The organism is Dietzia sp. 111N12-1, from assembly GCF_001658045.1.
Classification (GTDB): domain Bacteria; phylum Actinomycetota; class Actinomycetes; order Mycobacteriales; family Mycobacteriaceae; genus Dietzia; species Dietzia kunjamensis.
Window position 1 is genome coordinate 114,543 of sequence record NZ_LSSV01000049.1, and the last position, 56,640, is coordinate 171,182.

Sequence of the window (56,640 nt, forward strand, 5' to 3'; positions counted from 1 at the left end):
GGCGGTGCGCAAGGTGATCAACGAGGTGGTCGAGGAGCAGAACGCGGAGCGGCCTCGGGAACTCCTGGTGATCAACAAGATCGACGCCGCGGATCCCGTGGTCCTCACCGAGTTGCACCACGCGCTGCCCGACGCCGTGTTCGTCTCGGCGGTCACCGGGCAGGGTGTCGACGAACTCCTCGAGCGAATCACGCAGATCGTCGCCTCGGGGGACACCGAGGTGACCCTGTCCGTCCCGTACTCCCGCGGGGACGTGGTGTCTCGGGTCCACGCCGAGGGCGCAGTGGTCGAGGAGGAACACACCCAGGACGGAACCCGGCTGGTGGTCCGACTGCCCGCGTCCGTGGCCGGCGAACTGGACGAGTTCGCCGCCCGCGGTCCACATGACGGCGCCGCCTGACCCCTGCGGGGACGGGCGGCGCGTCGTTCGAACCGGGACTCAGAGTTTCCGGAACACTGTCACGACCTTGCCGAGGATCGTCGCGTGCTCGCCCGGAATCGGGCTGAACGACGGATTGTGGGGCAGCAACCAGACTCCGCTCGAGTCGTTCCGGAAGGTCTTGACCGTCGCCTCCCCGTCGATCATGGCGGCGACGATCTCCCCGTTGTCCGCGACGTTCTGCCGCCTGACCACCACGTAGTCGCCGTCGCAGATGGCGGCGTCGATCATCGACTCGCCGACGACCTTGAGCATGAACAGATCGCCTGATCCGACGAGGTCCGACGGCAGGGGGAAGATCTCCTCGACGGCTTGCTCCGCGAGGATGGGCCCGCCCGCCGCGATCCGGCCGAGCACGGGGACGTAGACGGGTTCGACCGCGCCGCCCGGACGCTGGGGCTCCGGAGCAGGTGACCGACGGCCCCGTGACTTCTGCCCCGGGACACCGTGGACATCGACCGCCCGCGGCTTGTGCGGATCCCGCGTCAGGAAGCCCTTCTTCTCCAGCGTGCGGAGTTGATGCGCCACCGACGACGTGGACTGCAAGCCGACCGCGTCCCCGATCTCGCGGATGCTCGGCGGATAGCCACGCTCCTTGACGGTGTCGTGGATGTGGAGCAGAACGCTCTTCTGTCGGTCCGTCAGTGACTCGAAATCGGGCTTCGGCATCTCGTGTGGTCCCTTCGGCGAATGGATGTTCGACGCTGTGATCTGTCTACACCCTAGTGCCACGGGCTGCGGCGCGCCACACACGTGTTCGAAGAAATTCCTCCGTGGATCGTGACTGTGTCGGAGTCGCGTGATACAACTCTAGGGGAGTTCGGATTCGAACAGATGTACTGAGGAACACATACAGGTGTGCGAATCACGATCGCACACCGTATCGAGTAGGGAGCCACCATGACCGTTGTCGAGCTTCAGTCCCACCCACGTCCGGCCGCGCGGTGGACCGAGGTCTGCCCCGACGACCATCGTGGACGGGTCGCGCACCTCGACCGGCCCGGTGACGTGTCGGCGCGGTCCACCCGTGCGCCGCGACGCCCCCTGGCCCGACCGGAGGGCAGCCGGCCCGCCGTCACGTCCTCGCGTGCGGAGAATCTCGTCCGGCCGCGGGTGACCGCCCGCCCGGCCGCCGTCACGTCGGTCGCCCCGGGTCGCCGCGTGCTCGTGCGCCCGGTCTCCACGGACCGTGTGCGGGCGTGCCATGTCGAGGCCCCGGCGTCCACCGGGGTCGTCGACGACGTGCCGGCCTGGGCGCTACTGGCGTGCGGGATCGCATTCGGCGTGATCATGCTTCTCGCAGTGGCCTTCCTCGGTGGACCCGCCTACGCGTGACCGGGCAGCGGGCCTCCTAGAATGGACCGTGGGCGGTGGTCTACCGCCCCCGCGTTCCGTCAGGCACGATCCGGGACGCGTGAACTCCGGTCGACGAAGGGCCCCACGGGAATGTACTGCCCGACATGCCACCACGAGGACTCCCGGGTAATCGACTCACGATCCGTCGACGAGGGTCAGGCGATCCGGCGTCGCCGGGAGTGCCCCCGGTGTGGACACCGGTTCACGACGCTGGAGACGCCCCTGCTGACGGTTCTCAAGCGGAACGGGGTGACCGAGGCGTTCAGTCGGGACAAGGTCGTCCGCGGTGTCCGCCGCGCGTGCCAGGGACGATCGGTTGACGAGGACGCTCTGCGTCGCCTCGCCCAGCAGGTCGAGGACGCTGTGCGATCCGGCGGTGCGTCCGAGGTTCCCGCCCACGAGATCGGGCTCGCCATCCTGGGCCCTCTGCAGGATCTGGACGAGGTCGCCTACCTGCGGTTCGCGTCCGTGTACAAGCAGTTCAGCTCGGCCGACGACTTCGAAGGCGAGATCATCGCCCTCCGGGAGCGCCGCGCGAGCCGCTGACCACGCGGCATCATCGGGACGACCGCGGGGCGAGCGCAGACGCCACCGCCTTGTCGATCCGCTCTGCCGAGACCGGCCGGGCGGTACCCAGTGACTGCGCGAACAGCCCCACCCGGTACTCGGCGAGCATCCACCGCAGGTCGCGGCACGCCCGTGCGCCACCCGGCCGCCGCCGCAGCGCGGCGCACGCCTCCTCGACGATCGACTCGGAGCGGTTCAACTTCGCCGTGAGTTCGCCGTGCCGGGCGGGTGACTTCTCCGCGAGGTCCAACCGGAGGCCGACCGCCCGCACATGTCGCTCCAGATGTGGAAGCACATCCGAGGGATGGCGGGCGAGGAATCCCCGCCCGACGAGGAAGTCCAGCGAGGGACGGACATCGTCGGCGACGTCTGCCGGCACCTCCGCCAGACGGCCCGACACGGACTGGGCGGCCATCAGCGCGGGAACCGCCGCCGAGATCGCGGACGCCACCGCACCGGGGACCTCCGCCCTCGCAGTGGCCTGGATATCCTGGAACTCCGCGACCGTGAGAACCGGTGCGCCCTTACGCCGGGCGATGATCCGCCCACTCGCGGCGAGCGACGCATCCGAGACCAGGGATTCCATCCCGCCATGCGGGTACTGGGTGAGCGCGAGCCGCTGCTGGACCGGGCGACCGCGCAGAATCGATGCCGTCGAGACCAGGCCGCCCGAGACCAGCGTGAGCACCGCCGACGCCTGGGTGGATCGACGCTCGTCCTCCGTGGCGCACGCCACGACATGGATGCCGTCCCCACCGACGCGCAGGGCGGGGTAGACGGTCACCTCGACCCCGTCCACCGAGCCGGTGACCGACTGCGGGAGGTCGCCGATGGTGTCGGATGTCCACTCCCGGTAGGGCCCCTTGTCGGGTACCAGACGGGCGTTGAGGGTCGCCCGTACCCTGTCCACCAACCGGGTCCTCAACTGCGCGAGATCCGTTCCGGACGCCACGACCTCGTCGCCGTCGACCACCTCGAAGCGCATCCGGAGGTGGCCCGGCAGCTGGTTCTGATCGAAGTCCCGCGGATCCACCGTGGTACCGATCCGGGCAGACAACGCTCGCGCGAGAGCCACGGACAAGGGGGCGGAGCGGGGCGAGACGTCGCCCGCCAACAGGGCCGCGAATTCGGCGGGAGGTGAACACAGTCGGCGCAGATACTTGGGGAGCGTGCGGAGCATCTCCGTGTAGAGCTCCTCCCGCAGCCCCGGCACCAGCCATTCGAACCCCGCGGTGGTGACCGAGGACAGCTGCGGCAACGGGATGCGCACCGTGATCCCGTCGGTCGTGACGCCGGGATCGAACGCGTACAGCAGTTCGAAACTCCGCTCTCCCTGACGCCAGAGGGGCGGGAAATCGGCGGCGTCGGGCACCGCCTCGGAGGTGCGTATGTCCTCGGGAGTGAGACGGAGGCTGTCCGGGTCGCGATGACCACGCTTCTTCCACCAGGACTCCAGATGCCGGCCGGAGGTGATGTCCTCGGGCAGGCGATCGAGATAGAAGGCCACCAACGCCTCGTCGTCGATCACCAGGTCCCGACGACGGCTCCGCGTCTCCAGCTCACGGGCCTGCTCCACGGCCTCGGCGTTCTCGCGGATGACCGGGACCCGGGTATCCAGGCGTCCTTCCACGATCCCGTGGCGGACGAGCATCTCGCGGGCGAGCGGGGCGTCGACCCTGGAGAGCAGGATCCGCCGCGCCTCCACCACGGTCAATCCCAGCAGCAGCACCTTCTCATACGCCATCGCCGCACCCTGGGCGTCCGACCAGTGCGGTTCGGAGTACTGGGTGCGGGTGAGGTGACCCCCGAGTTGTTCGATCCACCCCGGATCGATCCGGGCGACATCACGCGCCCACAACCGGGACGTCTCGACGAGCTCGGAGGCCATCACCCAGCGGGGAGGCTTCCTGGCCAGGTCCGACCCGGGGAACACCTGGAACCGGATACCCCGCGTGCCCCGGAACTCGCGGGTCTCCTCGTCTCGCATACCGACGTTGGTGAGCAGACCGGTCAGGACCGCCTTGTGGAGGTCGTCCTCCGCTGCGTGTCCGGACGCGGGATGCCACCCGCGTTCACGGCACATGCTCCGCAGCTGGGAGTTGAGGTCCTGCCACTCGCGGATGCGGAGCCAGTGCAGATACTCCGCCTTGCACATCTTGCGGAAGGCGCTGCCGGACAGCTCACGGCGCTGCTCGGTGATGTACCTCCACAGATTGAGATATCCGAGGAAGTCGGACGTCTTGTCCGCGAAGCGGCGGTGCAGCAGATCCGCCTTGTCCCGCTCCTCCGCGGGACGTTCGCGGACGTCCTGCACCGTCAGTGCGGCGACCACCACCAGCACGTCCGACAGCGAACCGTTGCGGTGGCCCTCGACCACCATCCGGGCGAGTCGGGGATCGAGGGGGAGTGCCGCCATGTCACGGCCCACCTCGGTCAGGTGAGGGCGCTCGTCGTCGTCGACCCTCACCGCCCCGAGTTCGGAGAGCAGGGTGAGGCCGTCCCGGACGGCCTTGCGGTCCGGGGGTTCCACGAACGGGAAGTCGTCGACGGGGCCCAGGTCCAGATCCGCCATCGACAGAATCACCGAGGCGAGGTTCGTGCGCAGGATCTCCGGGTCGGTGAACTCGGGGCGCGAGTCGAAGTCCTCCTCGGAGTAGAGGCGGATACATATCCCGTCGGCGACGCGGCCGCAGCGTCCCGCGCGTTGGGCGGCGGAGGCCTGGGACACCGGCTCGATGGGCAGTCGCTGCACCTTGGTCCGGGTGGAGTAGCGGGAGATCCTCGCCAGGCCGGTGTCCACGACGTAGCGGATGCCGGGCACGGTCACCGAGGTCTCGGCGATATTGGTCGACAGGACCACCCGCCGGGTGGAATGGGCCCGGAACGCGCGCTGCTGTTCGGCTGCCGTGAGGCGGGCGAACAGCGGGAAGATCTCGGTGCCCGGGAACTTCCGGCCCCGCAGCACCTCCTCGGCGTCGCGGATCTCACGCTCACCGGAGAGGAACACGAGTACGTCACCGTCGTCCTCGCGTAAGAGTTCCGCCACGGCGTCGGCGAGCGCGTCGAGGGGATCAAGGTCGACCACGCGATCGGCGTGTACGACCTGTAGGGGCCGGTACCGGACCTCCACGGGATAAGTGCGCCCCGAGACCTCGATGACCGGGGCCGGGCGCCCCTCCGGGCCGGCGAAGTGACGGGCGAAACGGTCCGGGTCGATCGTGGCGGAGGTGATGACGAGTTTGAGGTCCGGGCGACGGGGCAGGATCTGCTTGAGATAACCCAGCAGGAAGTCGATGTTGAGACTGCGTTCGTGGGCCTCGTCGATGATGATCGTGTCGTAGGCCCGCAGCAGCCGGTCACGCCGGATCTCGGCGAGCAGCACACCGTCGGTCATGAGCTTGACCGCGGTCTCGGGGCTGGTGCGGTCGTCGAAGCGGACGGCGGAACCGACCGGGCCACCGATCTCCACCCCGAGCTCGTCCGCGATCCGCTCGGCGACGGAGCGGGCGGCCAACCTCCTCGGCTGGGTGTGGCCGATCATGCCCTTGACCCCGCGCCCCAGTTCCAGGCAGATCTTGGGGATCTGGGTGGTCTTGCCCGACCCCGTCTCGCCGGCGATCACCACCACCTGGTTGTCCCGGATCGCCTCGGCGATCTCGTCCTTGCGGGCGCTGACCGGGAGCTGTTCCGGGTAGCGGGGGGTGGGGATCGACGCGGTTCGGCGCCGCACGCGCTCGGCGGCCTCGTCGATCCGCCGTCCGAGGTCATCCAGCTGGTCGACGCGGGCACGACGGACCCTGGACCGGAGACGATGGGCGTCGAGGGTGCCGACACCGTCGAGACGGGCGAGGAGGTCGTTTCGGGCGCGGCGGAGATCGGGAGTGGGTGAGGAGGACGACGGCATGGTGCCGCAAGGATATCGACTCGCGTCGCCGGGCTCCGATCGGCGCGGTCCCTAGTCGACGACGCCGTCCCGCCGACTCTGGATCCTCGCGTAGCGCTCGTGCAGCCGCTCCCGCACCTCATCGGGCTCGTAGGACCGCCGACGCCGCTCGGAACGGGCCGCCAGGATCCCCGTGGCGGCCACCCCCGCCGCACCCGCCGCGCCGATCACCTTGAGCCACTGCCGTCCCCTGGGAGCCATAGGGCCGAGACTAGGCGGGGACGCACGGGCGGCCTGGCAGGATCGCGGTATGAGCGTCGACACCGTCCCCCTGGCCGCCGCGGCGCACCGCACCCGCACCGGGGACCTCTGGCTCTTCCGCGGCCGGAGTACGGCGGACCGGTTGATCCAGACCCTGACGAACGCACCCGTCAATCACGTGGGCCTCGCGGTGGTCCTGGACGACATGCCGCCGCTGCTGTGGCACGCCGAGATGGGACGGGCGCTGCCGGACGTGTGGACGGGTCGCCACCAGCGCGGCGTCCAGCTGCATGACCTCGAGTCCGCCGTCCGGCAGTGGGCCGGACCGTACGGCCAACGAGCGTGGTTCCGCCAGATCTCCCCGGAGGTGGGCGGGGAACACGAGGACGCGCTACTGGAGTCGATCGCCCGGTTGAACGGGGTGTCCTTCCCCTCCGCGGGACGTCTCACCGCGAGGTGGGCACGAGGACGGTGGGCGGCACGCGGGAAGCGGCCGGGCGTCACGGGGCGCAGTGACCGACCGGGGTCCGATGCCGGCGCGGCGATGCGTATGGAGGCGGCCTACTGCGCGGAGGTCGTGGGGGTCACCCTGGAGGCGATGGGTGTACTCCTGCCCGCGGGTGAGGCGAGTTGGTACGACCCGGGCCGTTTCTGGAGCGGTGACGACCTGCCCCTCGCACCGGGATGGGACTACGGACGGGAGATCGCGGTGACGGTCACCCGCCCAGGACGACCTCGCTGATACCGGCCTCGACCTCCTCCGGCGCCACCACGAGCAGTTCGTCGCCGGGCTCGAACGGAACGTCGGGTTCGGGGACGATCACCCGCCCGCCGCGCAGGATCGCGACGAGTGCGGCGTCCCGGGGAAACCGAACGCGGGACACCGACCGCCCCGCCAACGGGGTCTGGTCCGGCAGCGTCACGCTCACGAGGTTCGCCCCTCCGCGGCGCAGGGTCATCAGACGGACCACGTCCCCGACGGAGACCGCCTCCTCGACGACCGAGACGATCAGCCGGGGCGTCGACACCGCCACGTCGACGCCCCAGCGCTCGTCGTAGAGCCACTCGTTGCGGGGATCGTTGACGCGGGCGACGACCCGGGAGACGGCGAATTCTGTCTTGGCCAACAGGCTCACCACCAGGTTGGCCTTGTCATCACCCGTGGCGGCCACCACCACGTCCGCCGCCTGCAGGTCCAACCGTTCGAGGACGCTGAGCTCGCAGGCGTCGCCGACCTGTTGATCCGCCCCGTCGACGGGGTCGGCCGAGAACACGGTGGAGCGCTTGTCTATCAGCGTGACGTCATGGCCGCCGGTCACGAGTTCGCGTGCGATCGACCGTCCGACGACCCCGGCTCCGGCCACCACCACCCGCATGGTCGCGGAGTACACGGTCCTGGCCGGGGCTCCGGCGAGCAGTCCCGAGCCGTCGGCGTAGTCGGGGACGGAATTCTCAGACATCGGAGGGTCCTTCCTGCACCAGGTCGTCCAGTTCCGACACCGTCTGCGAGGGCACGATGATATGGAGGACATCGTCGGCCTGGACGAGCGTGTGAGCGTCCGGGAGGCGGCTCTCGCCGAAGCGGGTGACGGCCGCAGCACGTCCTCCGACCGCGGCCGCGAGCCGGTCGACCGGGACCCCGACCCACGCCGCCGGTGCGTCGAGGGCGACGAGGGACACGGAGTCCGTCTGGTCCCGCCACTCGACGGGACTCGACCCGGCGGTGATGTAACGGACCAGACGACCGGTGGCCCACGGAACCGTGGCGATGGTCGAGATCCCCAGTCGTTCGTAGACCTCTGCGCGCCCCGCGTCGTAGATGCGCGCTATCACCCGGTCGACGCCGAAGGTCTCCCGGGCGACACGCGCGGCGATGATGTTCGAGTTGTCCCCGGAGGACACTGCGGCGAATGCGTCGGCCCCCTCGAGCCCGGCCTCGGTGAGCACCGTCTTGTCGAAGCCCTGGCCGGTCACCGTGCGCCCCGAGAACTCGGCCGACAATCTGGCGAACGCAGCCGAGTCGCGGTCGATCACCACGACCTGGTGGCCGGCTGCGTCGAGTTCGACGGACAGCGCGGCCCCGACACGACCACAGCCCATGACGACGACCCTCATGACGAGTCCACTCCTCACGGCCCACGCACGTGAGCCAGTGACGGACACGCTACTCACACCCACGGATGCTGCCCGGCGGGGCTCGCGGGCCCTACGATATGTCGGTGTCCAGGATCTCGAAGGTCTCCGTGGGAACCAAGCGTCTCCTCGTGGGGCGTCCCTCGCGCAGCGACACCATCGGTGCCACCAGCCTCCGCAAACGGATCGCGTTGCCGGTGTTCGCGTCCGACGCGCTGTCCTCGGTGGCCTACGCCCCGCAGGAGATATTCCTCGTGCTCTCCATCGCCGGGGTCTCGGCACTCACGTTCACCCCGTGGGTGGGACTGGCGGTGGCGGCGGTCCTTGTGGTCGTCATCGCCTGTTACCGGCAGAACGTCCGTGCCTACCCGTCGGGAGGAGGCGACTACGAGGTCGCCACCGTCAATCTGGGCCCCCGTGCGGGCCTGGCGGTCGGCGCGGCCCTGCTGTTCGACTACGTCCTCACGGTGGCCGTGTCGATTTCGGCCGCCGCCGCGACCATCGGATCGGCGATCCCGTTCGTCCAGTCCAGGGAGGTCCCGTTCGCCGTCCTGGCGATCATCCTCCTGGCGGCGCTCAACCTGCGTGGACTCCGTGAGACCGGCGCGATGTTCGCCGTCCCCGTCTACGCGTTCCTCGCGTCCATGACGGCACTCATCGCCTGGGGGTTGTTCCAGGTCGAGATCCTGGGTCGCGACCTCCGGGCCGAGTCCGCGGGATTCGAACTGGTCCCCGTGGACGGTGCGGAGGTGGCCGGACTCGCACTCGCGTTCGTCGTTGCCAAGTCGTTCGCGTCCGGATGTGCCGCCCTGACCGGGATCGAAGCCATCCACAACGGTGTCCCGGCCTTCCGGAAGCCGCGGGCCCGCAACGCCGCCGTGACGCTGGCCGTCCTCGGGGTCCTCGCGGTCTCGTTCCTACTCGGGCTCATCGCCCTGGCCGGCCGACTCGGGGTCCGTATCGCCGAGCAGCCCGCAGCACAGTTGATCGGGGCTCCGGAGGGATACCGGCAGAAGACGATGATCGCCCAGTTGGCTCGGCCGGTCTTCGCGGGGTTGCCGATCGCGTTCTACGCCGTCATCATCATCACCGCGCTGATCCTGGCGCTCGCCGCCAACACCGCGTTCAACGGGTTCCCGGTACTGGCCTCGGTCCTCGCGCGCGACAAGTACCTGCCCCGTCAGCTCGCCACCCGCGGGGACAGGCTGGCGTTCTCCAACGGGATCGTCCTCCTCGCGATCGCGGCGGTCGTGTTGGTCGTGGCGTTCGACGCCCAGGTGTCGCTCCTCATCCAGCTCTACATCGTGGGCGTGTTCGTCGCCTTCACGCTCGGCCAGCTCGGCATGGTCCGACACTGGACCCGGCGCCTGGGCCACGAGCGGGTCCCCGCCGTGCGTCGGCGGATCCACAGGTCCCGATCGATCAACGCCGTCGGGTTCCTCCTCACGGCCGGAGTCCTGGTGATCGTGATGGCGACCAAATTCCTCTCCGGCGCCTACATCGCGGTCCTGGCCATGCTCGGTGCCTTCGGGATCATGCGGCTCATCCACCGGCACTACGTCTCGGTCGCCCGCGAGCTCGACGACTCCTCGTGGGAGGTCGTCCTACCCAGCCGGACACACTGCGTGGTGTTGGTGTCCAAGCTGCATCTGCCCACCCTGCGGGCACTGGCCTACGCACGAGCTGCCCGGCCGGACTCCATCGAGGCGTTGACGGTGAACATCGACACCGCAGAGACCCGGGCCCTCGTACGGGAATGGGATCGCCGCGGGATCTCGGTTCCGCTCAAGGTGGTCGAGTCCCCGTACCGTGAGATCAACCGTCCCGTGGTGGACTACGTGAAGCGCGTGCGCGATCAGGCACCACGGGATGTGGTGACCGTGTACATCCCCGAGTACGTGGTGGGCCACTGGTGGGAGCAGATACTGCACAACCAGAGCGCGCTGCGGCTCAAGACCCGCCTGCTCTACGAGAGAGGTGTCATGGTGACCAGCGTCCCGTGGCAGTTGTCGTCCTCGGACGGCCGCGCTGAGCAGGCCCGCGACGAGCCCATCGTCGGACGCTGGGGTGGACCGGAGGAAAGATGACCCAGGACCGAGCGACCGACTGGACGGGCCGTGTGGTGCGCCTGCGCATGGAGGGGCCGGCGCACGGCGGCGAGTTCGTGGCGCGCCACGAGGGTCGGGTGGTGTTCTGCCGCGGTGGGATCACCGGCGAGCTGGTCGACGTCCTCATTGACGACGACCCCGGCCGCGCGTTCTGTCGAGGGACGGTGCAGGCGGTGGTCGAGGCATCCTCGGACCGGGTGGTCCCGACGTGTCCGGCGGCCGCCGCCGGCGCCGGCTGTTGCGACTGGACCCATATCGCGTCCGATGCCGCCCGCGGCTTCGCCGGCAGGATCCTGGCCGAGCAGGTGTCCCGGATCGGCCGGGTCGAACTCCGGGAGGGTCCGGTCCGGGTCGAGGTCCCCGGCGCGGATCCCGCGACGTCCGGCTGGCGTACCGCCGCCCGTTGGGTCACCGGCCCGGACGGTGTGCCGGGGGTGCGGAGGGCGCGCTCCCGCGAACTGGTGACCGAGCCCTGCGTCCAGCCCGATCCGCGTCTCCGTGATGCGGTCGCCGCCGCCACGTTCGCCCCGGGCCGCGAGGTGCTCGGGGTGCTCGGTGACGACGGGACCGTGCACATCGCACACCGCCCGGCCGTCGGCGACGCCCCGCGCGGCCGGGGCGGCCGGTCCCGCCGGTCCTCTGCGACCCGCGCCCGGGCGCGTCATTCGCGGGCGGTCGGCTGGGAGATCGTCGCCGGGGGACCGACCGTCGTGAGACGGGTGGGCGGCCACGAGTGGCGGTTGCCTCCCGACGCGTTCTGGCAGGCGCACCGCTCCGCCGCGAGCCACTACAGCCACGAGGTACGCACCGCGGTGACGCGCACCCCCGACCTGACCGACATCCCCGAGATCTGGGACCTCTACGGAGGCGCCGGGTTGTTCGCCGCCGGGGTTCGGGACGCGATCCCGGGCGCCCGCGTGACGGTCGTCGAAGCCGCCACGGCGTCGCTGCATGCGGCCACGGACACCCTCGGCGGCGCGCCCGGCGACGGCTCCGGCGGGGGAGTGAGGACCCTGCGTTCCCGGGTCGAGACGTTCCTCGAGGACCGCGACGACCCGCCGGGGGTCCACCCAGATCCGCAGGTCATCATCCTCGATCCCCCTCGCGGCGGGGCGGGGATCCCGGTCATGCGCCGGCTCGCGGCGACAGGTGCGTCCCGGATCGTGCACGTGGGCTGCGATCCGGCGAGTCTGGCGCGGGACATCGGCGTCCTCGTGGCCGCCGGCTGGACGCTCACGGACCTCCACGGGGTGGCGGCCTTCCCGGGCACCCATCACGTCGAGGGGATCACCGTACTGGACTCGCCGGGACGCTCCTGATCCAGCACCGCAGGTAGGGGCCCACACGTCCGCCCGTGGGCGAGGTCGCGCGGCGCCAGCCCGTAGACTGACCATTCGACCCAGCAGGGTGTCGGTCACGAAAGGGGCAGTCGACAGCAATGAGCGTGCTCGAACAGGTTGACGGCCCCTCCGATCTGCGGCGGCTCGGCCCCGGGGAGTTGGCGCGGCTGTGCGGGGAGATCCGTGAATTCCTCATCCGTAAGGTCGCCGCGACGGGCGGGCACCTCGGCCCGAATCTCGGCGTCGTCGAACTGACCGTCGCGTTGCACCGGGTCTTCGACTCCCCCCGCGATCCCGTCATCTTCGACACCGGACACCAGTCCTACGTCCACAAGATCCTCACCGGTCGTCGCGATCAGTTCGACGGGCTCCGCACCCGCGGGGGGTTGTCCGGTTACCCGTGTCGCGCGGAGAGCGAGCACGACGTGGTGGAGTCCTCGCACGCCACGGCCTCCCTGTCGTACGCGGACGGGATGGCCAAGGCGTTCTCGTTGCGCGGGGAGTCCGATCGGACCGTCGTCACCGTGATCGGCGACGGCGCGATGACCGGTGGCATGGCATGGGAGGCCCTCAACAACATCGCCGCCGCCAAGGACCGCCCCATGGTCATCGTCGTCAACGACAACGGCCGCTCGTACTCGCCGACCATCGGAGGGCTCGCCGACCGCCTCGGCGCGCTGCGGCTCCAGCCGGCGTACGAGAAGGCGATGGATCGCACGAAGAACGCGCTCACGGGCCGCAAGGACGTCGTGGGGAAGGCCGTCTACTCGGTGCTCCACGGCATCAAGACGGGAGTCAAGGACGTCGTGTCGCCGCAGGAGTTGTTCGCGGACCTGGGGCTCAAGTACATGGGGCCGGTCGACGGGCACAATCTCGCCGCCACGGAGGCGGCCCTGCGCCTCGCGAAGGATTTCGGCGGCCCGGTGGTGGTCCACGTCGTCACCCGTAAGGGGATGGGCTACGTCCACGCCGAGAACAACGAGGCGGACCAGATGCACGCCACCGGGGTTATCGATCCCGAGACCGGAAAGCCGCTGGCGACCTCCTCCGCCGTGGACTGGACGTCGGTCTTCTCCGAGGAACTGTGTGCGATCGGTGCCGAACGCGATGACGTCGTGGCCATCACGGCCGCGATGGCCGGGCCGACCGGTCTGGCCGCGTTCGGGGAGCGGTTCCCGGAACGGATGTACGACGTGGGTATCGCCGAGCAGCACGCCGTGGCCTCGGCGGCGGGGCTCGCGCTCGGTGGGCTGCACCCCGTCGTCGCGGTCTATTCGACCTTCCTCAACCGGGCGTTCGACCAGTTGCTCATGGATGTCGCACTACTCCGACAGCCGGTCACCATGGTCCTGGACCGGTCCGGCGTCACCGGCCCGGACGGTGCGAGCCACAACGGGATGTGGGACCTGTCGCTCACCGGCATCATCCCCGGGGTGCGCGTGGCCGCTCCCCGGGACGCGACCACCCTCCGGCAGGAACTGCGCGAGGCGGTGGCCTTCGACGACGGTCCGACCGTCGTCCGGTTCCCGAAGGGGTCGGTCGGTGATGCTCTGCCCGCCCTCGCCACGTCCGAGGACGGGGTCGACCGCGTGCACGGATCCGGTGACGCCGAGGTCCTCATCGTCGCGGTGGGGTCGATGGTCGCGCCCGCCATCGCCGCCGCCCGTGCCCTCGGGACAGAGGGCATCTCGGTCGACGTAGTGGACCCCAGATGGGTCTACCCGGTTCCCGCGTCGATCCTGGACGCCGCCCGTGGACGCCGTCTCGTGGTCACGGTCGAGGACAATGGTCTGCACGGTGGCGTCGGGTCGGCGGTGTCGGCATGCCTGGACAACGCCGCGGTGCGGGTCGATCGAGTCGCGCTGGGCATCCCGCAGGAGTTCCTCGACCACGGCTCCCGGGGGGAGATCCTGGCCGACGCAGGACTGACCCCCGAGGGGATCTCGGACAGCATCCGGACCCGACTGGGCTGACCCGGGCCGGATCGCCGGACGCGTGCACACGCGGGCCCGTACCCACGCGTGACAGGGGCGGCGCCGGCCGGTGCCGGTGGCCCGGACTCAGGAATCCGCGCGGAAGCTCCGCACCGCCTCGAGCAGGGGGTCGGTGGCCAGTTCGATCTGCCAGGCACGGGCGCTCTCGGTGAGCAGGACGTCGTGGAGCAGTTCCGCGTCGTCCCCGGACCGGGTCGTCGCCGCGCGCCACACCCACAGTCTCAGCGTCGAGGGTTTGAGCAGGAGCCCGGGCTCCAGACCCAGGTCGTCGGCGAGTGCGCCGATCCGTTCGCGGGCGATCTCGAGCAACTCCGCGGCCTCGGGCTCGTTGCGCTTCCACGACGCGTGCGGCGGATGCTCGGCGGGCGGCCCCTGCCGGGAGGGCAGGTCGGCCCGCCCCAGCCCGTCGGCCCATTCGAGGGCGGCGAGCCATTCCCCGACGAGCCGTCGGCGGTGGGGGCCGTCGAACCCCTCGATCGCCAGCAGTGCGGTTCTGTTCGTCGGCCCCACCCTGGCGGCCTCCACGATCGCCGCGTCACCGAGGAGCCGCTTGGGGGCGATGTCCCGCTCGGCCGCGACCCGGTCCCGGGCCATCCACAACTCCCTGGCGCGCGCCAGTTGCCGGCCGTCGCGCAGGCTCGACAGCCGGGACAGTCGACGCCAGGGGTCCGGCGCGGCAGGCGCCGGGCCGGACTCCACCAGATACCGACACTCCGCCTCGAACCATTCGCGGCGGCCGAGCTCGTCGAGCCGCGGGAGGACCTCGTCCGCCAGTTCGTGGAGGAACAGCACGTCATAGGCGGCGTAGTCCAACCACGCCGGGGGCAACGGGCGACGGGACCAGTCGGCGGCGGAGTGCGCCTTGGCCAGGCCGATCCCGAGGTGCTCGGAGATCATCGCCCCGAGGTTGACCCGTTCGGTACCGAGGAAACGTCCGGCCAGTTCGGTGTCGACGAGCGAGGTCGGGGAGACCCCCAGCTCACGCAGCGACGGGAGGTCCTGACTCGCGGCGTGGAGCAGCAGGGGCCGGGTCGACAGGACGTGGGCGAGGGAGCCGATGGTCCGACCCGGGGTCTCCGGGTCCACGAGCAGGGCGGGGCCGGTCGGGGCGCGGAGCTGCAGGAGGAAGGCCCGGTCCGCGTACCGGATCCCCGAGGCGCGTTCGACGTCGACCGCGACGGGGCCGGTCGAGGATCCCAGGGCGTCGGCGACCGCCTCGATGGCGGGGATGTCGTCGACGAACTCGTACTCGGCCGGGGGTGGCTGCGCCCCGGGCGGGGTCTCGCCGCGGCGGCGCCCGCTCACGACCGCCGGTGCAGGGAGGTCACGCCGACGGGTGGGAGGCCGGCGGCCAGGGCCAGCGTCGTGCAGAAGGCGGACGCGTGGCCGGTCAGGTCGGGCTCGAGGGCGGTCCAGGACGCGCGCAGCTCGAGCTGGTGGGACTGGGGAGGACCGGCGATGTCGCCGTACCGGACGGAGGCGGTGCTGGTGACGGTGCCACCGAGCGAGGTGTACGGCCCGGCCTGCTCGCCGAGGGCCTCGGTGAGCCAGCTCCACGCCACCTGGGGCAGGAGCGGGTCACCTGCCAGCGAGGCCTCCATGTCGGCCTGGATGTAGGCCACGAGTCGGAGGGTGCCGTTCCACGCGTCGTCCCCGGAGGGGTCGTGCAGGAGGATGAGACGGCCGAAGGCGTCGCCGTCGGAGAATTCCGGGACGTCGTCGCCGGAGGGCGGGATGATCTCGACACCAAGTGCGTGACTGTAGGGCGCCAGTCGCTGCGGCGGGCGGATCGGGCCGACCGAGATCTCGGGGCGGACCTCGAGTCGCGACAGCGACTCGACCGCCTCCCGGAAAACCTCGGGCTCGCCGTCATTGACCGATGTACTCACGGGTCGTCACGCTAGCGACCGCCCCGGCGTGCCCCGAGGAGGCGCGCCGTCGCCTGCCCGGGTGGGCTGACCGGCCGCGGTGGCGGCTTCATGGGACGATGGGGGTGTGTTGAACTCTGATGCGTCCTCGACCTCCCGTCCCGCCGACCCCGCCACGGATGCCGTCGCCGGCCGCCGCGCCGGGACCGGCCCGTACCTCGACGAGGTGACCGGAGTCGGTGGCGCCCACACGCCGGTGTGGTTCATGCGCCAGGCGGGCCGCTCGCTTCCGGAGTACAAGGAGGTCCGCGCCGGGTCCACCATGTTGGAGGCCTGTTTCGACCCGGCGATGACGTGTGAGATCACCCTGCAGCCGGTCCGTCGCCACGGGGTGGACGCCGCGATCTTCTTCTCCGACATCGTCATCCCGTTGGCCGCGGCCGGGGTGGACATCGACATCGTGCCCGGGACCGGGCCCGTGGTGGCGGAGCCGATCCGGGACGAGGCCGGTGTCGCCGCCCTGCCCGAGCTCACCCCGGACCGCCTCGAGAAGATCGGGGAGGCCGTGCGGCTGGTCGTGGCCGAACTCGACCCGCAGGTCGCGCTCATCGGCTTCGCCGGGGCCCCCTTCACCCTGGCGTCCTACCTCATCGAGGGCGGCCCGAGCCGCAACCACGAGCACACCAAGTCACTGATGTACTCGCGGCCCGACGTGTGGAACGCGCTCATGGCCAAGCTGGCGGACCTGACCACGGTGTTCCTGCGCGCGCAGATCGATGCCGGGGTGGACGCCGTCCAGCTCTTCGACTCGTGGGCGGGCGCGCTCAGCCAGCGGGACTACCGGTCGCTGGTGCTCCCGCACTCGACCCGCATCTTCGCCGACGAGATCATCTCGACGGTTCCCCGCACACACTTCGGCGTGGGCACCGGCGAGCTGCTCGGGGCGATGGGCGAGGCCGGCCCGGAGGTCGTCGGCGTGGACTGGCGCATCCCCCTGGACGACGCCGCCGGGCGGGTGCCGGGCAAAGTCCTGCAGGGCAATCTCGACCCCGCGATGCTCTTCGCCGACCGGTCGGCGCTGGACGGCGAGGTCCGCCGCATCCTCGACGAGGGCCGGCGGGCGCGCGACCTCGGCGCACGCGGCCACGTGTTCAACCTCGGCCACGGTGTCCTACCCACCACCGACCCGGGTGCGGTGACCCACGTGGTGGAGCTCGTCCACGAGCTGACCGGGAAGTGACGGTGGGCCCTCGCGTCGCCGTGGTGGGCGGTGGGCTCAGCGGGCTGACGGCCGCCTATCAGCTCTCGCGCGAGCTGCCGGACGCCCACATCACCGTCCTCGAGGCCTCTGACCGGCCGGGCGGGGCACTCCACACCGTCGACTTCCCGTCCGGTCCGATGGAGCTCGGCGCCGAGGCCTTCATCGGCCGCCGACCCGAGGCGAGCGACCTCGTCGCCGAACTCGGCCTGACCGGGTCGCTGCGTCATCCCGGGCCGCTCGGACCGGCGATCCTCACCGGGGGTCGGATGGTCCCCATGCCCATCGGCACGTTGATGGGTCTGCCGTCCGACGTCGGGGCGTTGGCGGACGTGCTGAGCCCACGGGAGCGGGCCGCGGCCGCGCGCGAGGCCGACCTGCCGCTGGACTGGGAGCCGGGCGGTGACGTCTCGCTCGGATCGATGGTCTCCGAGCGGTTCGGACACGCGGTCGTCGCACGGCTCGTCGACCCCATGCTCGGGGGCGTGTACGCCGCGCCCAGTAGCGGGCTCGGGCTGCGGCAGGTGATCCCGCGGCTGGCGCAGGCACTGGACCGTGGTGCGCCCAGCCTGACGGCCGCCGCCGGGGAGCTCGTCACCCAGCGCGTGCCGGGCCCGGTGTTCGCCACCCTCGACGGGGGTTACCGGCTCCTCGTGGACGCCCTCGTCCGGGCCTCCGGTGCCGTGATCCGTACACACGCCACCTGCACCGCCCTCCACCGGGACGGTTCGGGCTACTCGTTGGCGGTCGCCGGCGACCGCGGGTCGTGGTCCGAGGAGGCGGACCTCGTCGTCGTCGCCGTCCCCGTTCCCCACGCCGCCCCGCTCCTTGAGGGCGCCGGGGGTCTCGACGCCGCCTCCCGGGACCTGTCCGGGATCCGGACGGCCTCCTCGGCCGTCGTCGCGTTGGAGGTCGACCGGTCCTTGGACCTCCCCGAGCGGTCGGGGGTCCTGGTGGCGACCGACGAACCGGTGCCGTTCAAGGCGATGACCTTCACCAGCCGCAAGTGGCCCCACCTCGACACCCGGCCCGGGCACCTGGTCCGGGTGTCGTTCGGGAGGATCGACGACGACGAGGTGCTCGCCGCCGACGACGCGACCCTGACCCGCATGGCCGAATCCGCGCTGGGGGGACTGTGCGGCACCGCTCCGACGGTCCTGCACTCGCGGGTGCGCCGATGGTCCGACGCTTTGGCCGAGATCGGTCCCGGACACGACGCTCGGATCTCGGGCGTGCGTGCCGAACTGGCCGAGCGGTTGCCCGGGGTGGAGCTCGTCGGCGGCGCGACCGAGGGCGTGGGGGTGCCCGCCTGCATCGGCTCGGCGCGGGTCGCGGCCCGGCGACTCGCCGCGGGGTGGCAGGATTGAGCCATGGCACGCCTTGACTACAAGAAGCTCAACTCGACCCTTCGCTACCTGATGTTCTCCGTCTTCACGGTGACGCCGGGGCAGCTCGGGGAGGACCGGGACGCGGTCGCCGCGGACCTGGAGGAGTTCCTCGCCCGCTACGACGGCACCGACGTGGTGGTCCGGGGTCTCTACGACATCTCGGGCCTGCGCGCCGAGGCCGACTTCATGATCTGGACCCACTCCGAGCACATCGAGGACCTGCAGCGGTTCTACAACGAGTTCCGGCGCACCACCATCCTGGGCAGGGCCAGCACCGCCTTCTGGTCCAACACCGCGCTGCACCGCCCCGCGGAGTTCAACAAGAGCCACATCCCGGCGTTCCTCGCCGAGGAGGAGCCGGGCGCGTACGTCTCGGTGTACCCGTTCGTGCGCTCCTACGAGTGGTACCTGCTCCCCGACGAGGAGCGGCGCCAGATCCTCGCCCAGCACGGCCGCGCCGCCCGCGAGTACCCGGACGTCCGCGCCAACACCGTGCCGTCCTTCACGCTGGGGGACTACGAGTGGATCCTCGCCTTCGAGGCCCCGCAGCTCGACCGGATCGTCGACCTGATGCGCGAGATGCGGGCGACCGAGGCCCGCCGCCACGTGCGCGAGGAGATCCCGTTCTTCACCGGACCGCGCGTCACCGCCGGGCAGCTGGCGGCATCGATGCCCTGAGGTCCACCGCGCGCCGACAGCTCGACTTGACGCGAGAGAGGGCCGACCGGGAGCAGTCCCGGTCGGCCCTCTCGTCTCTGTGGGCCGGATGCGGCCGGTCGAGTTCAGCTCTCGGCCGGCTCCAGCGTCATGCTCAGGGAGTTGATGCAGTACCGCAGGTCGGTGGGGGTGCCGTAGCCCTCCCCGGCGAACACGTGCCCCAGGTGACCGTGGCAGTTCGCGCAGATCACCTCGGTGCGCGTCATGCCGAGCGAGGAATCCGTGCGCTCGATGACGGCGCCGCCGGCCAGCGGCGTGAAGAACGAGGGCCACCCGCAGTTGGATTCGAACTTGGCGTCGCTGCGGAACAGTTCGGCACCGCATCCGCGGCAGCGGTACACGCCCTCGGTCTTGGTGTCGTGGTACTCACCGGTGAAGGGACGTTCGGTGCCGGCCTGCCGCAGGACCTGGTACTCCTCGGGGCTGAGTCGACGACGCCACTCGGTGTCGTCCAGCGTGAAGTCCGGCTGGGGGGTGTGGGTATCGGTGGGCTCGCTCATGCCCGCAGGCTACGCCGACGCGGCGGCCGGTGCGATCCGCTCGTGTCGGCGGGGGTCACTGCGGCGCCACAACAGCACCACGAGCACGGTGGCCAGCAACAGCAACCAACCCAGGGTCGGGTGCGCGAACTCGAGTAGTCGCCCGTAGTAGGGCCAGCGCGCCGACTCCCAGAAGTCGAGGGTGAAGAACCCGTAGGCCGCGAGCCACGCCGGCCAGTTGCGCACCAGGGACCTGTCCAGCACCACCGTGAGCATGATCGGGATGAGCATCATGGAGTAGTACATCTGGCCGAGGGTGGAGACGAGGAACACACCGGCGAGCACGACCCCGGAGGTGGTGGCCAACCACAGCACCTCGTGGTTGTGGCGGTAGTCCATCAGCAGCCACACGGCGACGAGGGTGGCCACCACGACCAGGATGCGGGCCACCAGGATGACCGGCTCGGGTACGCCGTAGTACAGGCCCATCCCCGCGATCGAGCTGTTGTAGTAGTCGCGCACCTCACCCATGTACGTGAGCGTGGTGTCGAGGTAACTGCGGGCGTCGACGGTGAGGGCCCACCCCGCGGCCATGGTGACGGCGGGGATCGCGGCCGCGGTGACGAACGGCTGCCACTGCTTGCGGATGAGAGGCAGCACGAGCAGCGGAGCGAGCATCGGTTTGACGGCCAGGGACAGGCCGATGGCCACGCCGGCCCACCAGAGGCGCCGCCGGTGCAGTAGGTAGAGGAACGCCACCTGGCACAGGAAGATCACGCCGTTGACGTTGGTGAAGACCAGCGTGTTGGTGACCGCCTCGGTGCAGAACGCCGCCAGCAGGATGGCGGGGGCGGCGAACGAGCGGACGTCGAGGTCGAACAGCCGCATGAGCAGCCACAGCGCCGCGATGATCGCGGCGGTGTTGATTCCGATGAACAGCCAGCGCGCCAGCGTGTAGTTGTCGATCAGGCCGAACGGGGCGAGGACGAACGTCCCGCTGGGGGCGTAGAGATAGTGCGGTTGCACCGTCAGCAGGTTCTCGACGTACACCGGCTCACCTGCAAGGAAACGCCTGGTGGCGGCGTAGACGGTGCCGAAGTCGTTCGTGATGGATCCGTTGACGGCCTTGATCAGGACGCGGTGGATGACGGTCATGATCGCCAGCGGCCACAACACGTGGGTGAGGACGCGGGGCACGGTCGACGTGCTTCGGGTGGGCAGCGGCACGACTCGCAGGGTACCGCCTGGCCTCCCGCGTCCCGGTGAGGCACCCCGGCCGGTCAGGACGGGCAGGCCGTGGACTGCTCAGCGGCATCCGGGTCGTCGAGGAAATCGACGACCGCGCCCCGGGCGCATCCGGAGTGCAGGATCACCTGTGCGCCCGGGGCGCCCCAGGTGACGATCCGCACGTCGGTGGCCCCGGCGGCGCTGAGGGCCCCGGCGGTGGGTTCGAGTGCGGCGGCACCGGCCCGGGGGTTGGCGATCCCTCCGACCAGGAGTACCGGCGTCTCGGCGGGAACGGAGACCGGAGACTGCCCGGGCACGGGCCAGGTGGAGCAGGCGGAGAGCTGCGCGGCGATGATCTCCCCGAACGGCGGGGTCTGCTCCCATTCGGCCCGCAGTTCCTCGACACGGTTGACCGGGACGCGGCGCGACAGGTCGGAGCATCCGGCCACGTACGGCAGCGACGTCCCGGCCAGTTCGGCGGCGCGGTCACGGACGCTGCCCGGGGTGTCCTCGGGGGCGGCGGCCGCGAGGTCGCCCAGGATGACGTCGCCTGGGGAGGCGTCGGCTGCGGAGGCGCCGGACAGGTCCGCCAACGCCGACCGGACCACGTCGGACAGCAACGCCGCCGGGACCGCCACGCCGGGTTCGCGGGCGCGGTCGAGCGCGCGGGTCACGGCCTCGACCTTCTCGTCGGCGTCGCCGGGTCCGCACTCGGTCCGGGTGCACGAGGCGGCCCACAGGCGCAGCGCCGCGTCGGAGCCGTCGAGGGCGGCGCGGGCCGCGGCCTCCTGGTCCCCGTCGGCGGGGGCGGGGGAGTCGAGCACGAGCAGGGAGAGGCGACCCGGGTGTGCGCCGGCGTAGGCGAGGGCGGTGCGGGCCCCGGTCCCGATCCCCATCACGGCGAGCCCGGGCACGTCCCACTGCTGGCGTAGGCGTTCGAGGTCCTCGGCGGCGCCGGCGGAGCCGAAGTCCAGTTCGCGGCCCTGGAGCTGGTCCGTGCAGGACTGTGAGGTGTCGGCGAGGTCGCCGCGCAGCGCGGGCGAATCGGGGTCGGTGCCCCGGTCCGCGAGCCCGTCGAGGGTGCGGCGGGCCGGGAAGGTCAGGCACGTGCCGGCCGGGCCGGTCCGTCCGCGGTGGTCCACGACGACCAGCGGTCGGGCGTCGATGAGTTCGGGGCCGGCCGAGGCGAGTCGGGAGACGAGGTCGTCGGCCGGTGTCTCGGGACCGGCGACGACGACGAGGGGCGCCGCGTCGTCGGGTGTGCCCGTCGCGGTGAGCCGCAGGACGGGGGTCTCCCCGAGGAGGGAACACTCCACGGCGGCGCCCTCCGGTATCCCGCCGGTCCGGCCGTCGGGACACGGGACCCAGGTGAGGTCGCTGCGCGGCGCGAGCCAGTCGGGTCGGTCGGCGGTCTCGGCCGCCTCGCCACCGCCGGAGGATCCCCCGGGGCCGTCGCCGGTCGCCAGGCGCGGCCCCGTCGCGGGCAGGGGCGCACACCCGGCGATCGTCACCGCCAGGGCCGCCAGCCCCACGCCGAGTGCCCGTACGTGCCGGTGCCGCGTGACCGCGCGTGTTCCCGCTCGACGGTTCCTCACCCGTCGGCCCCGGTGACGACCCAGCGGGTGTAGAGCCCGCCGCGGGGGCACGTGAAGGCCGCGGCGACGCGCAGCGGAACCCGGGTGGCGTCGGTTCCGACGGCCAGTCGCGAGTCGTCGCCGCCGACGATGATCTCGGGGGCGACCGACAGGACGAGTTCGTCGATCGCGCCCTCGCGCAACAACGTCCCGAGCAGCTGCGGACCGCCCTCGAACGTCACCTCGGAGGCCCCGAAGTGTGTGGCGAGGGAACGGACGGAGGTGCGCAGTGGACCCGGATCGAGCACGTGCACCGTGACACCCCGCTCCCGGGCGGCCTCGAGTCGGTCGCCGGGCACTCCGTGGGCGGCGACCACCTGCAGTCCGTCGCCGGCGTCGGCGCAGTGCTCGATGAGCGCGTCGCCCAGCGCGCGGGTGAACACCAGGACGACGGGCGGGGGACCGGGTCGTCTGTCCGCCCACACGGCGGCGGTCCGGGCGGGGCCGTACCCCTCGGCCAGAACGGTGCCCGAGCCCACCAGGATCAGGTCGGCCCGGGCCCGCATGGCGTCGTAGACCAGCCGGTCCGTCGGGGTCCCCAGCCCGCCGCTGCGGCCGTCCACGGCGGTCGTGCCGTCGACCGAGGAGATCATCACCGCGCGGATGCACGGCACGGGCAGACCCGGTTCGGGGTCCAGCGCCGCCCACAAGGCCTCGAGGGCGGTGGGGTCGTCGTCGATCACGGTGGGCCGTGTCATGTGCACCGGGGACTCCTTCCGTTCTGACGCCGGGTGTCCCCACGATAGGCTCTGCCCATGGTCTCTCGCCTCGTTGACGTCACCCCGGTGGTTCCTGCCGATCAGCTCGTGGCACAGATGGTTCCCCCGTCGATGTTCGACGATGTCAGTTTCGACTCCTACATCCCGGACCCGGCCGAGCCCTCGCAGGCCGCCGCGGTCAAGGCGTGTCGCGAGTTCGCCGAGTCCGTGGTGGCCCGTCGCACTCCCAAGAAGGGGCTGTTCGGCCGGCGACCGAAGGCGGTGCAGGGGACCGGTATCTATCTCGACGGCGGCTTCGGGGTGGGCAAGACCCACCTGCTGACGTCGATTTACCACAATTGCCCCGAGCCCAAGGCGTTCGGGACGTTCGTCGAGCTGACCCACGTCGTGGGTGCTCTCGGCTTCAACCGGGCCGTCGAGGAGCTCTCCGGGCACTCCGTCCTGTGCATCGACGAGTTCGAGCTCGACGATCCGGGCGACACCATGCTGGTGTCTAGACTGCTCGCGGAGCTCACCACCGCCGGTGTCAGCGTCGCGGCCACGTCCAACACGCTGCCGGAGCAGCTGGGGGAGGGACGGTTCGCGGCCAAGGACTTCATGCGGGAGATCCGCAAGATGTCGGGGATCTTCGAGTCGATCCGGGTCGACGGCCCGGACTACCGGCACCGTAACCTGCCCCCCGCCCCGGACCCGATGGACGACAGCGGACTCGAGGCCGAGGCCGAGGCGGTGGAGGCTGCCACGCTCGACGACTTCGACGCCCTGTGCGAGCACCTGTCGACCCTTCACCCGTCCAAGTACAACCGCCTCGTCGACGGCGTCACGCGGGTCTGCCTCAGCGGGGTCAAGCCGCTGCCGGATCAGTCGATCGCCCTTCGTCTCGTCGTCCTCGCCGACCGGCTCTATGACGCGGGGATTCCCGTGCGCAACTCCGGCGACAAACTGGACGCGATCTTCACCGACGAGATGATCGCCGGCGGCTACCGCAAGAAGTACCTTCGTGCCACTTCCCGACTCCTGGCGCTGTCCCGGTTCGAGACCGTCGGCGGCTGACCGGCAGGCCCCTCTCAAAGCGCCAGTTCGTACACGACGTCGGTGTTGGCGACCCCTCCGACGTCGAAGGTCCGGTTCCCGCGTGGTTCGAAACCACGCTTGACGTAGAACCTGCGGGCTCGGGCGTTGGCGACGTTGGTGGCCAGCCAGATGCTCCGCGTGCCCGCCGCTCTGCACCGTCGGCACACCTCGTCGAGCATGTCCGACGCGATCCCTCCGCCGTGGTGGTCGGGATCCACATAGAACTTGCTGACCCCGGTCGTGGGTCGGTGAATCACCTGTCCAGCGCAGCCCGGGTCCATCTCGGTCCCGGCGATCAGCAGGATGTACCCGACCATCTCACCGTCGTCGCCCCGGGCCACCAGGACCTCGTGGCCCGGCGTGACGAGGTGAGCTCTGAACGCCTCCGGGCCGAGGTGCTCGGCGATGAAGGCCCTGATCTCGACCGGCCCCAGTTCGGGAGGGCACGCCAGCGGGAACGTCCGGGCCGCCAAGGCCGAGACGGCGCCGATATCGGCCACCGAGGCGTCACTGAGTCGGGCGGTCACCCCACGAGCCTATAAGGCGCCGTTCAGGCGTGCAGGTGCAGGCTCTCGCCCGTCCGTGCCCCTCTGACGACGAGTTTCTCCGCGTCGTCGCCGCCACCGAGGATGAGCGTGACCTCGAATTCATCGTCGTCGAATGGTGGAGGTGGGGCATCGCGGACATACCATCATGATCAGTGACCGACGTCACGTCGGGAGTACGTTCCGGTACCGAACAAGCGGCAGTCCGTGAAACGACGAACGCCCCAGCCGGGGCCGGGGCGTCGTGTGGTGCGCGATACTGGGATTGAACCAGTGACCTCTTCCGTGTCAGGGAAGCGCTCTCCCGCTGAGCTAATCGCGCGGGTTTCCCGTCCGGACGGGTCCGGACGTGGAGGTGGAGACGGGAATCGAACCCGTGTTGACGGCTTTGCAGGCCGCTGCCTCACCACTCGGCCACTCCACCGCAAAGGTATCGAGCCTGGTGAGGACGTCCTGGCTCCTCGATCCCTCCGAGCGGATGACGGGATTCGAACCCGCGACCCTCACCTTGGCAAGGTGATGCGCTACCAGCTGCGCCACATCCGCATCGCTTCCCGGCTCGCTGTTGCTCACCGCGTTGCGAGAATGAACATTAGCCGACGACGTTCGCGCAATACAAATCCGGGGTCGGAAATGCCCGCTGAACTGGCCAGGAGCCCGATAGAGTTTCCGCACCACCAGCCCCGCCGGCCCCGCCCGCACCAGCAGTTGCGGCCGTGGGCAACCCGGCTGGCCGGGGCCTGCCTGACCGCCCGAGTTTCGCGACCGGGTCAGCGCCGGAATGGACCGACGACGACGCGCACCGAGGTGCCGCTAGTGCAGCGCGGAGCAGACCATGGTGGAGGAGCGCGAGTCGGAGCGCCCGGACGGGAAACGGGAGCCCACACCGTCCCGTCGGGACCCGAATTGGGCGTGGGCACCGGGCTTGCTAGAGTATTGCGGGTGCCCGGGAGAGAAGCCGGGCGACGAGGTCCTATAGCTCAGTGGAAGAGCGCTCCGTTCACACCGGAGAGGTCACTGGTTCGAACCCAGTTAGGACCACCACCCGACGAACCCCGTTCTCCGTCTACCGGAGCGCGGGGTTTCGTCATTTCCTCATCGTTGCCGGTTCGCGATAGCTGTAGAGCACCCTCGCCGCCTCCCGGGCTGGCCGCGTCCAGGTTCGAGCGTGCCCTAGACGAACGTAGAGGTTTGGTAATAAGAGCAGCCTCATTCGGAAATCTCGCCGAAACAGTACAGCCACAGCGTTCCTTCCGTGCTGCCGCACAAGGCCCTCGACGAGGGTCATCGTCGTAGGAAGGAACGCTAATGACGGGAATGTGCGTCTCCGCAGTGGTCGGGATCGTCGGCGGACCGGACGTACCGACTCGAACTCATCGAGTCGCCGTCCGACTACGTCTGGGGGATCGCCGGCCCGGACGTCGGGAAGATCTTCATGCGAACGGGCGAGCGGATCCGGATCGAGATGACCAACTCCACCTCGATGTGGCACCCGATGCACCTGCACGGGCACACCTTCGGCGTCCAGGAGTACGGGAGACTGCGGCGCGACACCGTGATCATCCACCCGGGCCAGAGTCTCGCGTTCGAGTTCGACGCCGACAATCCCGGCGCCTGGATGTTCCACTGCCACAACGCGTATCACCTGGACGCCGGGATGACCACCGACTTCTACTACGAGAGGTGACACTCGATGTTGCGCAACACCACCAAGCTCGCCGCCATGGCGACGTCCGCCCTCCTCCTCACCGCCGGGTGCTCGTCCGGTGACGTGCGGGCGGGGGCCGCGACCGGCACCACGGTCCAGGTCCGGGTGCTGGACATGAAGTTCGATCCCGCGGTCGTCACCATCTCCCCGGGAGACACCGTGGAGTGGGTCTGGGAGGCATCCCTGCCCCACGACGTCGCGTCGATGGGGGGAGCACCGGTCGCCTTCGCCTCCGAGCTGCAGACCTCCGGCACCTATGCGCAGACCTTCGAGACCGCGGGCGTCTACGACTACACCTGCACCCCGCATCCGCAGATGACCGGACAGGTCATCGTGGAGGGATGAGGCCCGTCACCCGTAGGGGGCGGGCGGGAACCTCCCCGAACCCGGTCCTCGCGTCGGTCGCCGCAGTCGCGCTACTCGTGACCGGGTGCGGGTCTCCCCCCGAGCCCGCCAGGGTCACGGTGCGCAACGTCGCCTTCGACCCCAGAGAGCTGCACGTGGTCGCCGGCGATGAGGTCGCCTGGTTCTTCGACGACGGCGGGACCTACCACGACGTGGTCGTCGAAGGACTCGACGGCAACGCCGGCTTCCGGGCAGAGGGGGAGCACCGCATGGTCTTCCCCGAACCGGGCATCTACCGGGTGACCTGCTCGATCCACCCCCAGATGGTGGGCTCCGTGGTCGTGAGGCCACCCGCCTGACCCTCGTCCCACCCCACCGATCCACCACCACACCACCAGTACGAGGAGGAACACCGTGACAATCACACCCACCACGGCCCCGCACCTCGCGGGAGCCACCGTCCCGCCCGACGGGGAGACCCGGTCCGTGGCGGATATATCCGACCTGGGCCTCGGCGATCGCCCCGAGATCCGGCCGCGGATGGGCCACGCGGTCGGTATCGCCAAGCGCGTCGGGGTCGCCGCCGCATCACTGGCCTTCGGCGTTGGCGCCGCGGTGGCGGTCGGTGCCGTCACCGGCCTGACCGCACCGGTCGCCCTCACCGTGGGCGTCGTCGGCGCCGCCGCTCTCACCGCCGTCGCGGCGAACTGGTCCACCTGCGGCATGTCCGTGGCAGGGGTCGTCGCCGCCCCCAAAGCAGGCGGACCGGCCCGGTGACGGCTCCGCCCTGAGCCGTCTCGGTGCCCACCTCGCGGGCTCGTTGCTCACCGCTCTGCCGGTCGGTGCGGGCCTGGGCCTCGTGGGAATGGCCGTCCAGTCCGTGGTCGGGCCGGTCCCGGTGGCCCCGCTGCTGGCGGGATGGTCCTCGCTGGCGTTCCTGTACGGCCTCCACGAGACCGGTCTGCTGCGGATGCCGACGCCGATGCGACGTCAGCAGCTGCCCCGCCATCTGCGCCGGGTCGGTCGTCCGATGCGGGTGTCGTTCTACTTCGGCACGCTCATCGGGCCCGGGTTCATGATCTTCATCCGCTCCAGCGCCTACTACCTGCTGTTCCTGGGCGCGATCGCCCTCGCCAACCCCGTTCTCGGCGCGGCACTGTTCGCGGCGGTCTCGATCGGCAGGTGCGGTCCGTCCGCCCTCGCGATCGCGCACCAGCGACAGGGCGGCACGATGGGTGACTTCCTGCTCACGTGCATGGCCGCGGACCGCATGGTCCAGCTCGCCGCGGGCTCGGGCCTCGTGGCCCTCGCCGGTCTCGGCGCGGGGGCGCTGGCGATGTGACATAGCGGCACCCCGCACGACCGGGCGCCCGATCCGCGGACAGCGGGTCGGGCGCCCGGTGGTGTGTACAAACTCGGTGGGGCTCAGACCTCCGCAGCCACCGCTTGCTCCAGTGCCCGGTCGAACACCTCGACCGGCTGGGCCCCGCTGACGGCGAGTCGGTCGTCGAACACGAAGAACGGCACCCCCCGGGCCCCGAGACCGCGGGCCGTCTCGACGTCGCGGTGCACCAGGTCGGCGTACGCGTCCCCTCGGAGCACCCGGTCGACCTCCGCTGCCGGTAACCCGGCCCCGACCCCGATCCGATGCAGCACCACCGGGTCCGAGATCGCCCGTCCCTCGGTGAAGTGGGCGCGTCGCAGGGCCTCGTCCACCGCGTCCGCCCGTCCGTGCTCGGCGGCCAGGGCGGCCAGGCGGTGGGCGTCGAAGGTCGAACAGATGCGCGCGGACCGCCAGTCGAAGTCCAGGCCGAGTTCGGTGAACCGGGCGGCCATCTGCTCCTGCCCGGCCTCCGCGTCGGCGAGCGACATCCCGTACTTGCGCGAGAGCATCTGTGCGCTCGTCTCGGTCGGCTCGTCGCCGACGACGCGGGGAGCGGAGGGGTCGAGTTCGTAGGCCCGCCACACCACCTCGACCCCGATCTCGGGGTGTCGCGCACGGAACGTCTCCAGTGCCGCCTCGAGGTGCCGCTTGCCGATCCAGCAGAACGGACAGACGACGTCGGACCAGATGTCGATGCGCATGCCGGGTGCAACGTCGCGCCGCGGTCCGGGATTCCGTCAGGGCCCCGGGTAGCATGGACCGGCCCGGTCCCTGTCGTGGACCGGTGTCAGCCCGGGTGGCCCACCGGCACCCGACGTCCACTGCCCGAGGAGATCTCCCCCCGTGTCCGAGAACCGCATTCCGGAAACCGATGCCGACGCGACGGGTGCGGCCCCTGTGACGACCGTCGTCCCGGCCGGTGAGCCCGCGGGCAAGATCCTCGCCGAGCGGGAGCTGCAGTCGCGCAGCGGCCCGCAGACGATCGTCGTGGTGCGGGATCCGGAGGGGACCCTGCGGGATCTGTCCTGGGCGCCCGCCGAGGACACGGAGGTGGAGCTCGTCCGGGCCGACTCCGAGGACGGGCGGTCGGTGATCCGGCATTCGTGCGCACACGTGCTCGCCCAGGCGGTGCAGGACAAGTTCCCCGAGGCCAAGCTCGGGATCGGCCCGCCGATCGAGAACGGCTTCTACTACGACTTCGACGTGGCCGAGCCCTTCACGCCCGAGGACCTCAAGGACCTCGAGAAGCGGATGAAGAAGATCATCAAGGCCGGCCAGCGCTTCTCGCGGCGGGAGTACGCCTCGCTCGACGAGGCGCGCACCGAGCTGGCGGGCGAGCCGTACAAGCTCGAACTGGTCGAGGACAAGGGCCGGGCGGACGCCGGCGACGCCGACGGCGCGGTGGCGCTCGAGGACTCCGAGATCATGGAGGTCGGCGCGGGTGCGCTGACCGCCTACGACAACCTCAACCCCCGCACCGGCGAGGTCATCTGGTCGGATCTGTGCCGCGGCCCGCACACGCCCACCACCAAGTTCATCCCCGCGTTCACACTCACGCGCTCGTCCGCTGCCTACTGGCGGGGCGATCAGAACAACGCCGGTCTCCAGCGGATCTACGGCACTGCCTGGGAGAGCACCGAGGCCATGGACGCCTACCTCGACCGTCTGGCCGAGGCGGAGAAGCGGGATCACCGTCGGCTCGGGACCGAGCTGGACCTGTTCAGCTTCCCCGACGAGATCGGGTCCGGGTTCCCGGTGTTCCACCCCCGCGGCGGGATCATCCGCAACGAGATGGAGCAGCACTCCCTCAGGCGCCACCTGTCCGCCGGGTACTCGCTCGTCAACACCCCGCACGTGACCAAGGGCGACCTGTTCCGCAAGTCCCAGCACCTGAGCTGGTACTCGGAGGGGATGTTCCCCCCCATGGTCCTGGACGCGGAGTACGACGCGGACGGCAAGGAGACCAAGCCGGGGCAGGACTACTACGTCAAGCCGATGAACTGCCCCATGCACAACCTCGTCTTCGACTCCCGCGGCCGCTCGTACCGCGAGCTCCCGCTGCGGATGTTCGAGTTCGGAACGGTGTACCGGTACGAGAAGTCCGGGGTGATCCACGGCCTCACCCGCGCCCGCGGCTTCACCCAGGACGACGCGCACATCTACTGCACCGAGGAGCAGATGGAGGGCGAGATCGCCTCCGTTCTCTCCTTCATCATCTCGCTCCTGCGCGACTACGGCCTCGAGGACTTCTACCTCGAGCTGTCGACCAAGGATCCGGAGAAGTACGTCGGCGGCGACGAGATCTGGGAGCGCGCGACGGACACGCTGCGTCGGGTGGCCACGAACTCCGGCCTCGAGCTGGTCCCGGACCCGGGCGGGGCCGCCTTCTACGGCCCCAAGATCTCCGTCCAGGCACGCGACGCCATCGGGCGTACGTGGCAGATGTCGACGGTCCAGCTGGACTTCAACCTGCCCGAGCTGTTCGACCTGACCTACAACGCCGCGGACGGCACCAAGAAGAGGCCGGTGATGATCCACCGCGCGCTCTTCGGCTCGATCGAGCGGTTCTTCGCGGTCCTGCTCGAGCACTACGCCGGTCTGTTCCCGGCGTGGCTGGCGCCCGTGCAGGTGGTGGGCATCCCCGTGGCGGAGGCGCACGAGAAGCATCTCGAGGACGTGATCGACGAGCTCCGGGGGCGCGGTATCCGCGCCGAGCTCGACGTCTCCGACGAGCGGATGCAGAAGAAGATCCGCAACCACACCACCGGCAAGGTCCCGTTCATGCTCCTGGCCGGTGACCGCGACGTCGAGGCGGGCGCGGTGAGCTTCCGGTTCCCGGACGGGACGCAGCTCAACGGGGTCTCGCGGAACGCCGCGATGGACAAGATCTCGTACTGGGTCAACTCCCGACGCAACGACGTGCCGACCGCGGAGCGCGTGTGACGGCCGGAGATCCGTCCTCGACGGGCGTCTACCGCCAGTTCGGGGTGGGGGAGGACCACCTCCAGTTGCTGTGGGCGCCCTACCGGATGTCATATATCGCCGAGTCGCGTCCCGAGCCGGCCGAGGGGATGACGGGGGAGCCGTTCCTCGACATCCCGAGGATGAGCGACGAGGACGGGCTGGTGGTCGCCCGGGGCGAGCACGTCTACGTCGTGCTCAACCTGTTCCCCTACAACCCGGGTCACTCGATGGTGGTGCCGTACCGCAAGGTGGCGGACCTGGAGGACCTCGACGACGACGAGTCCCGCGAACTCATGTCGTACACGCAGCACCTGATCCGGGTCATCAAGACGGTCTCGAACCCGGACTCGTTCAACGTGGGGCTCAATCTGGGTGGCGCGGCCGGCGGGTCCCTGTCCGAGCATCTGCACCAACACGTCGTGCCACGCTGGATCGGTGACGCGAACTTCATTACCGTGACCGGCGGGACCAAGGTGCTGCCGCAGCTCCTCCGACAGACGCGGCAGCTGCTCTCGGAGGCGTGGTCCACCACGGTGTCATCGGATGGCGTGTCCGGACCAGACCGCACCTCGAAGTAGGCAGGGAGTCGAATGCTCAGCGAGTACGGAAGGTCGGGGGTCGCCAGGGTGGCCCACCCCCTGGCGGCGTTCCTCGTCCGCAGCGGCGTCACCGCCAACGGGATCACCCTCGCCGGCCTCCTGCTGACCTGCGCCGCGGCGATCACCCTGTTCGGACCCGGTCACCTGGTGGCCGGCGCGATCGTCATCGCACTGTGCACCCTGTTCGATCTGGTGGACGGTGCGGTCGCCCGCGCGAGCGGGGGCGGGTCACCGTACGGGGCCCTGGTCGACGCTGTCTCCGATCGGGTCGCGGACGGCGTGATCCTGGCGTCGCTGGTGTGGTGGCTGGTCCACACCGAGCCCGACAACCGGTACGCGCTGGTCATGCTCCTGGCCTGCCTGATCCTGTCCCAGGTGGTGTCCTACTCCAAGGCCCGCGCCGACGCGGGCGGGCTGCACACACCGGGCGGGCTGATGGAGCGCGCCGATCGCCTGGTCCTCATCCTGCTCGGCGCCGGCCTCGAGGGGCTGGGGGTGCCGTGGGCGCTCGAGGTCGGGCTGACCGCCGTCGCGGTGGGTAGTTTCGTCACGGTGATCCAGCGGGTGTGGGGCGGCCGCACCGACTACCTCGAACGCGTGGCGCGTAGCGATGCCCCTGCGGTGGGAGACCGATGAGCGCACTCGGCGATCGCCTGACCGATCTCGGGTACGCCGCCGGATGGGCCGTGGTGCGCGGCCTGCCCGAGCCGGTCGCGCGCACCCTCTTCCGAACGGGCGCCGATCTTGCGGCCCGCCGACAGGGTCCGGACTCGCAGCTGCGCCGGAACCTGGCCCGCGTCCTCGGGGTCGCCCCGGCCGAGGTCCCCGACCAGCTGATCCGGGATTCCCTCCGCTCCTACGCCCGCTACTGGCGCGAGGCGTTCCGCCTGCCCTCCATGGATCGCGAGGCCGTAGCCCGCGAGATGGACCGGACGATCGCCGGGGTCGAGAACCTCGACGCGGCGCTCGAGCAGGGGCGCGGGGTGGTCGTCGCGCTGCCGCACTCGGCCAACTGGGACCTGGGCGGCACCTGGCTGGCGCGACGCTACGGCGGGTTCGCCACCGTCGCCGAGAGACTCGAGCCGGAATCGCTGTACCAGCGCTTCCTGGACTTCCGCGAGGGCCTGGGCTTCACCATCTACCCGCACACGGGCGGACCCACCCCGCCGCTGGACGCCCTGCGCGAGTACCTCGCAGGGGGCGGGATCGTCTGTCTGCCGGGGGAGCGGGACCTACGCCGGACCGGGGTGCCCGTGACGTTCTTCGGCGAGCAGACGCGCATGCCCGCGGGGGCGGCCCGCCTCGCGGTGGAGACCGGCGCGCCTCTGCTCGTCGCCCAGTTCTGGTACGCCGACGAGGAGACGATGCGGGTCCGCATCACCCCGCCCATCGACGTCTCGGACGGGATCGAGCCGACGGTGCAGGCGATGGCCGACCTCTTCGCCGAGGGGATCGCCCGGCACCCCGCGGACTGGCACATGCTCCAGCCATTGTGGCTGGACGACCTGCCGGCCGAGCGACGTGCGCGGATCGAGGGCTGACCCCGCCGTGCGCATCGGCATGATCTGCCCCTACTCGTTCGACGCCCCGGGCGGGGTGCAGGCCCACGTCGTGGACCTGACCGAGGAGTTGCGACGCCGCGGACACACTGTCCGGGTCCTGGCCCCGGGCAGTCCCGGCAGCGCGCCGGTCTCCGGGATGACCCTGACCGGGCCGGGCGTCCCGATCCCCTACAACGGGTCCGTCGCCCGGCTCAGCTTCGGGCCCGCCACCTGGCGGGCCACCCGACAGTGGCTCCGCGAGCAACCGCTGGACGTCCTGCACATCCACGAACCCAACGCCCCGGGCGTCGGCATGTTCGCCCTGGCGATGTCCTCTGGGCCCATCACGGCCACGTTCCACACCTCCACCACGGGGTCGATGATCCTCGGCGCCGCCGACGGGGTCCTGGCCCCGCTGCTCGAGAAGATCCGCGGGAGAATCGCGGTGTCGACCCTGGCGCGCCGCTGGCAGATGGAGGCCCTGGGCTCCGACGCCGTCGAGATCCCCAACGGCGTCGACGTGTCCGCGTTCACCGACGTCGACACCTCAGCCGAACCGACCGACGCACCGACCGTGGCGTTCCTCGGCCGCTACGACGAACCCCGCAAGGGGATGGGCGTGCTCGCCGCAGCGCTCCCCGCCGTCCTGCGGGACGTCCCGGACCTGCGGCTGCGGGTCATGGGCGACGGCGACGAGCGGGCACTGCGCGCCGCCCTCCCGGCCGGGTTGGACGTGGAGTTCCTCGGCCGGGTCGACGACACCCGCAAGGCCGCGGTGCTGGCCGCGGCGGACGTCTACTGCGCACCCAACACCGGCGGGGAGAGCTTCGGCATCGTCCTCGTGGAGGCCATGGCCGCCGGGACCGCCGTCGTGGCCGCCGACCTCGACGCATTCCGCCGTGTCCTCCGGGACGGCGAGTGCGGGGAACTCGCCACGGTCGGCGACGCCGGTGCCCTCGCCGCAGCCCTCACGAGGGTCCTCACCGACCCCGGACGGCGCGCCGACCTCCGCACCCGCGGTCTCCAGGCGGTCCGGGAGTACGACTGGCCCGTCGTCGCCGACCGGGTCGTGCGTGTGTACGAGACCATCCGCGGCCCGGGGGAGACGCTGCGTGTCCGCTGAGCTGATCGTCGTCGTCGTCGTCGTCCTCGTCGCCGCGCTCGCGGCGTTGCTCTCCGCGTACCTCACCGCCCACCGCCTGGACCGCCTCCACATCCGCACCGACCTGGCCCGCGCCGCCCTGACCGGGGCCCTGGAGCGACGCCACACGGTCGCCGCCGCCGTCGCCCGCGACCTCTCGGCGCGGGACCCGGCGGGCGCGGACCGCCTGGCGCGGGCTCTCGCGCACGCCCGCGCCCACCCTCCGGGCGCGATCACCGGGCCGGACCCCGCGCCGCACCCGGACCACCGACGTCGCCGCGACACGGGCGGCGCGCCGGACGACCCCGCCGAGCCCGACGCCGAGGTCGCGGAGAACACCCTCGGCGTGGTCCTGTCCGGGGTCGACACGGACGCGCTGCCCGACGATCTCGCCGCCGAGCTGGAGGACGCCTCGGATCGCGTCTCCATGGCCCGGCGCTTCTACAACGACGCCGTCCGTGACACCCGCAGTCTGCGGGAACAGGCCCCGGTCCGCCTCCTGCGACTGGCCGGCCGGGCCCCGATGCCGGGGTACGTCGAACTCGTCGACGCGCCGCCACCGCAGGCCTGACCAACCCCGGTGGGGCGGCGGTTGGGGCGCCGGGGTGAGGGAGACCTACACTGGACCCCTGTCACACGTCGTCTGAGCCAGGAAAGGCCTATTTCGTGAGCGACCCGCAGTCCAGCGAGAACACCACCGGAACCGCACGCGTCAAGCGAGGTATGGCCGAGATGCTCAAGGGCGGCGTCATCATGGACGTCGTCACCGCCGAGCAGGCGAAGATCGCCGAGGACGCCGGCGCCGTGGCCGTGATGGCCCTCGAGCGCGTCCCCGCCGACATCCGGGCACAGGGCGGCGTCGCCCGCATGAGCGACCCCGACCTCATCGACGGCATCATCGAGGCCGTCTCCATCCCCGTGATGGCCAAGGCCCGCATCGGGCACTTCGTCGAGGCGCAGATCCTCCAGGCCCTCGGCGTGGACTACGTCGACGAGTCCGAGGTCCTCACCCCGGCCGACTACGCCAACCACATCGACAAGTTCGGCTTCACCGTGCCGTTCGTCTGTGGCGCCACCAACCTCGGCGAGGCCCTGCGCCGCATCACCGAGGGCGCGGCGATGATCCGCTCCAAGGGCGAGGCCGGCACCGGTGACGTCTCCAACGCCACCACCCACATGCGCCAGATCCGGCAGCAGATCCGCACGCTGCAGAGCCTGCCGTCCGACGAGCTGTATGTGGCCGCCAAGGAGCTCCAGGCGCCGTACGAGCTGGTCAAGGAGGTCGCTGAGACCGGCAAGCTCCCCGTGGTCCTGTTCACCGCGGGCGGCATCGCCACCCCGGCCGACGCCGCGATGATGATGCAGCTCGGTGCCGAGGGCGTGTTCGTCGGTTCCGGCATCTTCAAGTCCGGCAACCCCTCCGAGCGGGCCAAGGCGATCGTCAAGGCGACGACCTTCCACGACGATCCGGAGATGCTCGCGACCATCTCCCGCGGCCTCGGCGAGGCCATGGTCGGCATCAACGTCGACGACATCCCCGAGCCCCACCGGCTCGCCGAGCGGGGCTGGTGACCCGCCGGTGGCGAAGATCGAGGACATCCTCGAGATCGAGCGGATAGACCGCGACCTCTTCCGGGGACCGGCCATCCGCACGCACCTGCAGCGGACCTTCGGCGGCCAGGTCGCCGGTCAGACCCTCGTCGCCGCGGTCCGGACCGTGGACTCCGACAAGCACGTCCACTCCCTGCACGGGTACTTCATCCGGCCGGGCATCCCCGACGTGCCGACCGTCTTCCAGGTCGACCGCCTCCGGGACGGTCGCAGCTTCGCCACCCGCCGTGTCACCGCCATCCAGGAGGGGGAGCCGATCTTCTCCATGTCGGCCTCCTTCCACCTGGTCGACCAGGAGGGCATCGAGCACCAGGACTCGATGCCCCGGGTCGTGGGGCCCGAGGAGATCGACGTCCCGACGATCGACGACCTCGACGAGGCCCACCGCATCTTCGCCGAGGAATGGGCCCAGTGGGACATCCGGATCGTCCCCCGGGACCGCCTGGAGACGAGTTCGGCGTTGGCCTCGCAGCAGCGGGTGTGGTTCCGGAGCGTCGACGCGCTGCCGGACGATCCGAACTTCCACGTGTGCACGCTCGCGTACATGTCGGACATGACGCTGTTGGGCTCGGCCAAGGTCCCGCACCCCGACGAGCCCACCCAGGACGCCTCGCTCGACCACGCCATGTGGTTCATGCGCCCCTTCCGGGCCGATGACTGGTTGCTGTACGACCAGACCTCGCCGTCGGCGTTCGGGGGGCGCGCCCTCACCCAGGGGCGGATCTTCGACCGCTCCGGCAGGCTCGTCGCTGCCGTCACCCAGGAGGGACTGTCCCGGCGCCTGCGCCCGGGTGCGCAGCCGTTCCCGGTGAGCACCACCGACGACCCGTCGAAGAAGTGAGCGCGGACGCCCCGACCGTCGGTGTCCTCGCCCTCCAGGGCGATGTCGCCGAACACGTCCGCCACCTCGAGTCCGTCGGCGCGCGGGCCGTGGCCGTCCGCCGGCGCTCCGAACTCGACGGCGTGGACGGACTCATCCTGCCCGGCGGGGAATCCACCGCGATGAGTCGGCTTCTGGACGTCTACGACATGTACGAACCGGTGGCCGAGAGGATCTCCGGCGGCATGCCGGTCTACGGCTCCTGCGCGGGCATGATCCTGCTGGCGTCGGTCGTCCTGGACACCCGGGCGGACGCCACCTGGTTCTCCGCGATCGACATGACCGTCCGTCGGAACGCCTTCGGACGGCAGGTCGACTCGTTCGAGGCCGACCTCGTCGTCGACGCCCTCGGCGCCGACCCGGTTCGGACCGTGTTCATCCGCGCACCCTGGGTCGAGACGGTGGGCCCCGACGTGGAGGTACTCGCCCGCGTCCGCGCCTCCGACGGCCACGATCACGTGGTCGCGGTGCGGCAGGGCAACGCCCTGGCGACCTCCTTCCACCCCGAGGTGACCGACGATGTGCGCGTTCACCGGTACTTCGTCGACATGGTGCGGCAGTCGACCTCGTAGACTGGCCAGTCAGCGACACATCGCACCGGGCGGCCAACCGAGGTCGGCCCGGACTGACACCCCCGGAGGGCGGAACATCCCATGTCAGGCCATTCCAAGTGGGCCACCACCAAGCACAAGAAGGCCGCGATCGACGCCAAGCGCGGCAAACTCTTCGCCAAGCTCGTCAAGAACATCGAGGTGGCGGCCCGTACGGGCGGCGGTGACCCAGCCGGCAACCCCACGCTCTACGACGCCATCCAGAAGGCCAAGAAGAACTCTGTCCCGGGCGACAACGTCGAGCGCGCGCGCAGACGTGGCGCCGGCGAGGAGGCGGGCGGCGCCGAGTGGGAGACCATCATGTACGAGGGGTACGGCCCGAACGGCGTGGCCCTGCTCATCGAGTGTCTGACCGACAACCGCAACCGCGCCGCAGGCGAGGTGCGCACGGCGATGACCCGCAACGGCGGCAACCTCGCCGACCCCGGTTCGGTGGCCTACCTGTTCACCCGCAAGGGCGAGATCGTGCTGGACAAGGGTGAGCTCGAGGAGGACGACGTCCTCATGGCCGTACTCGAGGCCGGGGCCGAGGAGGTCAACGACCTCGGCGAGCAGTTCGAGGTGGTCTGCGAACCCACCGACCTCGTCCGGGTGCGCACCGCGCTCCAGGAGGCCGGCATCGACTACGACTCGGCCGAGTCCGGGTTCCGCGCCTCGGTCGAGGTGACGGTCGACGCCGACGGCGCCACCAAGGTCTTCAAGCTCATCGACGCGCTCGAGGACTCCGACGACGTCCAGAACGTCTACTCGAACCTCGACGTGCCGGACGACGTGCTGGCGGCGCTCAACGCCTGACGGGCGGCCCACTGGTAGGGTCTCGAACGTAGGTTCTACCACTGGTCGGCGAAAGGTCGCTATGCGCGTGATGGGTGTGGACCCGGGACTGACCCGGTGCGGGCTCGCGCTGATCGAGACCGAGCCGGGTCGGGCCGTCACGGCGTTGGACGTGGACGTGGTGCGGACGACCGCCCAGGAACCACTCGAGAGGCGCCTGCGGGCGGTCCACGCCGTGGCGGACGAGTGGATGGAGATCCACCGCCCGGACGTGGTCGCCATCGAGCGGGTCTTCGCCCAGAACCAGGTCTCCACCGCCATGGGCACTGCCCAGGCCGCCGGCGTCGTGGCACTGGCCGCCGCCTACCGCGACATCCCGGTGGCCTTCCACACGCCTTCCGAGGTCAAGGCCGCCATCACCGGCAGCGGGCGCGCGGACAAGAAGCAGATGACCCTGATGATCACCCGGATCCTCGGCCTGCAGAAGCCACCCAGCCCGGCGGACGCGGCCGACGCCCTCGCCCTGGCCGTGTGCCACAGCTGGCGGGCACCCATGCAGGGGCGGGTCGCCGCGCTCGACGGCCACGTCGCGCGGTCCCGGGCCGGGTTCGAGTCGAAGGTGGCGGCGGCACGGGACGCCGCCACGTCGAACGCACACGGTGGTCGCAGCGCGGCCGCCGATCAGGAGCGCGCCCGGGCCGCGGCCCGGGGCATGGCGCGGACGAAGGGAGTGCGCTGGTGATCGCCTCGATCCGGGGGACCGTGGCCGAGATCGGCCTGGACCGCTGCGTGGTGGAGACCGGGGGAGTCGGGGTGCTCGTTCACGCGACCCCCGCGGCGCTCGCCGGTCTCCGGCGCGGCGCGGAGGGGATGCTCCACACGGAGCTGGTGGTGCGCGAGGACTCGCTCACCCTGTACGGATTCGACTCGGTGGACGCGCGTCAGTTGTTCCTCACCGTCCAGACCGTCTCCGGCGTCGGACCACGACTGGCACTGGCGATCGTCGCGACCCTCGAGCCGGAGACCCTCGTCCGAGCTCTCGGAACCGGGGACGTCAAGGCGTTGACCCGGGTCCCGGGCGTCGGCAAGCGAACCGCCGAACGCATGGTGCTGGAACTCAAGGACAAGGTCGGGCCCGTGGCGGACGGTGGTTCCGTGGGGATCCCGGGCGGCGCGACCGTCGGATCGTCTGCGACCGAGGTCGCAGAGGCACTAGAGGGCCTGGGTTTCTCCTCCGCGGAGGCCGAGAAGACCGCCACCGCGGTGCTCGCCGCCGAGCCGGACCTCGACCCGGCGCAGGCCCTGCGGCTGGCTCTCAAGTCACTCGGTAGGCGCTGATGGCGGGACCGATCGACGCGGCCGGCGACGGGTATTCCCCCAACATCGACGACGGAACGGACCGGGAGGGCGAGCTGTCCGCGTCCGCGACCCCGTTCGACACCGACGTCGAGGGCGCCCTCCGACCCCGCAGCCTGGGCGAGTTCATCGGCCAGGAGACGGTCCGGGAACAACTGGACCTCGTGCTCACCGCCGCCACCCGCCGTGGGGTCGTGCCCGACCATCTGCTCTTCTCCGGGCCGCCCGGGCTGGGCAAGACGAGTCTCGCGATGATCGTCGCGGCCGAACTCGGTGGATCGCTGCGGATCACCTCCGGTCCCGCCCTCGAACGACCCGGCGACCTCGCCGCGATGCTCTCCAATCTCATTGAGGGCGACGTGCTGTTCATCGACGAGATCCACCGCATCGCGCGCCCGGCCGAGGAGATGCTCTATCTCGCGATGGAGGACTTCCGGATCGACATCATGGTCGGCAAGGGGCCCGGTGCCACCTCGATCCCGCTGGAGATCGCCCCGTTCACCCTGGTCGGTGCCACCACGCGATCCGGAGCGTTGACCGGTCCGCTGCGCGACAGGTTCGGGTTCACCGCGCACATGGACTTCTACACGGACACCGACCTCGCCAGGATCGTCACCCGCGCCGCGGACATCCTCGCCATCCCCGTCGAGCCCGATGCCGCGCTGGAGATCGCCGGCCGGTCGCGGGGCACACCCCGTATCGCCAACCGGCTCCTGCGGCGGGTCCGTGACTTCGCCGAGGTCCGGGCCGACGGTCGCATCACCGTGCCCGTCGCCAGGGCCGCCCTCGAGGTGTACGAAGTGGACGAACTGGGGCTCGATCGTCTCGACCGCGCGGTCCTGAGGGCGCTCCTCGTCCAACACGAGGGCGGGCCCGTCGGACTGAGCACTCTGGCGGTGGCCGTGGGGGAGGAGTCCACCACCCTCGAGGAGGTCTGCGAGCCCTTCCTCGTCCGCGCCGGTCTGCTCGCACGCACCCCGCGCGGGCGAATCGCCACCGCCGCGGCGTGGGACCACCTGGGGCTCACCCGCTCCGACAACGCGGCCGGGCAGCCGATGCTGCCGGTCGAGGTCGACCGGGGCCCCGGCGCGCGCGGCTGAGCCCCGGGCTGGCATCCTCGGACGAGACCGTCCGTAGCCCGGACCCGCCAGCGACCCGGAACCGGCGGGTCCATGTCAGGAGGACCCGAATGGGACTGGAACTGCTGCTGCCGTTGATGATCGTCGTGCTGATCGTGCTGATGGTCCTGCAGAGCACGAGACAACGCAGGGCGATGAAGGACATGCGGGAGATGCAGGCCTCACTGACGGCGGGTGATCGCGTGCTCACCACCTCGGGCCTCCGCGCAACCATCGTCTCCGTGGGAGACGAGACCGTGGAACTGGAGATCGCGGAGGGTGTCCACACCCAGTGGGACCGTCGGGTCATCCGCGAGAAGCTCGACACCGGCACGCCCCCCGGAGCCGACACCGGCACCGGTGCCGCGGATTCCCTGTAGGCCACGACCGGCGAGTAGTGTAATGGGGCCCTCCGGCCGGAGGCCCCAGACGAAGACCGAGAGAGATCACCTGTGTCACCAGCTCGTCCTCGAGGCGCCGACGCCCGCCCCAGACCGTGGGCGCTGCTGTCCGCGTTCTTCCTGGTGCTGTTCATCTTCTTCCTCGGCGCCTTCGCCGTCGCCGAGCGCGGCCTGACGCCGAAGCTGGGCATCGATCTGCAGGGCGGTACCCGCGTCACGCTGATCCCCAAGGGAGACCCCGACGAGGCGGACCTAAAACTGGCCCAGGACATCATCCGGGACCGGGTCGACGGGCTCGGCGTCGCCGGGACCTCGGTCGTCATCGAGGGCAGTAACATCGTCCTCACGGTGCCCGGTGAGGACTCCAGCCAGGCCCGTGATCTCGGCACCACCTCACAGCTGACGATCCGTCCCGTGCTGCAGGTCCAGCCCGTCGCCGAGGGCGATGTCGAGCCCGTGCCCGCCGCCAAGGGGGACCGCGACGCCGTCGCCAGGGAGGTCGAGGAGGCCCGCGAGGTCCGTCAGGGCGACCCGCAGGAACTCGCCCAGACGCTCTCGACGTTCCGCTGCCCGGAGCGCGATGTCCTGGCCGGCTTCGACGACCCGTCCCAGGCCCTCATCGCCTGTGGTGACGGTGCGAAGTACGTCCTCGGTCCCGTCCCATTGCTCATCGGGGAACCGGAGGACGGGAAGCGACTCGACGGGCAACAGATCGTCAAGGACTCCGTCAGTTCCGGGTTCAACCAGCAGGCCGCCAAGAACGAGGTCTCGTTCCGGTTCAACGCCGGACCCGGTGAGCAGGGCAGCGCCACCTGGTCGCGCCTGACGCAGGAGAACCTCCAGCGGCAGATCGCCATCGTCCTCGACGGCGAGGTCATCAGCGCTCCCGTCGTACAGGGCGTCACGCCGGTCGGTTCGGCGACCTCCATCACCGGTGACTTCAGCACGGACGAGGCGGCGTCCCTCGCCGCGAACCTGCGCTACGGCGCCCTGCCCATCTCCTTCGAGGACCCCAACGTCGACAACGTCCCGGCGTCTCTCGGTCTGGCCTCGCTCGAGGCCGGCCTGCTCGCCGGCGCCATCGGCTTCCTGCTGGTACTGGCGTACTCCGCCTTCTTCTACCGACTGCTCGGCGTGTTGGCCTTCATTTCGCTGGCCCTGTCGTTCCTGCTCACCTACGTCCTGTTGGTGTTCCTCGGATACACCGTCGACTACAGCCTCGACCTCGCGGGAATCGCGGGACTCGTCATCGGTATCGGCATGACCGCCGATTCCTACGTCGTGTTCTTCGAGCGCATCAAGGACGAGCTGCGGGACGGCCACCGGTTCAGATCCGCGGTGCCACGGGCCTGGAAGAGCGCCAGCCGCACCATCATCACCGGCAACATGGTCAGTCTCATCGGAGCGGTCGTGCTCTACCTGCTGGCCAGCGGCGAGGTGCGCGGTTTCGCGTTCACCCTCGGCCTCACGACCATCATGGACGTGTTCGTCGCGTTCACCGTGACCTGGCCGCTCGTCTACCTGGCCTCCACCAAACCCACCTTCGCCAAGCCCTCCGCGAACGGGATGGGGCGGATGGAGAACCTCCAGGCAGCGGCAGCGGAACAGCGCCGCCTCGACCGGAAGGCCGAGAGCGACGCCGAGCCGGGGCCGCACCGGGGAGTCACCGCGGCCATCCGCGGCCCGGGCGGCGACACCATCACCGAGCCGCGCACCGAGCGTCCCGCCACCGATGAGGAGGAGGGCCGATGAGCACTCCCACCACCACCGCGGCCGAGAGTGGCGCCACCGCCCCCGCCGGCCGGACCGACAGCCTGTTCACGCGGCTCTACACGGGGACCGGGGCGTTCGGCATCGTCCCGAATCGCCGGAGGTTCTACGTCCTCACCACCGTGATCGTCGCGATCTGCTTGGCGAGCATCATCTTCCGTGGCTTCAGCTTCGGTATCGACTTCACCGGTGGCACGAAGCTCACCATGCCCGCAGCCGACCATGACAAGAGCCGCGTGGCCGCGGTGGTCGAGGAGTCGGTGGGCGAGGAACCCCAGACGGTCCAGATCGTCGGAGCGGGGGACGCGCGCATCGTCGAGGTGGAGACACGATTCCTCACCAGCGACGAGATCCGTGCGGCCAAGAACGCGCTCTACGAGGAGTTCCAGCCGGTCACGGCCGACGGAGACGCGTCGGTCGAGGCGATCGGCGACTCAGCGCGATCCGAGAGCTGGGGAGGACAGGTCACCGAGAACGCACTGATCGCACTCGGGGTGTTCCTCGTCATCGTCTTCGGCTACATCGCCTTCCGCTTCGAATGGCGGATGGCCACCGCCGCCATCGTCGCCCTGCTGTTCGACGTACTGACCACCGCCGGCGTCTACTCACTCGTCGGCTTCGAGGTCACCCCGGCCACCGTGATCGGCCTGTTGACCATCCTCGGCTTCTCGCTGTACGACACGGTGATCGTGTTCGACAAGGTCGAGGAGAACACCCGCGGCATCAGACACACCGCGAGCCGCACCTACGCCGAAGAGGCGAACCTGGGTGTCAACCAGACCCTCATGCGTTCGATACACACCACCATCATCGGCGTGCTGCCCCTGCTGGCGCTGGTCGTGATCGCGGTGTGGATCCTCGGGGTGGGGACCCTGATGGACCTGGCACTCGTCCAGATGGTGGGGATCATCACCGGCACCTTCTCCTCGGTCTTTCTCGCCACACCCCTGCTGGTGTCGCTCAAAAACCGCGATCCGGAGATCAGACGCCAGACCGCCAAGGTGCTGGCCCGACGCGAGAAGGCCGAGACCGCCGCATGACCGAACCAGCCCTCACCCCCGTCCCACCGGCCATCAGTTCGGCCGTGGAACGGCTGATGCGTCGCGTCGAGGACTTCCCATCCGCGGGCGTCCAGTTCTGCGACCTCACCCCGGTCCTGGCGGATGCCGACGGCTTCGATGCCGTCGTCGCCGGGCTGATCGCCGGGCACGAGATCGGCAGTGTGGACTACGTCGCCGGGCTCGACGCCCGCGGGTTCCTGCTCGCGGGCGCGGCAGCCGTACGTCTGCACACCGGTGTCCTGGCCATCCGCAAGGCCGGCAAGCTCCCGCCACCGGTGCATTCGCGGTCCTACGAGCTCGAATACGGCGCCGCCACGTTGGAACTCCCCGCGGACGGGCTCGACCTCAGGGGGAAGCGCGTCCTCGTCGTCGACGACGTCCTCGCCACCGGGGGGACTCTCACCGCCGCGGTCGGTCTGCTGGAGGACTGTGGGGCGATCGTCGCGGGGCTGTCCGTGGTGCTCGAGGTCCCCGGCCTCGGGGGGCGGGATAGACTGGCCGCCACACCGCTGACCTGCCTCACGGTCGCGTGACCGTCGGCCGTTACTGACGGCCCGGAACTGGAGGGAGGAGCCGGAGATGACACAACGGCAGGACCCGGCCGGGCAGCCGGACGGGGGCGCGGGCCCCGGACAGATGGCTCAGCCCCAGCCCCCGACTCCCCAGCCCCCGACACCCCAACCCTCGACCCAACCGCTCCCCGTGATCCCGGGCAACCGTCCGTCCGCCGGTCGACGGGTGCGTGCGCGGTGGGCTCGCCGCCTCACCTCGGGTCTGACCGTCACCTCCACGCCGGCGGTTCTCGAACCGTTGGTGCGCGTCCACCGGATACACCACGCCAAGGCCGACGTCGGTCTGCTGGCACGCGCGTACACCCTCGCGGAGAAGCAACACGAGGGCGTCTACCGCAAATCCGGCGATCCCTACATCACCCACCCACTCGCCGTGGCGACCATCTGCGCGGAGATGGGTATGGACACCACGACGCTCGTGGCAGCGCTGCTGCACGACACGGTCGAGGACACCGACTACTCGCTCGCGCGGCTGGAAGCCGACTTCGGCGGTGAGGTCGCCCATCTGGTGGACGGCGTCACCAAGCTGGACAAGGTCGAGTTCGGCGAGGCCGCCGAGGCGGAGACCATCCGCAAGATGATCATCGCGATGGCACACGACCCCCGCGTCCTGGTGATCAAGGTGGCCGACCGCCTGCACAACATGCGCACGATGCGGTTCCTGCCGCCCGAGAAGCAGGTCAAGAAGGCGAGGGAGACCCTCGAGGTGATCGCCCCGCTCGCGCACCGGCTGGGGATGGCGACCATCAAGTGGGAACTCGAGGACCTCGCCTTCGCGATCCTCGAGCCGAAGAAGTACCAGGAGATCGTCCGGCTCGTGGCCGACCGGGCCCCCAGCCGCGACGTCTACCTGCAAACGGTGACCAACCGGGTCAGGGCGGACCTCGAGAAGGCCCACATCCAGGCCCGGGTCGAGGGCCGACCCAAGCACTACTGGTCGATCTATCAGAAGATGATCGTGCGCGGTCGGGAGTTCGACGAGATCCACGACCTCGTGGGCATCCGTGTCCTGTGCGAGGACGTTCGCGACTGCTACGCCGCGATCGGGGTCGTCCACTCGACGTGGAAGCCGATGCCGGGGAGGTTCAAGGACTACATCGCCCAGCCCCGCTTCGGCGTGTACCGGTCGTTGCACACCACCGTGATCGGACCCGACGGCAAACCCCTCGAGATCCAGATCCGCACCCACGAGATGCACCGCAACGCGGAGTACGGCATCGCGGCGCACTGGCGCTACAAGGAGACCCGCGGCAAGCACAACGGCGACCCCGCCGAGGTCGACGAGATGGCGTGGATGCGGCAACTGCTCAGCTGGCAGCGCGAGGCCGCCGATCCCGGCGAGTTCCTGGATTCCCTGCGCTTCGAGATGACCAGCAAGGAGATCTTCGTCTTCACCCCCAAGGGAGACGTCATCAACCTTCCGGTCGGTGCCACACCCGTGGACTTCGCCTACGCGGTCCACACCGAGGTCGGGCACCGCTGCATCGGGGCGCGGGTCAACGGCAAACTCGTCGCCCTCGAGCGCCCGCTCGAGAACGGCGAGGTGGTGGAGGTCTTCACCTCCAAGGACCTCAATGCCGGCCCCAGCCTGGACTGGCAGAAGTTCGTGGTCTCCGGCCGTGCCAAGAGCTCAATCCGGCAGTGGTTCGCCAAGGAGCGCCGCGAGGAGGCCCTTGAGCGGGGCAAGGACCTCATCACCCGTGAGGTCCGACGCGGCGGGGTCCCCGTCCACCGCATCTTCTCCAACGAGTCGCTCGCCGGCGTGTCCCGCGAACTCGGATTCGCCGACGTCACCGCGCTCTACACGGCGATCGGGGAGAACCACGTCTCCGCCAAGACCGTGGTCGGTCGTCTCATCGCCGCCCACGGCGGCGTGGACGAGGTCACCGAGGAACTCGCCGACCGGTCCCGTGACAAGACCATGACCCCGCCCCGCCCCACGACCTCCGGGGCCGGCGTACTCGTGGGCGGAGTGGAGGACGTCCACGCCAAGCTCGCCCGCTGCTGCACCCCGGTGCCGGGGGACCAGGTCCTGGGCTTCATCACGCGCGGCGGCTCGGTCAGCGTGCACCGCACCGACTGCACCAACGCCTCCGACCTGCACCGGGAGCCGGAGCGACTGGTCAAGGTCGAGTGGGCGCCCCAGCCGGGCGCGGTGTTCCTCGTCGCCATCCAGGTGGAGGCCCTCGATCGCCACCGTCTGCTCTCCGACATCACCAAGGTCCTGGCCGACGAGAAGGTCAACATCCTCTCCGCCTCGGTGCAGACCGCGGGCGACGACAGGGTGGCGATCTCCCGGTTCACCTTCGAGATGGCCGACCCCAAACACCTGGGTCACGTCCTCGGTGCGGTCCGCAAGGTCGAAGGCGTCTTCGACGTCTACCGGATGACCTCGAACTGACCGACGCCTCCGCGGCTGACCGACCCCTCCGCGGCCGGCGGTCGCGGACCCGGTGGGACGACGCGGACCCGGTGGGACGACGCCGGCCCCGGCCGGGAGGCCGGGGCCGGTGCTCACGGCCGGGTGCTACGGGTTCACGCCTCGGGCAGGCCCTCCTGGGCGCCGACCGTGACCTTCTCGATGACCACTGGGCGGCGCGGTGCCTCGTAGTCCGGATCGCTCTGGTCGTCGCTCTTGGTCCCGGCATCGGCGATCTCGTCGAGGACCTCCAGACCGGACTCGCCGATCGTGCCCATCACGGAGTACTCGGGCGGCAGCATGGAGTCCTCGTACACGAGGAAGAACTGACTCCCGGCGCTGTTCGGCGCCTGCGACTTGGCCATGGCGACCGTGCCCCGCGGGTAGACCGACATCCCCGAACCGTCCTCGGCCACGGGGAGGTCGGTGGGCGGCTCGTCCACGATCGAGTACCCGGGGCCCGAGAGCCCGGTCCCCGTCGGGTCACCACACTGCAGGACCGAGAGCTGCGAACCCTCCCCGCCCTGCGTCAGTCGATGGCACTCGGTGTCGTCGAAGTACTCCTGCTCGGCGAGGTGCACGAAGCTCGCGACGTTGCAGGGGGCGCCCTCACGATCGAGCGTCAGGGGGATCTCGCCGCTACCGGTGGCCACCACGATCTCGGCCGTCCCTCTCCTGGGCTGGTCCCCGGTCGGGGGGTCCATCTCGCGCTTGGACTCCTCGATCTCGTCGACCTGCTCGTTGAAACGACGCGCCTCGGCGACGATCTCGGGCCCCTGGTCCTCGAACTCCGCCGGGTCGACCTTCTCCATGGGACTGGTGTCCTGCGGGTACTCGCAGGTCACCCAGTCGGCGGCGTACTGCTCGGCGCGGGACTGTTCCGCCTTGTTCCAGACCACGACGCCCACGATGCCGAGGAGGACCACCACCACGACCGAGGCACCGGCGATCTTCAGCTGCTTCTCGCGGCGCGCCTGCGCCTCCATCTGCTCACGCAGACGTTGGCGCGCCTCGGCTCGGCGTTCCTGGTTGGTGGACACTGACCCTCCTGGGGACCTGGACTAGGCTGGGACTCCACGGGCGGACCCGTACGGTGGGGCTCCGTGAAGAGCCCCACGCGGCGGTCCAGCCCAAGGTCCTTGTCTACCAGGTCGGGTAGTGACGGCCGAACGCCACTCCGGTGTCGGGCGCCGTTGCCCGGCACCGGGCGCCGAATGGCGCCGACAGTGTCGAGAAAGGGAGTACGGGACGTGCAGATCGTCGGTTTCCCCGCCGGGATGTTCCAGACCAACTGCTACATCGTGGCGGACGACGCAGGCGACTGTGTGGTCGTTGACCCGGGGCAGGACGCGGAGGAACAGGTCCGCCGTCAGATCTCCGAGGCCGGGCTCCGACCCCGCGCGGTCCTGCTAACGCACGGGCACCTCGACCACATCTGGAACGCGCGGCAGGTGGCGGATCACTACGGGGTCCCCGCCTACATCCACCCCGAGGACCGCGAGATGCTCTCCGATCCGGGCAAGGGCCTCTCGCTCGACCTGTCGGCGATGCTCAAGGGCGTCACCTTCACGGAGCCGGCCGAGGTCATCGAGGTGTTCGACGGCGACACCCTCACCATCGGGTCGATGACCTTCGACGTGGACCACGTCCCGGGTCACAGCCCCGGCTCGGTCTCGTTCCGGATCACCGTGCAGACCGAGGACGGACCCCGGCTGGTCGTGCTCGGTGGGGACGTACTGTTCCAGGACGGTGTGGGACGCACCGACCTGCCCGCGGGGGACACCGAGGTGCTCATGCAGTCCATCGCCAAGAAGTTCCTCGTCCTGGACGACGACGCCGTCGTGTTGCCCGGGCACGGGCCGTCCACGACCATCGGTCGTGAGCGTCGGTCGAATCCGTTCCTGCGTGACCTCTAGACCCACCAGCCCCACCCGCCCCTCGAGACCCAAGGACGCCTCACCAGTGACCGGCAACGCCAAGAAGACCGCACTCAAGGCACCGAAGGGTGTTCCCGACTACGTGCCTCCGGCGTCCGCCGGGTTCGTGACGGTCCGGGACGCCATCACCACCGCCGCCCGGCGCGCCGGGTACGGGCACGTCGAGTTGCCGATCTTCGAGGACACGGCGTTGTTCGCGCGCGGCGTGGGGGAGTCGACCGACGTGGTGTCCAAGGAGATGTACACGTTCTCCGACAGGGGCGGCCGGAGCGTCACCCTGCGCCCCGAGGGCACGGCCGGGGTCATGCGCGCGGTGATCGAACACGGGTTGGACCGGGGCCAGCTCCCGGTCAAGCTCTGCTACGCGGGCCCCTTCTTCCGGTACGAGCGCCCCCAGGCCGGCCGGTACCGTCAGCTCCAGCAGGTGGGCATCGAGGCGATCGGCGTCGACGACCCGGCCCTGGACGCCGAGGTGATCGCCGTGGCAGACGAGGCGTTCCGCTCCCTCGGGCTCACCGGGTTCCGCCTCGAGCTCACCTCACTCGGAGACGAGACGTGCCGCCCCGACTACCGGGAGCGGCTGCAGGACTTCCTCACCGGGCTGGACCTCGACGAGGCGACGCGAGAACGCGCTCGGGTCAATCCGCTGCGCGTCCTGGACGACAAGCGCCCCGAGGTGCGTGCCCAGCTCGAGGGCGCTCCACTGATGATCGATCACCTGTCGGACGCGAGCGCCGAGCACTTCGCGACCGTTCGGGCGCACCTGGACGCCCTGGGCGTCGCGTACGAGGTCAATCCCCGCATGGTGCGGGGCCTGGACTACTACACCAAGACGACCTTCGAGTTCGTGCACGACGGCCTCGGCGCCCAGTCCGGGATCGGTGGCGGCGGCCGCTACGACGGCCTGATGGAGCAGCTCGGCGGCCAGGCGCTGTCCGGCATCGGGTTCGGTATCGGTGTGGACCGGACGGTGTTGGCACTGCAGGCCGAGGGGATCGACCCGGCGGCCGAGGGGCGCGTCGATGTGTACGCGGTGGCTCTCGGCGCGCAGGCCAAGGCGACTCTGGTGCCCGTCCTCGCCGAGTTCCGCCGCAGCGGGCTCCGCGCGGACATGGCGTACGGGGACCGCGGCATGAAGGGCGCCTTCAAGGCCGCGGACCGCTCCGGCGCGGCGATCACCGTCGTCGTCGGGGAGAACGAACTGGCCACCTCCACGGCCGTCGTCAAGACGATGGCCACCGGTGAGCAGGAACCGGTGCCCCTGGAGGGTCTCGTCGACCACGTGACCAGGGCCGTCTCCCGCTGAACCCGACCGTCCGGCGCGATCGAGCGACCGGGCCCCGCCCACGCGTCAGGGTTACGCGCGCCAGAGCCGGGCGCCTCAGAGCCGGGCGCCTCAGAGCTGTGCGCGGAAGGTGTCGCAGGCCTGCATCGAGCCCTGCTCGTAGCCCGTCAGGAACCACTGTCGGCGCATCTCCGATGACCCGTGGGTCCACGAGCCCGGGTCGACACGGGCGCCGCCGGTGCGCTGGATGTGGTCGTCGCCGATCGCCTCGGCGGTCCGGACGATCGCGTCCACGTCGCTCCCGGTGAGGCTCTCCAGCAGCGGCGGGCCGCCGTCGGGCGCCGGGGTCGAGGTGGCGTAGTGGGCCCACAGGCCGGCGTAGCAGTCGGCCTGGAGTTCGACCCGGACCGCACCCGAGGAAGGGCCCTGCGGGTCCTGCTGCGACCGGCGGATGTCGCCGAGCATGGTCTGCAGGTGGTGGCCGAACTCGTGGGCGACGACGTACATCTGCGCCGCGCCGGAGGGTGGGCCACCGAGCTGGCGCACGAGGACCCGGTCGAAGAACGCCGGATCGAGGTAGACGCCCTCGTCGGCCGGGCAGTAGAACGGTCCGATGTCGGAGGAGGCGCCACCGCATCCGGTGTCGACGGCACCGGTGAAGATGGTGGTGTGGGGCTGGACCCAGCGCATCCCGATCTGGTCGGGCAACTGTGTGTTCCACACGTCCTCGAGGCTCTCGGTGGTGGCGACGACGCGGCAGATGGTGTCGGTGTTGGCCTGCTGCAGGTCGCACTGGTCGATGTGGGCCTGGAACTGCTGCGCCGAGTCGGAGGTCTGTGCCCGGCCGCCGGTGGCGCCCGGGTCCGTGCCACCGCCGTCGAGTCCGAGCTGGCCGGGGTCGACGCCGAGGAACAACGCGATGACGACGACGACGAGGCCACTGACACCCCCACCGACCGCCATCCCCCGGCGACCCCCTCGGCCCCCGCCGGAGACCCCGCTGGTGTCCAGTCTCCCGCCCTGCCGGAACGTCATATCGTCACCTCTCGTCCACACCGGCCGCCGGTCCACCCGGGCACGCCGCACCACCACGGTGCTTGTCGGATCACTGTATGGGCCGGCGGTACGCCGTCACAGCCGACACGGGGAACACCCGGGGGTGGACGTAGACTGTCCCTCGTCCGAACCCGGGGCCGACCGCTCATCCGGCGGTGGGTCCGTTCCGGAGTTCGCCGACCACACGACTTTTCCCGACGAGAGGACAACCGCAGTGCTGCGCACCCATTCCGCCGGCCAGCTCCGAGCCGCCGACGCAGGGGAGACCATCACCCTGGCCGGCTGGGTCGCGCGCCGCCGGGATCACGGCGGGGTCATCTTCGTCGACCTCCGCGACTCGACCGGCGTCTGCCAGGTGGTGTTCCGCTCGGAGGACGTCGCTGAGCGCGCACACCGCCTCCGCAACGAGTACTGCGTGGCCGTGACCGGCGTGGTGGACCGCCGCCCGGAGGGGTCGGAGAACCCCAACCTCGCCTCGGGCGAGGTCGAGGTCGACGTGACCTCTTTCGAGGTCCTCGGCGAGGCCGCGGCCCTGCCGTTCCAGTTGGACGACGAGGTCGGTGAGGAGGCGCGTCTGCGCCATCGTTACCTCGACCTGCGGCGCGAGGGCCCGGGCGCCGCACTGCGCCTGCGGTCGAAGGTCAACGCCGCCGCCCGCAACGTCATGGCGCGCCACGACTTCGTGGAGATCGAGACGCCCACGCTGACCCGCTCGACGCCCGAGGGGGCCCGCGACTTCCTCGTGCCCGCCCGCCTGCAGCCGGGGACGTTCTACGCTCTCCCGCAGTCGCCGCAGCTGTTCAAGCAGCTGCTCATGGTGGCCGGGATGGAGAAGTACTACCAGCTCGCCCGCTGCTACCGGGACGAGGACTTCCGCGCCGACCGGCAGCCGGAGTTCACGCAGCTGGACGTGGAGATGAGCTTCGTCGACCAGGACGACGTGATCGCCGTGGCCGAGGAGATCCTCACCGAGGTGTGGGCCACCGCCGGGCATCAGATCCCGACCCCCATCCCGCGCATGACCTACGACGAGGCGATGCGTCGCTACGGTTCGGACAAGCCCGACCTGCGGTTCGACATCGAACTGGTCGAGTGCACGGAGTTCTTCGCCGACACCCCGTTCCGGGTGTTCAAGGCGCCATACGTCGGCGCGGTCGTCATGAAGGGCGGGGCGTCGCAGCCCCGTCGTCAGCTCGACGCCTGGCAGGAGTGGGCCAAGCAGCGAGGCGCCAAGGGCCTGGCGTACATCCTCGTCGGTGAGAACGGCGAGCTGGGCGGCCCCGTCGCCAAGAACCTGTCGGACTCCGAGCGCGCCGGGATCGCCGCGCACGTGGGCGCGGAGCCGGGGGACTGCATCTTCTTCGGCGCCGGAGCGGTCAAGTCCACCCGGGCGCTCCTCGGTGCGGCACGCGGCGAGATCGCCGAGAAGCTCGGCCTGATCGACCCCACCCGGTGGGCGTTCACCTGGGTCGTCGACGCCCCGATGTTCGAGCCCGCGGACGACGCCACCGCCGCCGGCGATGTGGCCGTCGGTTCCGGTGCGTGGACCGCCGTGCACCACGCGTTCACCTCACCCAAGCCCGAGCACCTCGACACGTTCGACACCGATCCGGGATCGGCGCTGGCCTACGCCTACGACATCGTGTGCAACGGCAACGAGATCGGTGGCGGGTCGATCCGTATCCACCGCAAGGACGTCCAGGAGCGGGTCTTCGGCGTCATGGGCATCTCGCAGGAGGAGGCGCAGGAGAAGTTCGGGTTCCTGCTCGACGCCTTCTCCTACGGCGCCCCCCCGCACGGTGGCATCGCCTTCGGCTGGGACCGCATCTGTGCGCTGCTGGCCGGAACCGAGTCCATCCGCGACGTCATCGCCTTCCCCAAGTCCGGCGGCGGGGTCGACCCGCTCACCGACGCTCCCGCGCCGATCACCACCCAGCAGCGCAAGGAGTCCGGCATCGACGCCAAGCCGGTCCAGCGCGGGCAGGCCGCCCAGGACGGGGCCGCAGCCGAGTAGTACCCGGGGCGGGCGGCCCCGGGCGTCTCAGAGGTGGAACGCCTCCAGCGCCGGGCGCCCGTCCATCCCGGAGTGGTCGAGTCCGAACAGCCGGGCCACCGTCGGCGCCACGTCGAGGGTGCGCACGGGACGGTCGACGACCTGCCCCCGGCGGACGATCCGGTGCCCGCCGGCGATGAAGAACGGGATGCCGAGCGTGACCTCGTGTCCGTGGTTGCCGGGGATGGGGTTGGAGAACGGGGTGGGGTCGGAGAACCGCCATCCCGGATGACAGGTGGCCACGAGGTCGCCACCGCGCTCGCCCAGGTCGAGTTCGGCCGGATCGTAGAGGCGGTTGACGCCCGGGAGCGCGCCGACCACCTCACGCAGGCGCGCCAGGGTCGCCTCGCGTTCTCCGGCGGGGCCGAGGTGGGCGAAGGTGTCGGCGCCCCCGTTCTGGGCGATCCCGACGCGCCCGCGCAGCGCGGGGTCGGCGTCGATCGCGCCGGCGGCACTGATGAGGCGCAGCGGCTCCGACCAGTCCATGCCGTGATCGGCCAGCACGATGAGCACCGATCGTTCCCACCGGCCGGTGGACCGCAGGTACTGCTCGAGGTCCCAGAGTTTGTGGTCCGAGTTGTACACCGCCTGGTTGCGGGCCAGTCGCAGTGAGGTGCCGGACAGGTCCATGTGGCCGAAGCGGTCCATGTCGCCGAGGTTGACGAACGTCATCCGCGGGGCGTGGTCGGTGATGGTCTGCTTGAGGGCCTCGACGGTGAACCAGTCGAGCGAGTGGTCGGTGACCGGCACCAGCGGGAAGGGTGCCCACTGCACGCTCGCGCGGCCGCCGAACAGGCCGTGTAGGTAGTCCTTGCTGAGCACGCTCGCGGTGGTCAGACCCGCCTCGGTCCGGATGCGGTCCAGCACGGTGGCCGCCCGCAGGTCGTCGGGCCGGTCGAGGGTCCTCTCGTCCCCGATCGCGTGGTCCCAGATGGCGTTCGCGGGCACCCCGTTGCGCGCGGGCAGCACCCCGGTGACCATGGCGGCGTGGTTGGGCAGGGTCTCGGCGATCATCACGGAGGAGGCGTCGGTGAACCGCGTCCCCTCGGTGGCCCATCGGTGCAGGGTGGGCGCCTGGGCCGGGTTGAGTTCGTCGGGCCTCATGCCGTCGGTGACGATCACGTAGACGTCGAGGTCGTCGGCCACCGGGCGCACCGGGTTCGCCCACACGGGGGCGGGGTCGGCGAGCAGGGTCACCCCGACGGCGCCGGCGGCGACCATGCCGGCGCCGGCGAGCGCCTCACGACGGGTGAGTGTGGGTCCGTGGGTGGGGTTGTCGTCGCGGCACATGGGGCTGGGGTCCTGACGGTCGGGTGGTGGCTGGCGGGGCGGTGTGCCCGGCGTAGGACGTGACACACCCGACCACCAGGGAACCCGACGACGACGAGGGCTGCCCGCACTTTCGGTGATCGGACGCCGAATGTTCACCCGGGGGTCGGAGTCCGGGCCCGCCGGTAGCCTGGTCGGCGTGACAGACGATGCCGGGTTGTTCGCCGCCGGGGACGCGGGCGGACACGCGCCCCTCCCGCCCGCGGCGGGGGACGTGGACCCGTCCGCACCGCTGGCCGTGCGAATGCGGCCGCGGACCCTCGACGAGGTGATCGGCCAGGAGCACCTCCTGCGGCCCAACTCCCCGCTGCGGCGGCTGGTGGAGGGGCGCGGCGGCTCCTCGCTGATCCTCTACGGTCCGCCGGGTACCGGGAAGACGACGCTCGCGAACCTCGTCGCGAGCACCTCGGGTCGGCACTTCGTGGCGCTGTCCGCGTTGAGCGCGGGGGTCAAGGACGTCCGCGCGGTCATCGACGACGCCCGCACCCGCCAGGTGCACGGTCAGCGCACGGTCCTGTTCATCGACGAGGTGCACCGGTTCTCCAAGAGTCAGCAGGACGCCCTGCTCGCCGCGGTGGAGAACGGCATCGTCCTCCTGGTCGCCGCCACCACGGAGAACCCCCACTTCTCCGTGATCGCCCCGTTGCTGAGTCGATCCCTCATCGCCGAGCTCCGGGGGCTGGACGACGCGGGTGTCGCCGGCGTCCTGAGGCGCGCGGTGGCCGAGGAGCGGGGCCTGGCCGGCGAGGTCGAGCTGACGGACGAGGCGGTGGAGGACATCGTCAGACTGTCGGGGGGCGACGCCAGACGCAGCCTCACGATCCTCGAGGCGGCGGCGGGGGCAGCGGAGGACGGGGTGGTGACCCCGGAGATCGTGGAGCTGAGCCTGGACGCCGCGCCGGTGCGCTATGACCGCGACGGGGACCAGCACTACGACGTCACGAGCGCGTTCATCAAGTCCATCCGCGGGTCCGACGTGGACGCCGCCCTGCACTACCTCGCGCGGATGCTGGTCGCGGGGGAGGACCCGCGGTTCATCGCCCGGCGCCTCATGGTCCACGCCAGTGAGGACATCGGGATGGCCGACCCCACCGCGCTGCTGGCCGCGGGGGCCGCCGCCGAGATCGTGCAGAAGGTCGGACTGCCGGAGTGCAGGTTGGCGCTGGCGCAGGCCACCATCCACCTCGCCACGGCCCCCAAATCCAAGGCGGTCATCGCCGCGATCGACGCCGCGATGGCCGATGTCCGCGCGGGCGGGGTGGGCGAGGTGCCCAAGCATCTGCGGGACGGCCACTACGCCGGGGCGAAGGGCCTCGGCAACGGGGTGGGCTACCGCTACGCCCACAACGCGCCCGCCGGGGTCGTGGCGCAGCAGTACCCGCCCGACGAACTGGTGGGGCGTGACTACTACGAGCCCAGCCCCCACGGGCACGAGCGGGACCTGGGTGCGCGGGTGGACAAGCTACGGAAGATCATACGAACAGAGACGTAGCCAGTTCTTGAGAAATATGTGAGTATCGTTAATAAGTGCTTGACCAGGCACTGTGACCACGCCGCTCACCCTGGAGGAAACCATGGCCTATCTCCTGTCCACGCTCGTCAGTGTCGCGACCTCGATCGGGGTCTGGGGCACGGGGGCACACAGCATGGGGCTCCTGCCCCGGGAGGCGTTCATCACCGCCGCCAACTTCGGCATCGTCCTGCCCCCGATGCCGCGCTGACCTCCCATCAGGCA

The 56,640-nt window shown here is 70.5% G+C and carries 55 protein-coding genes, 4 tRNA genes and 1 pseudogene (1 of these 60 cut by a window edge); 41 read left to right on the top strand and 19 right to left on the bottom strand.

Annotated elements, in window-relative coordinates:
* Positions 1-400, top strand: the final stretch of a protein-coding gene (hflX, locus tag AYO52_RS12430) for a GTPase HflX (protein ID WP_067717780.1). The gene continues 1,049 nt to the left of window position 1, outside the view; the window shows 400 of its 1,449 coding nt (coding positions 1,050-1,449); its start codon lies off the left edge, out of view; its stop codon occupies positions 398-400.
* A 39-nt stretch (positions 401-439) separates the two neighbouring features.
* Here the strand turns inward: hflX and lexA are convergent, their stop codons facing one another.
* Positions 440-1,150 carry a transcriptional repressor LexA gene (lexA, locus tag AYO52_RS12435; protein WP_371517770.1) on the bottom strand — a complete coding sequence of 237 codons (711 nt, stop codon included), beginning with the start codon at positions 1,148-1,150 and terminating at the stop codon, positions 440-442.
* Between the two features lie 189 nt (positions 1,151-1,339).
* Here lexA and AYO52_RS12440 point away from each other — a divergent pair, with 189 nt between their 5' ends.
* Entirely contained in the window at positions 1,340-1,774 is a 435-nt protein-coding gene (locus AYO52_RS12440) for a hypothetical protein (protein ID WP_067717786.1), read from the top strand.
* A 111-nt stretch (positions 1,775-1,885) separates the two neighbouring features.
* Positions 1,886-2,341 carry a transcriptional regulator NrdR gene (nrdR, locus tag AYO52_RS12445; RefSeq protein ID WP_067717789.1) on the top strand — a complete coding sequence of 152 codons (456 nt, stop codon included), beginning with the start codon at positions 1,886-1,888 and terminating at the stop codon, positions 2,339-2,341.
* 10 nt (positions 2,342-2,351) lie between these two features.
* On the opposite strand, the gene hrpA is transcribed toward nrdR, so the two are convergent.
* Complete coding sequence (hrpA, locus tag AYO52_RS12450; RefSeq protein WP_067717791.1) at positions 2,352-6,266, bottom strand: ATP-dependent RNA helicase HrpA; 3,915 nt, start codon at positions 6,264-6,266, stop codon at positions 2,352-2,354.
* A 51-nt stretch (positions 6,267-6,317) separates the two neighbouring features.
* Positions 6,318-6,506 carry a hypothetical protein gene (locus AYO52_RS12455; protein ID WP_067717794.1) on the bottom strand — a complete coding sequence of 63 codons (189 nt, stop codon included), beginning with the start codon at positions 6,504-6,506 and terminating at the stop codon, positions 6,318-6,320.
* A gap of 49 nt (positions 6,507-6,555) precedes the next feature.
* Here AYO52_RS12455 and AYO52_RS12460 point away from each other — a divergent pair, with 49 nt between their 5' ends.
* Positions 6,556-7,248 carry a hypothetical protein gene (locus AYO52_RS12460; protein WP_067717797.1) on the top strand — a complete coding sequence of 231 codons (693 nt, stop codon included), beginning with the start codon at positions 6,556-6,558 and terminating at the stop codon, positions 7,246-7,248.
* On the opposite strand, the gene AYO52_RS12465 is transcribed toward AYO52_RS12460, so the two are convergent.
* Entirely contained in the window at positions 7,223-7,882 is a 660-nt protein-coding gene (locus AYO52_RS12465; RefSeq protein WP_067718014.1) for a TrkA family potassium uptake protein, read from the bottom strand. The genes AYO52_RS12460 and AYO52_RS12465 overlap by 26 nt on opposite strands.
* Positions 7,883-7,958: 76 nt before the next feature.
* Positions 7,959-8,621, bottom strand: coding sequence for a TrkA family potassium uptake protein (locus tag AYO52_RS12470; protein ID WP_067717800.1), 663 nt, complete (start codon positions 8,619-8,621; stop codon positions 7,959-7,961).
* A 98-nt stretch (positions 8,622-8,719) separates the two neighbouring features.
* On the opposite strand from AYO52_RS12470, the gene AYO52_RS12475 reads away from it, so the two are divergent.
* From AYO52_RS12475 to dxs, 3 genes are all read left to right on the top strand, one after another.
* On the top strand, positions 8,720-10,726 hold the full coding sequence (locus AYO52_RS12475) for an APC family permease (protein WP_371517740.1): 2,007 nt from the start codon (positions 8,720-8,722) through the stop codon (positions 10,724-10,726).
* Complete coding sequence (locus tag AYO52_RS12480; protein WP_067717803.1) at positions 10,723-12,066, top strand: class I SAM-dependent RNA methyltransferase; 1,344 nt, start codon at positions 10,723-10,725, stop codon at positions 12,064-12,066. The genes AYO52_RS12475 and AYO52_RS12480 overlap by 4 nt, the downstream gene beginning before the upstream one ends.
* A gap of 119 nt (positions 12,067-12,185) precedes the next feature.
* Positions 12,186-14,060 (top strand): 1-deoxy-D-xylulose-5-phosphate synthase, encoded by a 1,875-nt coding sequence (dxs, locus tag AYO52_RS12485; RefSeq protein WP_067717805.1) that lies wholly within the window; start codon positions 12,186-12,188, stop codon positions 14,058-14,060.
* A gap of 87 nt (positions 14,061-14,147) precedes the next feature.
* Here the strand turns inward: dxs and AYO52_RS12490 are convergent, their stop codons facing one another.
* Together AYO52_RS12490 and AYO52_RS12495 are read right to left on the bottom strand one after the other, a co-directional pair.
* On the bottom strand, positions 14,148-15,386 hold the full coding sequence (locus AYO52_RS12490) for an HRDC domain-containing protein (RefSeq protein ID WP_067717807.1): 1,239 nt from the start codon (positions 15,384-15,386) through the stop codon (positions 14,148-14,150).
* Positions 15,383-15,970, bottom strand: coding sequence for a DUF3000 domain-containing protein (locus tag AYO52_RS12495; protein WP_067717809.1), 588 nt, complete (start codon positions 15,968-15,970; stop codon positions 15,383-15,385). The genes AYO52_RS12490 and AYO52_RS12495 overlap by 4 nt, the downstream gene beginning before the upstream one ends.
* A 106-nt stretch (positions 15,971-16,076) precedes the next feature.
* On the opposite strand from AYO52_RS12495, the gene hemE reads away from it, so the two are divergent.
* Genes hemE through hemQ form a run of 3 tightly spaced genes read left to right on the top strand, consistent with a single transcriptional unit; the run spans position 16,077 to position 19,273 of the window.
* Positions 16,077-17,189 (top strand): uroporphyrinogen decarboxylase, encoded by a 1,113-nt coding sequence (gene hemE / locus AYO52_RS12500; protein WP_067717812.1) that lies wholly within the window; start codon positions 16,077-16,079, stop codon positions 17,187-17,189.
* A gap of 2 nt (positions 17,190-17,191) precedes the next feature.
* Complete coding sequence (gene hemG, locus AYO52_RS12505) at positions 17,192-18,574, top strand: protoporphyrinogen oxidase (protein WP_067718020.1); 1,383 nt, start codon at positions 17,192-17,194, stop codon at positions 18,572-18,574.
* Positions 18,575-18,577: 3 nt separating this feature from the next.
* Positions 18,578-19,273, top strand: coding sequence for a hydrogen peroxide-dependent heme synthase (gene hemQ, locus AYO52_RS12510; RefSeq protein ID WP_067717814.1), 696 nt, complete (start codon positions 18,578-18,580; stop codon positions 19,271-19,273).
* Positions 19,274-19,377: 104 nt separating this feature from the next.
* On the opposite strand, the gene msrB is transcribed toward hemQ, so the two are convergent.
* From msrB to AYO52_RS12530, 4 genes are read right to left on the bottom strand one after another with little or no spacing between them, the layout of a single operon-like run.
* The gene (gene msrB / locus AYO52_RS12515; protein WP_067717817.1) at positions 19,378-19,812 is read right to left on the bottom strand and encodes a peptide-methionine (R)-S-oxide reductase MsrB; all 435 of its coding nucleotides are present in this window, start codon (positions 19,810-19,812) and stop codon (positions 19,378-19,380) included.
* A 9-nt stretch (positions 19,813-19,821) separates the two neighbouring features.
* Entirely contained in the window at positions 19,822-21,018 is a 1,197-nt protein-coding gene (locus tag AYO52_RS12520) for a glycosyltransferase family 87 protein (RefSeq protein ID WP_253702122.1), read from the bottom strand.
* Between the two features lie 53 nt (positions 21,019-21,071).
* On the bottom strand, positions 21,072-22,613 hold the full coding sequence (locus tag AYO52_RS12525) for an alpha/beta hydrolase (protein ID WP_082923986.1): 1,542 nt from the start codon (positions 22,611-22,613) through the stop codon (positions 21,072-21,074).
* Entirely contained in the window at positions 22,610-23,350 is a 741-nt protein-coding gene (locus tag AYO52_RS12530; RefSeq protein WP_067717822.1) for a dihydrofolate reductase family protein, read from the bottom strand. Before AYO52_RS12530 ends, AYO52_RS12525 begins: the two co-directional genes overlap by 4 nt.
* A gap of 57 nt (positions 23,351-23,407) precedes the next feature.
* Here AYO52_RS12530 and zapE point away from each other — a divergent pair, with 57 nt between their 5' ends.
* Positions 23,408-24,424 (top strand): cell division protein ZapE, encoded by a 1,017-nt coding sequence (gene zapE, locus AYO52_RS12535; RefSeq protein ID WP_067717825.1) that lies wholly within the window; start codon positions 23,408-23,410, stop codon positions 24,422-24,424.
* A gap of 14 nt (positions 24,425-24,438) precedes the next feature.
* On the opposite strand, the gene AYO52_RS12540 is transcribed toward zapE, so the two are convergent.
* A complete protein-coding gene (locus tag AYO52_RS12540) occupies positions 24,439-24,972 on the bottom strand; it encodes a GNAT family N-acetyltransferase (RefSeq protein ID WP_067717828.1) in 534 nt (177 codons plus the stop codon).
* 29 nt (positions 24,973-25,001) lie between these two features.
* Here AYO52_RS12540 and AYO52_RS18340 point away from each other — a divergent pair, with 29 nt between their 5' ends.
* Positions 25,002-25,142, top strand: coding sequence for a hypothetical protein (locus AYO52_RS18340; protein ID WP_156523602.1), 141 nt, complete (start codon positions 25,002-25,004; stop codon positions 25,140-25,142).
* Positions 25,143-25,237: 95 nt separating this feature from the next.
* On the opposite strand, the gene AYO52_RS12545 is transcribed toward AYO52_RS18340, so the two are convergent.
* From AYO52_RS12545 to AYO52_RS12555, 3 genes are all read right to left on the bottom strand, one after another.
* Positions 25,238-25,312: transfer RNA gene (locus AYO52_RS12545), tRNA-Val, on the bottom strand.
* A 28-nt stretch (positions 25,313-25,340) separates the two neighbouring features.
* A tRNA-Cys gene (locus AYO52_RS12550) sits at positions 25,341-25,414 on the bottom strand.
* A gap of 49 nt (positions 25,415-25,463) precedes the next feature.
* Positions 25,464-25,536, bottom strand: a tRNA-Gly gene (locus AYO52_RS12555).
* A gap of 423 nt (positions 25,537-25,959) precedes the next feature.
* Between AYO52_RS12555 and AYO52_RS12560 the strand changes: the two genes are divergently transcribed.
* From AYO52_RS12560 to AYO52_RS18950, 6 genes and pseudogenes are all read left to right on the top strand, one after another.
* Positions 25,960-26,034 (top strand) — tRNA-Val (locus AYO52_RS12560).
* Between the two features lie 307 nt (positions 26,035-26,341).
* Positions 26,342-26,677: pseudogene (locus tag AYO52_RS12565) on the top strand (multicopper oxidase domain-containing protein); the annotation flags it as partial.
* Between the two features lie 6 nt (positions 26,678-26,683).
* Positions 26,684-27,043 carry a plastocyanin/azurin family copper-binding protein gene (locus tag AYO52_RS12570; RefSeq protein WP_067717833.1) on the top strand — a complete coding sequence of 120 codons (360 nt, stop codon included), beginning with the start codon at positions 26,684-26,686 and terminating at the stop codon, positions 27,041-27,043.
* Positions 27,040-27,402 (top strand): hypothetical protein, encoded by a 363-nt coding sequence (locus tag AYO52_RS12575; protein WP_067717836.1) that lies wholly within the window; start codon positions 27,040-27,042, stop codon positions 27,400-27,402. Before AYO52_RS12570 ends, AYO52_RS12575 begins: the two co-directional genes overlap by 4 nt.
* 55 nt (positions 27,403-27,457) lie before the next feature.
* Entirely contained in the window at positions 27,458-27,820 is a 363-nt protein-coding gene (locus AYO52_RS18945; RefSeq protein WP_253702124.1) for a hypothetical protein, read from the top strand.
* Positions 27,821-27,908: 88 nt separating this feature from the next.
* Positions 27,909-28,385 carry a hypothetical protein gene (locus AYO52_RS18950; RefSeq protein ID WP_253702126.1) on the top strand — a complete coding sequence of 159 codons (477 nt, stop codon included), beginning with the start codon at positions 27,909-27,911 and terminating at the stop codon, positions 28,383-28,385.
* Between the two features lie 83 nt (positions 28,386-28,468).
* Here AYO52_RS18950 and AYO52_RS12585 read toward each other — a convergent pair whose 3' ends face one another.
* A complete protein-coding gene (locus AYO52_RS12585; RefSeq protein ID WP_067717839.1) occupies positions 28,469-29,128 on the bottom strand; it encodes a DsbA family protein in 660 nt (219 codons plus the stop codon).
* A 142-nt stretch (positions 29,129-29,270) separates the two neighbouring features.
* On the opposite strand from AYO52_RS12585, the gene thrS reads away from it, so the two are divergent.
* The 18 genes from thrS (at position 29,271) to AYO52_RS12675 (ending at position 47,227) form a co-directional block, all read left to right on the top strand.
* Positions 29,271-31,370 carry a threonine--tRNA ligase gene (thrS, locus tag AYO52_RS12590; protein WP_067717841.1) on the top strand — a complete coding sequence of 700 codons (2,100 nt, stop codon included), beginning with the start codon at positions 29,271-29,273 and terminating at the stop codon, positions 31,368-31,370.
* An 86-nt stretch (positions 31,371-31,456) separates the two neighbouring features.
* Positions 31,457-31,969: an HIT domain-containing protein gene (locus tag AYO52_RS12595; protein WP_235027873.1), complete on the top strand. Its 513-nt coding sequence runs from the start codon at positions 31,457-31,459 to the stop codon at positions 31,967-31,969.
* Between the two features lie 12 nt (positions 31,970-31,981).
* Complete coding sequence (pgsA, locus tag AYO52_RS12600; protein ID WP_067717846.1) at positions 31,982-32,626, top strand: phosphatidylinositol phosphate synthase; 645 nt, start codon at positions 31,982-31,984, stop codon at positions 32,624-32,626.
* On the top strand, positions 32,623-33,531 hold the full coding sequence (locus tag AYO52_RS12605) for a phosphatidylinositol mannoside acyltransferase (RefSeq protein ID WP_067717848.1): 909 nt from the start codon (positions 32,623-32,625) through the stop codon (positions 33,529-33,531). The genes pgsA and AYO52_RS12605 overlap by 4 nt, the downstream gene beginning before the upstream one ends.
* 7 nt (positions 33,532-33,538) lie before the next feature.
* On the top strand, positions 33,539-34,654 hold the full coding sequence (locus tag AYO52_RS12610) for a glycosyltransferase family 4 protein (protein WP_067717851.1): 1,116 nt from the start codon (positions 33,539-33,541) through the stop codon (positions 34,652-34,654).
* Positions 34,644-35,243, top strand: a complete 600-nt coding sequence (locus AYO52_RS12615) for an NUDIX hydrolase (RefSeq protein WP_067717853.1) — start codon at positions 34,644-34,646, stop codon at positions 35,241-35,243. Before AYO52_RS12610 ends, AYO52_RS12615 begins: the two co-directional genes overlap by 11 nt.
* A 95-nt stretch (positions 35,244-35,338) precedes the next feature.
* Complete coding sequence (gene pdxS, locus AYO52_RS12620) at positions 35,339-36,244, top strand: pyridoxal 5'-phosphate synthase lyase subunit PdxS (RefSeq protein WP_067717857.1); 906 nt, start codon at positions 35,339-35,341, stop codon at positions 36,242-36,244.
* Positions 36,245-36,251: 7 nt separating this feature from the next.
* Positions 36,252-37,124, top strand: a complete 873-nt coding sequence (locus AYO52_RS12625) for an acyl-CoA thioesterase II (RefSeq protein ID WP_067717859.1) — start codon at positions 36,252-36,254, stop codon at positions 37,122-37,124.
* Positions 37,121-37,735 carry a pyridoxal 5'-phosphate synthase glutaminase subunit PdxT gene (gene pdxT / locus AYO52_RS12630; protein ID WP_067717862.1) on the top strand — a complete coding sequence of 205 codons (615 nt, stop codon included), beginning with the start codon at positions 37,121-37,123 and terminating at the stop codon, positions 37,733-37,735. The genes AYO52_RS12625 and pdxT overlap by 4 nt, the downstream gene beginning before the upstream one ends.
* A gap of 81 nt (positions 37,736-37,816) precedes the next feature.
* Complete coding sequence (locus AYO52_RS12635) at positions 37,817-38,569, top strand: YebC/PmpR family DNA-binding transcriptional regulator (RefSeq protein WP_067717865.1); 753 nt, start codon at positions 37,817-37,819, stop codon at positions 38,567-38,569.
* Between the two features lie 61 nt (positions 38,570-38,630).
* Entirely contained in the window at positions 38,631-39,290 is a 660-nt protein-coding gene (locus AYO52_RS12640; RefSeq protein WP_067717868.1) for a crossover junction endodeoxyribonuclease RuvC, read from the top strand.
* Positions 39,287-39,886, top strand: a complete 600-nt coding sequence (gene ruvA, locus AYO52_RS12645) for a Holliday junction branch migration protein RuvA (RefSeq protein WP_067717871.1) — start codon at positions 39,287-39,289, stop codon at positions 39,884-39,886. Before AYO52_RS12640 ends, ruvA begins: the two co-directional genes overlap by 4 nt.
* Positions 39,886-41,004 (top strand): Holliday junction branch migration DNA helicase RuvB, encoded by a 1,119-nt coding sequence (gene ruvB / locus AYO52_RS12650; protein ID WP_067717874.1) that lies wholly within the window; start codon positions 39,886-39,888, stop codon positions 41,002-41,004. The genes ruvA and ruvB overlap by 1 nt, the downstream gene beginning before the upstream one ends.
* Positions 41,005-41,093: 89 nt before the next feature.
* Positions 41,094-41,402, top strand: coding sequence for a preprotein translocase subunit YajC (gene yajC / locus AYO52_RS12655; protein ID WP_067717877.1), 309 nt, complete (start codon positions 41,094-41,096; stop codon positions 41,400-41,402).
* Positions 41,403-41,474: 72 nt separating this feature from the next.
* The gene (gene secD / locus AYO52_RS12660) at positions 41,475-43,175 is read left to right on the top strand and encodes a protein translocase subunit SecD (RefSeq protein ID WP_253695904.1); all 1,701 of its coding nucleotides are present in this window, start codon (positions 41,475-41,477) and stop codon (positions 43,173-43,175) included.
* Positions 43,172-44,233, top strand: coding sequence for a protein translocase subunit SecF (gene secF / locus AYO52_RS12665; RefSeq protein WP_067717883.1), 1,062 nt, complete (start codon positions 43,172-43,174; stop codon positions 44,231-44,233). The genes secD and secF overlap by 4 nt, the downstream gene beginning before the upstream one ends.
* Positions 44,230-44,787 carry an adenine phosphoribosyltransferase gene (locus AYO52_RS12670; RefSeq protein ID WP_067717887.1) on the top strand — a complete coding sequence of 186 codons (558 nt, stop codon included), beginning with the start codon at positions 44,230-44,232 and terminating at the stop codon, positions 44,785-44,787. Before secF ends, AYO52_RS12670 begins: the two co-directional genes overlap by 4 nt.
* Positions 44,788-44,833: 46 nt before the next feature.
* Positions 44,834-47,227 (top strand): bifunctional (p)ppGpp synthetase/guanosine-3',5'-bis(diphosphate) 3'-pyrophosphohydrolase, encoded by a 2,394-nt coding sequence (locus AYO52_RS12675; protein ID WP_156523603.1) that lies wholly within the window; start codon positions 44,834-44,836, stop codon positions 47,225-47,227.
* A 134-nt stretch (positions 47,228-47,361) separates the two neighbouring features.
* Here AYO52_RS12675 and AYO52_RS12680 read toward each other — a convergent pair whose 3' ends face one another.
* Positions 47,362-48,285, bottom strand: a complete 924-nt coding sequence (locus tag AYO52_RS12680; RefSeq protein WP_067717893.1) for a peptidylprolyl isomerase — start codon at positions 48,283-48,285, stop codon at positions 47,362-47,364.
* 210 nt (positions 48,286-48,495) lie between these two features.
* Here AYO52_RS12680 and AYO52_RS12685 point away from each other — a divergent pair, with 210 nt between their 5' ends.
* Complete coding sequence (locus AYO52_RS12685; RefSeq protein WP_067717896.1) at positions 48,496-49,161, top strand: MBL fold metallo-hydrolase; 666 nt, start codon at positions 48,496-48,498, stop codon at positions 49,159-49,161.
* Between the two features lie 46 nt (positions 49,162-49,207).
* Positions 49,208-50,488: a histidine--tRNA ligase gene (gene hisS / locus AYO52_RS12690; protein WP_067717899.1), complete on the top strand. Its 1,281-nt coding sequence runs from the start codon at positions 49,208-49,210 to the stop codon at positions 50,486-50,488.
* A 90-nt stretch (positions 50,489-50,578) separates the two neighbouring features.
* Here the strand turns inward: hisS and AYO52_RS12695 are convergent, their stop codons facing one another.
* Positions 50,579-51,502 carry a neutral zinc metallopeptidase gene (locus AYO52_RS12695; protein WP_067717902.1) on the bottom strand — a complete coding sequence of 308 codons (924 nt, stop codon included), beginning with the start codon at positions 51,500-51,502 and terminating at the stop codon, positions 50,579-50,581.
* A 235-nt stretch (positions 51,503-51,737) separates the two neighbouring features.
* Here AYO52_RS12695 and aspS point away from each other — a divergent pair, with 235 nt between their 5' ends.
* Positions 51,738-53,537 carry an aspartate--tRNA ligase gene (gene aspS, locus AYO52_RS12700; RefSeq protein ID WP_067717905.1) on the top strand — a complete coding sequence of 600 codons (1,800 nt, stop codon included), beginning with the start codon at positions 51,738-51,740 and terminating at the stop codon, positions 53,535-53,537.
* A gap of 27 nt (positions 53,538-53,564) precedes the next feature.
* Here aspS and AYO52_RS12705 read toward each other — a convergent pair whose 3' ends face one another.
* Entirely contained in the window at positions 53,565-54,866 is a 1,302-nt protein-coding gene (locus AYO52_RS12705; protein ID WP_067717908.1) for an alkaline phosphatase family protein, read from the bottom strand.
* A 130-nt stretch (positions 54,867-54,996) separates the two neighbouring features.
* On the opposite strand from AYO52_RS12705, the gene AYO52_RS12710 reads away from it, so the two are divergent.
* Both AYO52_RS12710 and AYO52_RS18345 read left to right on the top strand, forming a co-directional pair.
* Positions 54,997-56,397 carry a replication-associated recombination protein A gene (locus tag AYO52_RS12710; RefSeq protein ID WP_082923987.1) on the top strand — a complete coding sequence of 467 codons (1,401 nt, stop codon included), beginning with the start codon at positions 54,997-54,999 and terminating at the stop codon, positions 56,395-56,397.
* A 52-nt stretch (positions 56,398-56,449) separates the two neighbouring features.
* A complete protein-coding gene (locus tag AYO52_RS18345; RefSeq protein ID WP_156523604.1) occupies positions 56,450-56,626 on the top strand; it encodes a hypothetical protein in 177 nt (58 codons plus the stop codon).
* The last annotated feature ends 14 nt before the right edge of the window (positions 56,627-56,640 follow it).

What these genes read in the sequence shown, in the direction of transcription:
- AYO52_RS12460 (WP_067717797.1), top strand. Translation starts at nt 6,556, where the DNA reads ATGAGCGTCGACACCGTCCCCCTGGCCGCCGCGGCGCACCGCACCCGC.
- AYO52_RS12705 (WP_067717908.1), bottom strand. Translation starts at nt 54,866, where the DNA reads ATGTGCCGCGACGACAACCCCACCCACGGACCCACACTCACCCGTCGT.
- AYO52_RS12530 (WP_067717822.1), bottom strand. Translation starts at nt 23,350, where the DNA reads ATGACACGGCCCACCGTGATCGACGACGACCCCACCGCCCTCGAGGCC.
- zapE (WP_067717825.1), top strand. Translation starts at nt 23,408, where the DNA reads ATGGTCTCTCGCCTCGTTGACGTCACCCCGGTGGTTCCTGCCGATCAG.
- AYO52_RS12595 (WP_235027873.1), top strand. Translation starts at nt 31,457, where the DNA reads ATGTCATATATCGCCGAGTCGCGTCCCGAGCCGGCCGAGGGGATGACG.
- secF (WP_067717883.1), top strand. Translation starts at nt 43,172, where the DNA reads ATGAGCACTCCCACCACCACCGCGGCCGAGAGTGGCGCCACCGCCCCC.
- nrdR (WP_067717789.1), top strand. Translation starts at nt 1,886, where the DNA reads ATGTACTGCCCGACATGCCACCACGAGGACTCCCGGGTAATCGACTCA.
- AYO52_RS18950 (WP_253702126.1), top strand. Translation starts at nt 27,909, where the DNA reads ATGGCCGTCCAGTCCGTGGTCGGGCCGGTCCCGGTGGCCCCGCTGCTG.
- AYO52_RS12465 (WP_067718014.1), bottom strand. Translation starts at nt 7,882, where the DNA reads ATGCGGGTGGTGGTGGCCGGAGCCGGGGTCGTCGGACGGTCGATCGCA.
- AYO52_RS12635 (WP_067717865.1), top strand. Translation starts at nt 37,817, where the DNA reads ATGTCAGGCCATTCCAAGTGGGCCACCACCAAGCACAAGAAGGCCGCG.
- AYO52_RS12710 (WP_082923987.1), top strand. Translation starts at nt 54,997, where the DNA reads ATGTTCACCCGGGGGTCGGAGTCCGGGCCCGCCGGTAGCCTGGTCGGC.
- yajC (WP_067717877.1), top strand. Translation starts at nt 41,094, where the DNA reads ATGGGACTGGAACTGCTGCTGCCGTTGATGATCGTCGTGCTGATCGTG.
- AYO52_RS12670 (WP_067717887.1), top strand. Translation starts at nt 44,230, where the DNA reads ATGACCGAACCAGCCCTCACCCCCGTCCCACCGGCCATCAGTTCGGCC.
- ruvB (WP_067717874.1), top strand. Translation starts at nt 39,886, where the DNA reads ATGGCGGGACCGATCGACGCGGCCGGCGACGGGTATTCCCCCAACATC.
- AYO52_RS12585 (WP_067717839.1), bottom strand. Translation starts at nt 29,128, where the DNA reads ATGCGCATCGACATCTGGTCCGACGTCGTCTGTCCGTTCTGCTGGATC.
- hemQ (WP_067717814.1), top strand. Translation starts at nt 18,578, where the DNA reads ATGGCACGCCTTGACTACAAGAAGCTCAACTCGACCCTTCGCTACCTG.
- hrpA (WP_067717791.1), bottom strand. Translation starts at nt 6,266, where the DNA reads ATGCCGTCGTCCTCCTCACCCACTCCCGATCTCCGCCGCGCCCGAAAC.
- AYO52_RS12675 (WP_156523603.1), top strand. Translation starts at nt 44,834, where the DNA reads ATGACACAACGGCAGGACCCGGCCGGGCAGCCGGACGGGGGCGCGGGC.
- AYO52_RS12575 (WP_067717836.1), top strand. Translation starts at nt 27,040, where the DNA reads ATGAGGCCCGTCACCCGTAGGGGGCGGGCGGGAACCTCCCCGAACCCG.
- AYO52_RS12475 (WP_371517740.1), top strand. Translation starts at nt 8,720, where the DNA reads ATGTCGGTGTCCAGGATCTCGAAGGTCTCCGTGGGAACCAAGCGTCTC.
- AYO52_RS12440 (WP_067717786.1), top strand. Translation starts at nt 1,340, where the DNA reads ATGACCGTTGTCGAGCTTCAGTCCCACCCACGTCCGGCCGCGCGGTGG.
- AYO52_RS12640 (WP_067717868.1), top strand. Translation starts at nt 38,631, where the DNA reads ATGCGCGTGATGGGTGTGGACCCGGGACTGACCCGGTGCGGGCTCGCG.
- AYO52_RS12470 (WP_067717800.1), bottom strand. Translation starts at nt 8,621, where the DNA reads ATGAGGGTCGTCGTCATGGGCTGTGGTCGTGTCGGGGCCGCGCTGTCC.
- AYO52_RS12695 (WP_067717902.1), bottom strand. Translation starts at nt 51,502, where the DNA reads ATGACGTTCCGGCAGGGCGGGAGACTGGACACCAGCGGGGTCTCCGGC.
- AYO52_RS12455 (WP_067717794.1), bottom strand. Translation starts at nt 6,506, where the DNA reads ATGGCTCCCAGGGGACGGCAGTGGCTCAAGGTGATCGGCGCGGCGGGT.
- AYO52_RS12480 (WP_067717803.1), top strand. Translation starts at nt 10,723, where the DNA reads ATGACCCAGGACCGAGCGACCGACTGGACGGGCCGTGTGGTGCGCCTG.
- AYO52_RS12570 (WP_067717833.1), top strand. Translation starts at nt 26,684, where the DNA reads ATGTTGCGCAACACCACCAAGCTCGCCGCCATGGCGACGTCCGCCCTC.
- msrB (WP_067717817.1), bottom strand. Translation starts at nt 19,812, where the DNA reads ATGAGCGAGCCCACCGATACCCACACCCCCCAGCCGGACTTCACGCTG.
- dxs (WP_067717805.1), top strand. Translation starts at nt 12,186, where the DNA reads ATGAGCGTGCTCGAACAGGTTGACGGCCCCTCCGATCTGCGGCGGCTC.
- pgsA (WP_067717846.1), top strand. Translation starts at nt 31,982, where the DNA reads ATGCTCAGCGAGTACGGAAGGTCGGGGGTCGCCAGGGTGGCCCACCCC.
- AYO52_RS12605 (WP_067717848.1), top strand. Translation starts at nt 32,623, where the DNA reads ATGAGCGCACTCGGCGATCGCCTGACCGATCTCGGGTACGCCGCCGGA.